At 61.1% G+C, this 56,364-nt stretch carries 49 protein-coding genes and 2 pseudogenes (2 of these 51 running past the window's edge); 24 read left to right on the top strand and 27 right to left on the bottom strand.

What is annotated here, in order from left to right; genetic code table 11:
* Both ACM6IK_RS25350 and cbiE read right to left on the bottom strand, forming a co-directional pair.
* Nucleotides 1–960: the 5' portion of a cobalt-precorrin-5B (C(1))-methyltransferase gene (locus ACM6IK_RS25350; protein ID WP_414876495.1), read on the bottom strand. It extends 138 nt beyond the left edge of the window; the window shows 960 of its 1,098 coding nt (coding positions 1–960); it begins with the start codon at nt 958–960; the stop codon falls past the left edge of the window.
* Nucleotides 953–2,164 (bottom strand): precorrin-6y C5,15-methyltransferase (decarboxylating) subunit CbiE, encoded by a 1,212-nt coding sequence (cbiE, locus tag ACM6IK_RS25355; protein WP_414876496.1) that lies wholly within the window; start codon nt 2,162–2,164, stop codon nt 953–955. The genes ACM6IK_RS25350 and cbiE overlap by 8 nt, the downstream gene beginning before the upstream one ends.
* A gap of 168 nt (nt 2,165–2,332) precedes the next feature.
* Between cbiE and cobG the strand changes: the two genes are divergently transcribed.
* From cobG to ACM6IK_RS25390, 7 genes are all read left to right on the top strand, one after another.
* Nucleotides 2,333–3,655, top strand: a complete 1,323-nt coding sequence (gene cobG / locus ACM6IK_RS25360; protein WP_414876497.1) for a precorrin-3B synthase — start codon at nt 2,333–2,335, stop codon at nt 3,653–3,655.
* Complete coding sequence (locus ACM6IK_RS25365; RefSeq protein ID WP_108218487.1) at nt 3,648–4,274, top strand: precorrin-8X methylmutase; 627 nt, start codon at nt 3,648–3,650, stop codon at nt 4,272–4,274. The genes cobG and ACM6IK_RS25365 overlap by 8 nt, the downstream gene beginning before the upstream one ends.
* The gene (locus tag ACM6IK_RS25370) at nt 4,274–5,005 is read left to right on the top strand and encodes a precorrin-2 C(20)-methyltransferase (protein ID WP_218431053.1); all 732 of its coding nucleotides are present in this window, start codon (nt 4,274–4,276) and stop codon (nt 5,003–5,005) included. Before ACM6IK_RS25365 ends, ACM6IK_RS25370 begins: the two co-directional genes overlap by 1 nt.
* Nucleotides 5,005–6,708: a precorrin-3B C(17)-methyltransferase gene (gene cobJ / locus ACM6IK_RS25375; protein WP_414876498.1), complete on the top strand. Its 1,704-nt coding sequence runs from the start codon at nt 5,005–5,007 to the stop codon at nt 6,706–6,708. The genes ACM6IK_RS25370 and cobJ overlap by 1 nt, the downstream gene beginning before the upstream one ends.
* A gap of 238 nt (nt 6,709–6,946) precedes the next feature.
* Nucleotides 6,947–7,714, top strand: a complete 768-nt coding sequence (locus tag ACM6IK_RS25380; RefSeq protein WP_414876499.1) for a hypothetical protein — start codon at nt 6,947–6,949, stop codon at nt 7,712–7,714.
* Between the two features lie 152 nt (nt 7,715–7,866).
* A complete protein-coding gene (locus ACM6IK_RS25385) occupies nt 7,867–8,679 on the top strand; it encodes a hypothetical protein (RefSeq protein WP_414876500.1) in 813 nt (270 codons plus the stop codon).
* Between the two features lie 51 nt (nt 8,680–8,730).
* A complete protein-coding gene (locus ACM6IK_RS25390) occupies nt 8,731–9,414 on the top strand; it encodes a hypothetical protein (protein WP_414876501.1) in 684 nt (227 codons plus the stop codon).
* 18 nt (nt 9,415–9,432) lie between these two features.
* On the opposite strand, the gene ACM6IK_RS25395 is transcribed toward ACM6IK_RS25390, so the two are convergent.
* The 14 genes from ACM6IK_RS25395 to gcbA form a co-directional block, all read right to left on the bottom strand.
* On the bottom strand, nt 9,433–10,029 hold the full coding sequence (locus ACM6IK_RS25395) for a MarC family protein (protein WP_111284385.1): 597 nt from the start codon (nt 10,027–10,029) through the stop codon (nt 9,433–9,435).
* 63 nt (nt 10,030–10,092) lie between these two features.
* On the bottom strand, nt 10,093–12,870 hold the full coding sequence (locus ACM6IK_RS25400; protein ID WP_414876502.1) for a response regulator: 2,778 nt from the start codon (nt 12,868–12,870) through the stop codon (nt 10,093–10,095).
* Between the two features lie 100 nt (nt 12,871–12,970).
* The gene (purD, locus tag ACM6IK_RS25405) at nt 12,971–14,266 is read right to left on the bottom strand and encodes a phosphoribosylamine--glycine ligase (RefSeq protein ID WP_218430916.1); all 1,296 of its coding nucleotides are present in this window, start codon (nt 14,264–14,266) and stop codon (nt 12,971–12,973) included.
* A gap of 144 nt (nt 14,267–14,410) precedes the next feature.
* Nucleotides 14,411–16,018, bottom strand: coding sequence for a bifunctional phosphoribosylaminoimidazolecarboxamide formyltransferase/IMP cyclohydrolase (gene purH, locus ACM6IK_RS25410; RefSeq protein WP_414876503.1), 1,608 nt, complete (start codon nt 16,016–16,018; stop codon nt 14,411–14,413).
* A gap of 82 nt (nt 16,019–16,100) precedes the next feature.
* Nucleotides 16,101–16,421: a DNA-binding transcriptional regulator Fis gene (gene fis, locus ACM6IK_RS25415; RefSeq protein WP_015093301.1), complete on the bottom strand. Its 321-nt coding sequence runs from the start codon at nt 16,419–16,421 to the stop codon at nt 16,101–16,103.
* The gene (dusB, locus tag ACM6IK_RS25420; RefSeq protein ID WP_414876504.1) at nt 16,418–17,428 is read right to left on the bottom strand and encodes a tRNA dihydrouridine synthase DusB; all 1,011 of its coding nucleotides are present in this window, start codon (nt 17,426–17,428) and stop codon (nt 16,418–16,420) included. Before dusB ends, fis begins: the two co-directional genes overlap by 4 nt.
* Before the next feature lie 184 nt (nt 17,429–17,612).
* A complete protein-coding gene (locus tag ACM6IK_RS25425; RefSeq protein ID WP_414876505.1) occupies nt 17,613–18,866 on the bottom strand; it encodes a DUF3426 domain-containing protein in 1,254 nt (417 codons plus the stop codon).
* A gap of 30 nt (nt 18,867–18,896) precedes the next feature.
* Nucleotides 18,897–19,775 carry a 50S ribosomal protein L11 methyltransferase gene (prmA, locus tag ACM6IK_RS25430; RefSeq protein ID WP_414876506.1) on the bottom strand — a complete coding sequence of 293 codons (879 nt, stop codon included), beginning with the start codon at nt 19,773–19,775 and terminating at the stop codon, nt 18,897–18,899.
* A 289-nt stretch (nt 19,776–20,064) separates the two neighbouring features.
* On the bottom strand, nt 20,065–21,423 hold the full coding sequence (gene accC, locus ACM6IK_RS25435) for an acetyl-CoA carboxylase biotin carboxylase subunit (RefSeq protein WP_414876507.1): 1,359 nt from the start codon (nt 21,421–21,423) through the stop codon (nt 20,065–20,067).
* Between the two features lie 17 nt (nt 21,424–21,440).
* The gene (accB, locus tag ACM6IK_RS25440) at nt 21,441–21,902 is read right to left on the bottom strand and encodes an acetyl-CoA carboxylase biotin carboxyl carrier protein (protein WP_108219836.1); all 462 of its coding nucleotides are present in this window, start codon (nt 21,900–21,902) and stop codon (nt 21,441–21,443) included.
* A 24-nt stretch (nt 21,903–21,926) separates the two neighbouring features.
* Nucleotides 21,927–22,382, bottom strand: coding sequence for a type II 3-dehydroquinate dehydratase (aroQ, locus tag ACM6IK_RS25445; RefSeq protein WP_414876508.1), 456 nt, complete (start codon nt 22,380–22,382; stop codon nt 21,927–21,929).
* A gap of 132 nt (nt 22,383–22,514) precedes the next feature.
* Nucleotides 22,515–24,260, bottom strand: a complete 1,746-nt coding sequence (locus tag ACM6IK_RS25450) for a protein-disulfide reductase DsbD (RefSeq protein ID WP_414876509.1) — start codon at nt 24,258–24,260, stop codon at nt 22,515–22,517.
* Between the two features lie 163 nt (nt 24,261–24,423).
* On the bottom strand, nt 24,424–26,370 hold the full coding sequence (locus ACM6IK_RS25455; RefSeq protein WP_414876510.1) for a methyl-accepting chemotaxis protein: 1,947 nt from the start codon (nt 26,368–26,370) through the stop codon (nt 24,424–24,426).
* Between the two features lie 52 nt (nt 26,371–26,422).
* Nucleotides 26,423–28,093, bottom strand: coding sequence for a diguanylate cyclase GcbA (gene gcbA / locus ACM6IK_RS25460; protein WP_414876511.1), 1,671 nt, complete (start codon nt 28,091–28,093; stop codon nt 26,423–26,425).
* Between the two features lie 487 nt (nt 28,094–28,580).
* Between gcbA and ACM6IK_RS25465 the strand changes: the two genes are divergently transcribed.
* The 6 genes from ACM6IK_RS25465 to ACM6IK_RS25490 all read left to right on the top strand — a co-directional run bounded on the left by ACM6IK_RS25465 (nt 28,581) and on the right by ACM6IK_RS25490 (nt 35,352).
* A complete protein-coding gene (locus ACM6IK_RS25465; protein ID WP_108219840.1) occupies nt 28,581–29,648 on the top strand; it encodes a DUF2333 family protein in 1,068 nt (355 codons plus the stop codon).
* Between the two features lie 3 nt (nt 29,649–29,651).
* The gene (locus tag ACM6IK_RS25470) at nt 29,652–30,209 is read left to right on the top strand and encodes an NUDIX hydrolase (RefSeq protein WP_218430908.1); all 558 of its coding nucleotides are present in this window, start codon (nt 29,652–29,654) and stop codon (nt 30,207–30,209) included.
* 289 nt (nt 30,210–30,498) lie between these two features.
* Nucleotides 30,499–30,870, top strand: a complete 372-nt coding sequence (locus tag ACM6IK_RS25475) for a translation initiation factor Sui1 (RefSeq protein WP_008053936.1) — start codon at nt 30,499–30,501, stop codon at nt 30,868–30,870.
* A gap of 218 nt (nt 30,871–31,088) precedes the next feature.
* On the top strand, nt 31,089–33,002 hold the full coding sequence (speA, locus tag ACM6IK_RS25480) for an arginine decarboxylase (RefSeq protein WP_414876512.1): 1,914 nt from the start codon (nt 31,089–31,091) through the stop codon (nt 33,000–33,002).
* A 233-nt stretch (nt 33,003–33,235) separates the two neighbouring features.
* Nucleotides 33,236–34,555, top strand: a complete 1,320-nt coding sequence (locus ACM6IK_RS25485; protein WP_414876513.1) for a type VI secretion system Vgr family protein — start codon at nt 33,236–33,238, stop codon at nt 34,553–34,555.
* Nucleotides 34,552–35,352, top strand: coding sequence for a DUF4123 domain-containing protein (locus ACM6IK_RS25490; RefSeq protein WP_414876514.1), 801 nt, complete (start codon nt 34,552–34,554; stop codon nt 35,350–35,352). The genes ACM6IK_RS25485 and ACM6IK_RS25490 overlap by 4 nt, the downstream gene beginning before the upstream one ends.
* Nucleotides 35,353–35,363: 11 nt before the next feature.
* Here the strand turns inward: ACM6IK_RS25490 and ACM6IK_RS25495 are convergent, their stop codons facing one another.
* The gene (locus tag ACM6IK_RS25495; protein ID WP_414876515.1) at nt 35,364–36,713 is read right to left on the bottom strand and encodes an MATE family efflux transporter; all 1,350 of its coding nucleotides are present in this window, start codon (nt 36,711–36,713) and stop codon (nt 35,364–35,366) included.
* 154 nt (nt 36,714–36,867) lie between these two features.
* Nucleotides 36,868–37,161 (bottom strand): hypothetical protein, encoded by a 294-nt coding sequence (locus tag ACM6IK_RS25500; protein WP_414876516.1) that lies wholly within the window; start codon nt 37,159–37,161, stop codon nt 36,868–36,870.
* A gap of 157 nt (nt 37,162–37,318) precedes the next feature.
* Between ACM6IK_RS25500 and ACM6IK_RS25505 the strand changes: the two genes are divergently transcribed.
* The 5 genes and pseudogenes from ACM6IK_RS25505 (at nt 37,319) to ACM6IK_RS25525 (ending at nt 40,863) form a co-directional block, all read left to right on the top strand.
* Entirely contained in the window at nt 37,319–37,621 is a 303-nt protein-coding gene (locus ACM6IK_RS25505; protein ID WP_085727452.1) for a MazG-like family protein, read from the top strand.
* Nucleotides 37,621–38,370: a methyltransferase domain-containing protein gene (locus ACM6IK_RS25510; RefSeq protein ID WP_223461712.1), complete on the top strand. Its 750-nt coding sequence runs from the start codon at nt 37,621–37,623 to the stop codon at nt 38,368–38,370. The genes ACM6IK_RS25505 and ACM6IK_RS25510 overlap by 1 nt, the downstream gene beginning before the upstream one ends.
* A 12-nt stretch (nt 38,371–38,382) precedes the next feature.
* Nucleotides 38,383–38,991, top strand: a complete 609-nt coding sequence (locus ACM6IK_RS25515) for a DUF4136 domain-containing protein (protein WP_414876517.1) — start codon at nt 38,383–38,385, stop codon at nt 38,989–38,991.
* Between the two features lie 55 nt (nt 38,992–39,046).
* Complete coding sequence (locus ACM6IK_RS25520; RefSeq protein ID WP_414876518.1) at nt 39,047–39,610, top strand: DUF4136 domain-containing protein; 564 nt, start codon at nt 39,047–39,049, stop codon at nt 39,608–39,610.
* Nucleotides 39,611–40,547: 937 nt separating this feature from the next.
* A pseudogene (locus ACM6IK_RS25525) lies at nt 40,548–40,863 on the top strand (DUF6124 family protein).
* A 52-nt stretch (nt 40,864–40,915) separates the two neighbouring features.
* On the opposite strand, the gene ACM6IK_RS25530 reads toward ACM6IK_RS25525, so the two are convergent.
* Both ACM6IK_RS25530 and ACM6IK_RS25535 read right to left on the bottom strand, forming a co-directional pair.
* A complete protein-coding gene (locus ACM6IK_RS25530; RefSeq protein WP_414876519.1) occupies nt 40,916–41,800 on the bottom strand; it encodes a MaoC family dehydratase in 885 nt (294 codons plus the stop codon).
* A gap of 2 nt (nt 41,801–41,802) precedes the next feature.
* Nucleotides 41,803–43,155 (bottom strand): 3-oxoacyl-ACP reductase, encoded by a 1,353-nt coding sequence (locus ACM6IK_RS25535; RefSeq protein ID WP_414876520.1) that lies wholly within the window; start codon nt 43,153–43,155, stop codon nt 41,803–41,805.
* Nucleotides 43,156–43,373: 218 nt separating this feature from the next.
* Between ACM6IK_RS25535 and ACM6IK_RS25540 the strand changes: the two genes are divergently transcribed.
* The gene (locus ACM6IK_RS25540; protein ID WP_414876521.1) at nt 43,374–44,651 is read left to right on the top strand and encodes an acetyl-CoA C-acetyltransferase; all 1,278 of its coding nucleotides are present in this window, start codon (nt 43,374–43,376) and stop codon (nt 44,649–44,651) included.
* Nucleotides 44,652–44,905: 254 nt separating this feature from the next.
* Here the strand turns inward: ACM6IK_RS25540 and ACM6IK_RS25545 are convergent, their stop codons facing one another.
* Both ACM6IK_RS25545 and ACM6IK_RS25550 read right to left on the bottom strand, forming a co-directional pair.
* Nucleotides 44,906–45,673: a methyl-accepting chemotaxis protein gene (locus ACM6IK_RS25545; protein WP_371920820.1), complete on the bottom strand. Its 768-nt coding sequence runs from the start codon at nt 45,671–45,673 to the stop codon at nt 44,906–44,908.
* A gap of 90 nt (nt 45,674–45,763) precedes the next feature.
* Nucleotides 45,764–46,954, bottom strand: a pseudogene (locus ACM6IK_RS25550) (cache domain-containing sensor histidine kinase); the annotation flags it as partial.
* Between the two features lie 344 nt (nt 46,955–47,298).
* Between ACM6IK_RS25550 and ACM6IK_RS25555 the strand changes: the two are divergent.
* Nucleotides 47,299–48,192 carry a PA4780 family RIO1-like protein kinase gene (locus tag ACM6IK_RS25555; protein WP_108219855.1) on the top strand — a complete coding sequence of 298 codons (894 nt, stop codon included), beginning with the start codon at nt 47,299–47,301 and terminating at the stop codon, nt 48,190–48,192.
* A gap of 136 nt (nt 48,193–48,328) precedes the next feature.
* Here ACM6IK_RS25555 and cueR read toward each other — a convergent pair whose 3' ends face one another.
* The 3 genes from cueR to ACM6IK_RS25570 all read right to left on the bottom strand — a co-directional run bounded on the left by cueR (nt 48,329) and on the right by ACM6IK_RS25570 (nt 51,730).
* Nucleotides 48,329–48,754: a Cu(I)-responsive transcriptional regulator gene (cueR, locus tag ACM6IK_RS25560; RefSeq protein ID WP_414876522.1), complete on the bottom strand. Its 426-nt coding sequence runs from the start codon at nt 48,752–48,754 to the stop codon at nt 48,329–48,331.
* Nucleotides 48,751–51,144: a heavy metal translocating P-type ATPase gene (locus ACM6IK_RS25565; protein ID WP_414876523.1), complete on the bottom strand. Its 2,394-nt coding sequence runs from the start codon at nt 51,142–51,144 to the stop codon at nt 48,751–48,753. The genes cueR and ACM6IK_RS25565 overlap by 4 nt, the downstream gene beginning before the upstream one ends.
* Before the next feature lie 202 nt (nt 51,145–51,346).
* On the bottom strand, nt 51,347–51,730 hold the full coding sequence (locus ACM6IK_RS25570; RefSeq protein WP_414876524.1) for a hypothetical protein: 384 nt from the start codon (nt 51,728–51,730) through the stop codon (nt 51,347–51,349).
* Between the two features lie 148 nt (nt 51,731–51,878).
* Here ACM6IK_RS25570 and ACM6IK_RS25575 point away from each other — a divergent pair, with 148 nt between their 5' ends.
* Nucleotides 51,879–52,076, top strand: a complete 198-nt coding sequence (locus ACM6IK_RS25575) for a heavy-metal-associated domain-containing protein (protein ID WP_108219859.1) — start codon at nt 51,879–51,881, stop codon at nt 52,074–52,076.
* A 90-nt stretch (nt 52,077–52,166) separates the two neighbouring features.
* Nucleotides 52,167–53,363: a multidrug effflux MFS transporter gene (locus ACM6IK_RS25580; RefSeq protein ID WP_414876525.1), complete on the top strand. Its 1,197-nt coding sequence runs from the start codon at nt 52,167–52,169 to the stop codon at nt 53,361–53,363.
* Nucleotides 53,364–53,371: 8 nt separating this feature from the next.
* Here ACM6IK_RS25580 and ACM6IK_RS25585 read toward each other — a convergent pair whose 3' ends face one another.
* Nucleotides 53,372–53,545 carry a hypothetical protein gene (locus ACM6IK_RS25585; protein WP_177413263.1) on the bottom strand — a complete coding sequence of 58 codons (174 nt, stop codon included), beginning with the start codon at nt 53,543–53,545 and terminating at the stop codon, nt 53,372–53,374.
* Nucleotides 53,546–53,770: 225 nt separating this feature from the next.
* Nucleotides 53,771–54,784 (bottom strand): zinc-binding alcohol dehydrogenase family protein, encoded by a 1,014-nt coding sequence (locus tag ACM6IK_RS25590; protein WP_414876526.1) that lies wholly within the window; start codon nt 54,782–54,784, stop codon nt 53,771–53,773.
* A 124-nt stretch (nt 54,785–54,908) separates the two neighbouring features.
* Here ACM6IK_RS25590 and ACM6IK_RS25595 point away from each other — a divergent pair, with 124 nt between their 5' ends.
* Both ACM6IK_RS25595 and ACM6IK_RS25600 read left to right on the top strand, forming a co-directional pair.
* A complete protein-coding gene (locus ACM6IK_RS25595) occupies nt 54,909–55,838 on the top strand; it encodes a LysR family transcriptional regulator (protein WP_414876527.1) in 930 nt (309 codons plus the stop codon).
* Nucleotides 55,839–56,153: 315 nt separating this feature from the next.
* A protein-coding gene (locus ACM6IK_RS25600) for an ArsR/SmtB family transcription factor (protein ID WP_414876528.1) crosses the window boundary here: on the top strand, nt 56,154–56,364 show its start. The gene runs 524 nt beyond the window's last position; 211 of the gene's 735 nt are visible here — the first part of the coding sequence; the start codon lies at nt 56,154–56,156; its stop codon lies off the right edge, out of view.

Here is a 56,364-nt window from a genome sequence, read left to right on the forward strand (position 1 = left end):
GGCGGCGGCGGCCATGGCCAATGCCTGCTGGCTGGTGTTGGCCTCGCGGATGCTCTGCTGCAACGCCGCATCGGCGCCGACCTGCGCCGCCCATAGCGCCAGTTGCGGCAGGTCGATGCTCGAATGGCGACTGTGCAAGTCCATGTGCCCGGCCGCCAGTTTGCTGATCTTGCCGAAACCACCGCACAGGCTGAGTTTTTCCACCGGTACTTTGCGCAGGTGCTTGAGCACGGCGCCAACGAAGTCGCCCATTTCGATCAGGGCGATTTCCGGCAGGTTGTAGACCCGGCGCATGGTGTCTTCGCTGGCGTTGCCGGTGCAGGCGGCGATGTGCAGGTAACCGTTGGTTTTCGCCACGTCGATGCCCTGATGGATCGAGGCGATGTAGGCCGCGCAGGAAAACGGCCGGACGATGCCGCTGGTGCCGAGTATCGACAAGCCGCCAAGAATGCCCAGGCGCGGGTTCATGGTTTTCAATGCCAGCGCCTCGCCGTTCTCGACATTGACCGTGACCTCGAAGCCGCCGCTGTAGCCGAGTTCGTCGGCCAGCCGGGCCAGGTGTTCGCTGATCATTTTGCGCGGCACCGGGTTGATCGCCGGTTCGCCGACACCCAGCACCAGCCCAGGCCGGGTCACTGTGCCGACGCCGCGACCGGCTTTGAAGCGAGTCCCGGGTTCGCTACTCAGGCGCACCTGGGAGTAGAGCAGGGCACCGTGGGTCACGTCCGGATCGTCACCGGCGTCTTTGAGGGTTCCGGCTTCGGCGCCGTCCTCGGTGAGGCGGCAGAATTCCAGGCGCATCTGCACTTGTTTGCCCTTGGGCAACACGATTTCCACCGCGTCGGCCGATGTGCCATCCAGCAGCAGGCGCGCGGCGGCGAGGCTGGTGGCCGTGGCGCAACTGCCGGTGGTCAGGCCGCTGCGCAGTGGTGCGGGTTGTTCGGCGGTTTCGTCACGCATCGAAGGGTTTCGTCACGTCCAGCAAGGTAATCGGCAAGGCCTGGCGCCAGGTGTCAAAGTCGCCCAGCGGTTGAGCTTGCGCGATATGAATGCGCGTCAGCTCCCCGCCGTGTTGCTCGCGCCAGGTCATCAGGGTCATTTCACTTTGCAGGGTGACCGCGTTGGCGACCAGCCGGCCCCCGGGTTTGAGTTCGGCCCAGCACGTATCGAGCACGCCTTCACGAGTGACACCGCCGCCGATGAAAATCGCATCCGGTCGTTCCAGCCCGGCCAGGGCCAGCGGTGCACTGCCGCGAACCAGTTGCAGGCCGGGAACGCCGAGCGCATCGCGGTTGTGTTCGATCAACGTTTGTCGGCCCGCATCCGCCTCGATGGCCAGTGCGCGGCAACTGGGGTGAGCGCGCATCCATTCGATGCCGATCGAGCCGCTGCCGGCGCCGACGTCCCACAACAGTTCGCCAGGGACCGGGGCCAGGCGCGCGAGGGTGATGGCGCGCACATCGCGTTTGGTCAGTTGGCCGTCGTGCTGGAAGGCCGAGTCCGGCAGGCCGGCCAGTCGCGACAGCCGCAGTGTGTTCGGCTCGGTGACGCACTCGATGGCGATCAGATTCAGGTCGGCGATCAGCGGATCGTTCCAGTCGCTGGCGATACCGTCGATACGCCGCTCGGCTGCACCGCCCAAATGTTCGAGCACGGTTATCCGGCTCGGACCGAAACCACGTTCACGCAGCAGTGCGGCGATGGTGGCGGGGCTGCTGCCGTCGTTACTCAACACCAGCAAGCGCACGCCACTGAACAATTGCGCGTTGAGTGCGGCGCAAGGCCGGGCAACCACCGACAACGTGACCACTTCCTGCAAGGGCCAACCCATTCGCGCTGCGGCCAGTGAGCAGGAGGACGGCGCGGGAAGCGTCAGCATCTCGGCTGCTGGGAGTTGCCGGGCGAGGCTGGCGCCGACGCCGAAGAACATCGGGTCGCCACTGGCCAGGACGCAGACGGGTTCGCCACGTTGCGACAGCAGCGACTCCAGGCAGAAGGGACTTGGCCACGGCCGGCGCTCGCCGCGTATGCACGGCGGGAGCAAATCCAGATGCCGCTGGCCGCCGAAGATTTTCGAGGCGCGCAACAGTGCATGCCGGGCGTTCTTGCCCAGGCCCTTGAAACCGTCTTCGCCGATGCCTACTACCGTCAGCCAGGGTGTCATGCCATTCCTCAATTACGCGTTCAACGTTGTTGGGCGGCATGATAGCGCGGGTTCCTTGAGCTGACTGCCTTGTCTTCCCGACCGGAGTCTTTTCATGCAGCGAAGCAAAGCAGGCATAATACCGCGCACTTTCGCCGTGAATTGCCTCGCCACCTGAACGGGTCCGCCTTGAACCAACGTCCGCTGTCCTCTGCCTTACGCCCCTCGGCCTGCCCGGGGTTGCTGCGTATTGTGCCGGCACTGGATGGCGGCATCTGCCGGATCAAGTTGAGCGGTGGTTCGATCAGCAGCGACCAGGCCGAGGCCGTGGCGTCTGCGGCCGAGCGATATGCCAGCGGAGCGATCGAGGCGACCAACCGGGCCAACCTGCAGATCCGCGGCATTGGCAGCGAGCAAACGGCGTTGATCGACAGCCTGCTGGCGGCCGATCTGGGGCCGCAGAACGCGGCTGGCGACGATGTGCGCAACCTGATGCTCAGCCCCGGCGCCGGGATCGACCTGCGCATGCTGTTCGACACTCGCCCGCTGGCAGGGCAGATCCTCGCCACGCTGCAAGGCCACGAAGCGTTCCACGACCTCAGTGCCAAGTTCGCCGTGCAGCTCGATGGCGGCGAAGACCTGGCGATGCTCGAACATCCCCATGACCTGTGGCTCTCGGCGTTTGAGCAAGATGGCGAGCGACGGCTGGCGTTCGGTCTGACGGGATGCCCGACGGACAGCCCCGCCGGTTCGGTTGCGCTGGCTGACGGGTACGCTCTGGTGGTCGCGGTCCTTGAATTGTTCCTTGAACTGGCGCGCCCCGAGCAGACGCGGATGCGCCATCTACTGACCGGGTATTCGGTCGAGGACGTTCTGCTTCGGTTGGCTGAGCGCGTGTCGATGCAAGCGGTTGTCGGCTGGCAGCGGGTTTCGGGGTCCAGTGATGTGCACATCGGCGCACATCCCCAGGCTGAGTCCGGTGTTGTCTATGTGGGGGCTGTCCCGCCGCTGGGTCGGCTCGATCCGACGATGCTGCGGGGTGTGGCGCGACTGGCACGGGAGTTTGGTGATTCCAGTCTGCGCTTCACACCCTGGCAAAGCCTGTTGCTGCCCAATGTCCACGCGAAAAACGCCGCCGAGGTCATTCGGCAATTGCATTGTCTGGGCTTGCAGTGCGAAGCCGATCAGCCATTGTCCCGGTTGATCGCCTGCACCGGTTCCAACGGTTGCGCCAAGGGGTTGGCCGAAACCAAGGGTGATGCCCTGAAATTGGCCGAATTGCTGCAGCGTCTTGAACAAGCGCCGAACGTACATTTGAGCGGTTGCCCGCGTTCCTGCGCCGCCGCGCATACGGCGCCCGTCACCTTGCTGGCCGTCGCCCCCGGTCACTACGATCTCTATTTACGCGATGCAGCGCAGCCGGGTTTCGGCGCGCTACACGCACGCAACCTTACTATTGAAGCGGTCGCGGCCTTGCTCGACGCCCGCTCACGGAGCCCCATTGATGCTTGATTACATCCGCGACGGTCAGGAGATCTATCGCAACTCCTTCGCGATCATTCGCGCCGAGGCCAACCTCGACCGCATCCCGGCCGATCTGGAGAAACTCGCGGTGCGTGTGATCCACGCCTGCGGCATGGTCGAGGCCATCGACGGTTTGCAGTTTTCCGAAGGCGCGGGCAAGGCGGGGCGCGATGCGCTGGCAGCCGGTGCGCCGATCCTGTGCGATGCGCGGATGGTCTCCGAGGGCGTGACCCGCGCACGCTTGCCGGCGAACAACCAGGTGATCTGCACCCTGCGCGATGACAGTGTTCCAGCACTGGCTCGCGAGCTGGGCAACACCCGCTCCGCCGCCGCGCTGGAACTGTGGCGACCGCACCTGGAAGGCAGTGTGGTGGTCATCGGCAATGCGCCGACGGCGCTGTTTTACTTGCTGGAAATGCTCGACGCCGGTGCGCCGAAACCGGCGCTGATCCTCGGTTTTCCAGTGGGCTTCGTCGGCGCCGCCGAATCCAAGGCAGCGCTGGCGGCCGATAGCCGTGGCGTGCCTTTTGTCATTATGCAGGGTCGCCTGGGCGGTAGCGCCATGGCCGCCGCCGCCGTCAATGCCCTCGCCACGGAGATCGAATGATGCAGCAACCTGGACGTTTGATCGGCCTCGGTGTCGGCCCCGGTGATCCGGAACTGATTACCGTCAAGGCCCTGCGTTTGCTGCGCGAGTCGCCGGTGGTGGCGTACTTCGTGGCCAAGGGCAAGAAGGGCAACGCCTTTGGCATCATCGAAGCACACCTGCAAGACGCGCAGAATCTGTTGCCACTGGTGTACCCGGTGACCACCGAAGCCTTGCCGGCACCGCTGTCGTACGAGCAAGTGATCAGCGACTTCTACGATGACGCTGCACAAGAACTGGCCACGCATCTCGACGCGGGCCGTGATGTGGCGGTGATCTGCGAGGGTGATCCGTTCTTCTACGGCTCCTACATGTACCTGCACGACCGGCTCGCCGAGCGCTATCAGGCTGAAGTCGTGCCCGGTGTGTGTTCGATGCTTGGTGGCGCCTCGGTGCTCGGTGCACCGCTGGTGTATCGCAATCAAAGCCTGTCTGTGCTGTCTGGTGTGCTGCCGCACGACGAACTCAAGCGTCGCCTGGCCGATGCCGATGCGGCGGTGATCATGAAACTGGGGCGAAACTTTCCCAAGGTCCGCCAGGTGCTGGAAGAACTCGGCCTGGCCGAACGTGCGCTGTACGTCGAACGCGCGACCATGGCCAATCAGAAAATCGTGCCGCTGGATCAGGTCGAGCCGATGTCCTCGCCGTATTTCTCGTTGATCATCGTTCCCGGCGAAAGGTGGCAAGGTTGATGACTCGTCCAGTTCCGGTGATTGTCATTCTCGGCAATGGCAGCCTCGCTACCGCGCGCAGCATTCAGCAGGTGTACCCCGAAGCCCTGATCCATGGCCTGGCCGAACGGGTCGAAGGCGCGGATCGGGTCTATCACGAATTCGGTGCAACCCTGCGCGAACTCTATCAACAGGGCACGCCGATCATTGCCCTGTGCGCGGCCGGGATCGTGATCCGCACGCTGGCGCCCTTGTTGCTGGAAAAGGGCGCCGAGCCACCGGTATTGGCGGTGGCTGAAGACGGTAGCGCCGTGGTGCCGCTGCTGGGCGGTCTCGGCGGGGTGAATGTGATGGCGCGGGAGATTGCCGCGGCACTGGAAGTTTCTGCGGCGATCACCACCAGCGGCGAGTTGCGTTTCGGCACGTGCCTGCTCAACCCGCCCAGTGGCTATGCCCTTGGCGATCTGGAACTGGGCAAGCGTTTCGTCTCCGATTTGCTCGCGGGGGAAGTGGTGCGCATTGAGGGTGAGGCCCCGTGGCTGGCGCAGGCGCAGTTGCCCGAAAATGCGCAGGCCCGATTGGCGGTGCATGTCAGTCATGCCGAGCGGGCACCTGCAGCCAATGAATTGTTGATCTACCCACGCAATGTGGTGGTCGCTGTGGATGTTGGCTTGGTGAACGTCGCGGCGGCGGTGCGCGAGGCATTGCATCAGGCGAAAATCGCCGTGCAGTCGCTGGCCTGCCTGCTGGCCGCCGACACCGAAATGGCCAGTTCGGGGTTGCGCGAGGCGGCGCTTGAATTGGGCGTGGCGTTGCGTTTTGCCGGCGCTGAGAAGGCGCTTGGCGAACGTCTGCGCACTGCCATAGGCCAGCCCGTTTCCCTGCTGGGGAGCGACACCGTTGCCATTGCGGTAGCAGAGCAGCCGCTGGACCCATTGCAGATCGGCCGCCCGCGTGGACGGCTGGCGGTGATCGGCCTCGGGCCGGGCGCTGCTGAACTGATGGTGCCGGCAGTAAAGGCTGAACTGGCTCGCGCAACCGACGTGCTGGGTTACGAAACCTATGTGCGCATGGCCGGGCCGTTCCGCGCCGATCAAGTGCTGCATTGCACCGACAACCGCGAAGAGATGCAACGCGCCCGCCACGCCTTCGAACTGGCGGCTCAGGGGCGCTCGGTGGTGGTGGTTTCCTCGGGGGATCCGGGGGTTTTCGCCATGGCCGCGGCGGTGCTGGAGGCGCTGCACGAGTCCACCGACGCCCATTGGCACAACGTTGATCTCGAGATCCTGCCGGGCGTCTCTGCTTCGCTGGCGACTGCCGCCCAGGCCGGCGCGCCGCTGGGACATGACTTCTGTGTGCTGTCGCTGTCGGATAACCTCAAGCCCTGGGCAATCATCGAAAAGCGCCTGGACCTGGCCGCTCAAGCTGATCTGGCCTTGGCTTTCTACAACCCGATCTCGCGTTCTCGTCCGTGGCAATTGGGCCAGGCACTGGACATCGTCGCCCGACACCGCGTACCCGAGACGCCTGTGGTGTTAGGCCGGGACATCGGGCGTCCGGGGCAGACGCTGCGGGTTACCACCCTTGGCCAGTTGACCCCGGATCAGGTCGACATGCGCACCATGGTATTGATTGGCTCGTCCACCACCTGCTCTTTCCCTCGTCCTGAGGGGGGCGAATGGGTCTACACGCCGCGTTGGTATGGCGAAAAACCCGCTTCCTGAATCAAGACGCCTCTTCGGAGGCGTTTTTTTGCGAAGTTATCCTGCGTGAATAAGTTTCCGGTTTGTAGGCTTTTTGCTGGAAATATAAGTTTAAATATTGAGAGCGTCCATGATGGGCTGTTTTGATATTGTGTGATGTGCCTATTGATAACAGTTTCTTGGCGTATATTTTTTGTATGTTGGGAATTTCTTTGTTTCGATAGGGTGTGCAATATTTGTTAGTGGAGAGCATTAAAAAATGGACTTTGATTTTTCTGTTATCCCTGGTCTTGGACAACGCCTTGAGTTTATTCGGAATATGGGCTCTCTGCGTGTCCAGCGTTCAGGCAGGGTCAGGAGGTTTGCCGTTGGCGATGACATCGGGGCATATGATGATCGTGCGCAAAGTGCGATGCTGATTGGCAGAACGCTGCTGGGTTGTATGGCAGGCTTGAGCAGGGAAGAAAAGAAAGAAATCAAGAACAGTATCAAGATTGCCAGTTTGGTGTGTGATACATATGAAAATGAGGCGCTTGGTCTTGGCGATTGGCTGAATCGCTACGCGAGAACGCTTAATCATTTTGGATGGTATTCGGATCGACATCCAGGTGAAAAGGTTTATACGGATCTGTCCAGTACGGTTTCCGGAAAAATGATTGAAACGGTTCAGCAACTGGGTAACGAACCCATGCTGACCAACAGCATAGCGGCTTTCAAGTCGCTGGAATCTGACGCCCGTGGGTTGGCGGCCTATGCCGGAGCGACGCTGTACGGCAAATCCTTTCAAGTTGCACCGGCAGGGCGTGACAGCAAGGGAATGCTGACGATGGAACTAAATCACGCGCGGTTGAACGTCAAGCGAAAAGCCGAGAGTTTCCTGTTTGTCAGTTGGCAGAAGGGTGAAGCCGAGTTGCAGCATAATTACCGAAGCTTTTATCTCGACAGAAATGCTTACGCGGAAACGAAACAGAAGTTGGAGGATATCCTCGAGGAAAGCGATATGGCAGAAATCGAGTTAAGGCTTTGAAAGTGCGTTGTCGTTATTTTGTAAGTAATGGTTTTAGGGGGGTGTTGCGTATTGTTTTTAAGATTGGTCGGTATTGACACTCAATTGTGAATTGATTAACTTTTGTTTTGGGCTGGGATTGGCCCTTATAATATACTATATGGATATTCGAAATGACTAATGTTACTGCGGTAGAAATGAGCGAGGCGCAATGCCTGGAATTTATCGAGGAAAGCCTGAAAGAAACTTTTCCTGTTATTCAACAACAACAACAAGCCGGTAGACGTGTTCGCCGTGCTGTCGACAGGGTTATTGATACCGATAAGTTGAATGCAGCGATTCTCAACGCCACGATGATTTCCTTTCCCGAGGGCGTGAGCCGCCGCAACAAAACAATTATAAAGCGAACCTTTTTGTTCGCCGACCTGTCTGCGCAGATCAAATTTCCCAACGAGCAAGATCAGGTTCAACGCTGGGAACATATGCTTAAAGGGATGAAAGCCATGGGTTGGACCATGTTCGGCAACCCGACGATCAATTACCAAGAGTCGGCGAGCGGCCTGCTAATGTCCAATCTGGTGCTGGACATTGCCAAATCAATGATAGGCGGTCTTGGCGGCGGCCTCGGACCTATCCTGAAGCTGGGGGCAGAAAAGGCAATCGAAGGACTGCAGGCCAATAAGGAAGCATTGAAGCTCTATGAAAATAACGGCAAGAAAGGCGATGGTGCAAACTTCGGTCTCGCAAGCTGTGCACAGGATAGCGATGGTGAAGTCAGCCTGGTGATGAGCGCTATCAGTTATTACACCACATCCGGAAATACCAAGATCGCTTTCTTTGACAAGACCTCCTCGTCTGGCAGGTTGTTTCAATCCAAAGGTGTTTTCAGCATCCATGCCGATGACTATACCGAGAGGAAGGAGGATGCAGCCAACAAGTTCTATGAGGCTGTCGATAAGCGCCTGGAAATGGAGTTTGGTATCTGATTTCCAGTCTGGTCAGGTGCGATGCACCTGACCTTTTGCGAGGTGTGCAATATGAGTAGTACTGGCTATGTGAATGCGGGAAGCTTATTGATCATTTCGTCGTCGCTGCCGATGCCGGTGCGCGAAGACATCCTTTCTTCACTTCTTTATGCACAGTTGACTTCAAGCAAGAGTTACCCGGAATTCAAGGATTTCAAGGCTTGGAACAGCAGGTATGCCGAGGCATTGAAGTTTCTTCTCTATGAAGTACCGGGCCGGGTAGGGGACGGGTTCTTTTCGTCCTCTGTGGATGAATGCGTAACGTTCGAGAGCCTTGTCAGGCAACGGCTGGCGCCTTTGTTGGCGCCTGATGAATGCAGCTCGTTGGATCTTTTGCTGCAACACACTGTGAGTCTTGAATTGCAGAACCCAGGTCACGATTTGTTGACGCGATACGCCGTAGAGGCGGGAAGGGCGCAGAGCGGTAGTGCCCCGGATGTCAACCGTATCAGGATCCATGCCGGCGTGGTGGATGAGTCTGCAACCCTGAGAATGCTGACTATCAACCTTGCTACCCGTACACCCATTGAACCGGTTTTTCTCAACCAGAGTTTCATGTTGAGCGAGATTGTCGGAGATGTTGAAACGAAATGCTTTGTCGCCCAACTGGACGAAGACTATGCAGAGTACAAAAGGAAGTGGGTGCTCGACGCTCTCGGTGGACGGCGTGAAAAGGAGATCGAAAGACTTTATTGATGTGTTCTTGCTGTCTCATCACGGCACCAGATAGCCTTTGACCCCGGTAAAAATAATCTGTGCCGCCAGTGCACACACGAACAACCCCATCAAGCGGCTGACAATCTGCAGCCCCTGGTCGCCAAGAATGCGCTCGATGCGGCTGGACAGATAAAGCACCACCCCCACGGTGAAACTGGCCAGGGCAATGCTGACAATGGCCGTGAGTTTGTCATCCCAGTGCGGCTGGCTCACGCCCATTACCAGCAAGGCACCGATGGTGCCGGGGCCGACCGTCAGCGGAATGGTCAGCGGGACGATGGTCACATCCTGCTGCACGTTGTCGGTTTGTACCGCCGATTTGCCTTGTGCCATCCCGAGTGCCGAGATGAACAGGACACTGCCTGCGCCGATGCGGAATGCGTCTACGGTAATGCCGAAAACACTGAAAATCACTCGGCCGAACAAGTACAGCAGCACGCTGGAGACCAGGGTGGCGACCGCTACTTTCCAGGCCAGTCGACGCTGTTCCTTGCGCGAATAACCACGGGTCAGGCTGATGAAGCAGGACAACACGAAGAATGGGCTGTAGAGCACCAGCATCTTCAGGTAAACGCTGAACAACACATGGAGCATGATGCCGGGCTCACTGGCGAGGGAAGTCGGGGGAGTCTATCAGGGGTTGCGCAGTCTGTCGGCTCAGGACGGTTGGGTCGTTGCGCGATTGTGCTGGTCACGCTGGGCGACCCAGTGTTCGATCAGCTCGCGCAACTGTGACAGTTCGACCGGTTTGGCCATGTGCCCGTCCATGCCGGCCTGCCGCGCACGTTCTTTGTGTTCGGCCAGGATATGGGCGGTCAATGCCACCACGGGGGTTCGGACCCGCTGGTTGCTGACTTCCCAGGCACGCAATTGCTGGGTGGCCGAGAAGCCGTCGAGGATCGGCATTTCGCAGTCCATCAGCACCAGGTCGTAACGCTGGGCTTTCATCGCTCGCAAGGCTTCTTCGCCGTTGCAGGCAGTATCCGGTTGCAGGTTGAGCTTGCTCAGCATGCCGCGGATCACCTTGGTGGAGATGCTGTTGTCTTCGGCCACCAGGATGCGGAAGTCGCAGGGGACCTTGACCGGCAGGACCTGGCCGCTTGGCACGGGCTGGGTAGCGACGAGACCTTTGTTGCGTTGGGTCAGTTCGTCGGCCAGGGTTGTCTTGAGGGTGTAGCCGGCTACCGGTTTGGCGAGGATGCGCTTGATCCCGGAGTTGCGCGCGATGATCTTGCTCGGTGCGTTGCTGATGCCGGTGAGCATGATCAGCAGGATGTCATGGTTCAGGCTCGGGTCTTCCTTGATCTTGGCCGCCAGTTGCATGCCGGTCATGCCGGGCATGTTCTGGTCCAGCAGGACCACATCGAAGTAATCACGCAAATGAGCCTTGGTGCGCAGCAGTGCCAGCGCTTCCTTGCCGGAAGGCGCGGCGCTGACGTTCAGGCCCCAGGCGCTGCATTGCTGCACCAGCACCTTGCGACAGGTGTCATTGTCGTCCACCACCAATACCCGCGCACCTTGCAGCGGGCCGTCGAGATCGGAGGTCGGGTGTTCGAGGCGATCCGGGTCCAGCGGCAGGGTCAGCCACAGGGTGCTGCCCTGGTTGCTGCCACTCTTGATCCCGAACTCCCCTTGCATCAAGCGGATCAGTTGGCGGGCAATCACCAGCCCCAGGTTGCCGCCCAGGTGGGTGGCCGAAAGGAAATGCCGGCTGTGCAGTTCGGCGTGCATCAGGGCGTCGCGTTCTTCGGCGTCCATGGGCTCGCCGCTGTCCTGCACGGCAATACGCAGGCGTGGTTTGTTGTTGCGCTCGTCAAGCGCCACGACAATCAGGATCTCGCCTTCATCGGTTTTTTTCAGGGCGTTTTCCAGAAGGCTCAACAGGGTCTGGCGCAAGCGTGTCGGGTCACCGCTGATCACCCGAGGCACTTGTGGCTGGATGAAGCTGATCAACTCGACGTTTTGCTGCTCGGCCTTGGCGCGGAAGATGCTCAGGCAGTCTTCGATCAGCGCGTTGAGGTCGAACTGCACATCGTCCAGCTCGATCTGCCCGGACTCGAGTTTTGAGATGTCGAGAATTTCGTTGATCAGTGTCAGCAGCTCGTTGCCGGCGCTGTGGATCGTCTGCACATAGTCGCGTTGCTTGACTGAAAGCGGTGTGCCCAGCAGCAGCTCGGTCATGCCGAGGACGCCATTCATCGGGGTGCGGATCTCATGGCTGATCTTCGCCAGGAACTCGGCCTTGGCGTTGATCTCGGCGTTGCTGGCCGCCAGGTCACGGCTGATGCTGAAACGGTCTTCGGTGATGCGGCGCTGGCGCTCGCTCAATGCAATGCTCATCAGCAGGCCGCTGATGCAGATGAACACCAGCAAGATGGTGAGCAGGCCATGGGGTTCGATCAGGGTCAGCCCCAACAGGGCGGGCAGGATGATCAGTGTCCCGAGGTTGAACACCACCATGGCCGCCACGAAGAGGCGAGCCGGGCGATAACCTTTTTGCCAGTGATGGGCGCTGATGAACAGCATGCTCAGGCCTGCCAAGGCTACCAGACCGTAGGTAATGAAGTTCAACGGCAAGGTATTGACGAACAGCAGCATCAGGCCGCAGGCGGTGATGAGCAGGATCTCGCCGAGCAGCAAGCGGTTCAGCGGGTGCGGCCCGAGTGGGGAGAAGAAGCGATAGGTAAGCATCAGGCCGCAGGGCGCAGTCATTAACAATGCCAGGTAAGCCCCCGGCGTTTGCAGTGCATGCCAGTCCGGCAGCCAGGGACCGGCGAGGTTCAGCAACAGCAGCAGGCTGAGCATCAACAACCCTTCGCACGTCGCCAACCAGAGGGCGCTGTGTGAGCGGGTGTAGGTGTAGCGGATGAGATTGTGCAGGATCAACATGGCGATGCAACCGAACAGCAGGCCATAGATCAGCGTCTGGTTCTGGTTGGCAGCCGCGAGGATCGCCGATTGCAGGGTGATATAGGGGCGTAACTGGTGATCGGAGGCCAGTCGCAGGTAAACGTCGAGGGGGGTGTCGTTTTGCGGCAGGGCCAGCATGAAGTCGCTGCTGGGCAATGGTCGCTCGGATTGCGGCTGTTCGTTGCCTGTGCTGGATTGATCGACCAGCTTGTCGCCGTCCAGCACGTACATGTTGAACTGGCGCAGGTCAGGCGCGAACACTCGCAGCAACTGTTCGTGGTTGCCCGGCGCAAGCCTGAATCGCAACCATAACGCGCCATCGGGTTCGGCCGCGGTAATGCGGTCGAGTTCGATAGGGCTGAATTGATTGGTATAGCGTGCGGAGCGGATGTCGCTCAGTTGCAGGTCGCCCTGTTCGTCGAGCAATACCGCCCAGCCACTGCCTTGCGCGGCCTGGGCCGGTAACATGCAGAGCAAGGTCAGCAAAGTGACGGTAAAGCTTATGGCAATCCTGAGCCAGCGCACGGCGAAATCCCTTCGTTTGTTTGATGCCAGAATATAACGATGCGCGGTGCCGGAATAGCCAGGCAATGAACCGTGTTCATTGCCTGGCGCAGTGTTTACCTTATTCCTGATTCTCGCCACGCTCGCGGGCAATGGCGCGGTAGCCAATGTCCTTGCGATAGAAGCAGCCTTCCCAGTCAATCGTAGCCGCCAATTTGTAGGCCTGCTGTTGCGCCGCGTCGACGCTGGCACCCATGGCCGTGGCGCACAGCACGCGACCACCGGCCGTCACCACCTGACTATCCTTGAGTGCAGTACCGGCGTGGAAAATCTTGCCTTCCAGTGCGGCGGCTGCATCCAGCCCCTTGATGGCTGCACCTTTGGCGTAATCACCAGGATAGCCGCCAGCGGCCAGGACGATGCCGACGCTCGGACGTGGATCCCATTGCGCTTCTACTTTATCCAGCGCCTGCGCCAGGGCGGCTTCGACCAGCAGCACCAGGCTCGACTGCAGACGCAGCATCACCGGTTGGGTCTCAGGGTCGCCGAAACGGCAGTTGAATTCGATGACTTTTGGGTTACCAGCCTTGTCGATCATCAGGCCGGCGTACAGGAAGCCCGTGTAGACATTGCCTTCCTCGGCCATGCCGCGCACGGTCGGCCAGATCACCAGGTCCATGACACGCTTGTGCACGTCGGCGGTGACCACGGGTGCCGGGGAGTAAGCACCCATGCCGCCGGTGTTTGGACCGGTGTCGCCGTCACCGACGCGTTTGTGGTCCTGGCTGGTGGCCATCGGCAACACATTCTTGCCGTCGACCATGACGATGAAGCTGGCTTCTTCGCCGTCCAGGAACTCTTCGATGACCACGCGCGAACCCGCATCGCCAAAGGCATTGCCCGCCAGCATATCGCGCACGGCGTCTTCGGCTTCAGCCAGGGTCATGGCGACGATTACGCCTTTGCCGGCGGCCAGGCCGTCGGCCTTGATCACGATCGGAGCGCCTTTTTCACGCAGGTAGGCCAGGGCTGGCTCGATTTCGGTGAAATTCTGGTAGTCGGCAGTCGGGATCTTGTGGCGAGCCAGGAAGTCCTTGGTGAAGGCTTTCGAACCTTCCAGCTGCGCAGCGCCGGCGGTCGGACCGAAGCAGTCGAGGCCGCGGCTGCGGAACAGATCCACAACACCGGCAACCAGCGGCACTTCAGGGCCAACGATGGTCAGGGAAACGTTTTTCTCGGCAAAGTCTGCCAGTTGCTCAAGCGCCAGTACGTCAATGGCGACGTTCTCGCACTTGGCTTCGATGGCGGTACCGGCGTTGCCCGGAGCCACGAACACTTTCTGCACGCGCGGATCCTGAGCCACTTTCCAGGCCAGGGCGTGTTCACGGCCACCGCTGCCAATGATCAAAACATTCATTTCAAAAACCTCGGATGACGCTAATTCGGGGAAGCATCCGGCTGGATGCTCTTGTAGGAGCTGGCTTGCCAGCGAAAGGAGCACCGCGGTGTGTCTGACGGGGCCCCTTCGCCGGCAAGCCGGCTCCTACGGTTGATCGTGTACTTAGTGACGGAAGTGGCGCATGCCGGTGAACACCATCGCGATACCGGCTTCGTCGGCAGCAGCAATCACTTCGTTGTCACGCATCGAACCGCCCGGCTGGATCACCGCAGTGATACCGGCTTTGGCCGCGTTGTCGATGCCGTCGCGAAACGGGAAGAATGCGTCGGATGCCATGACCGCACCTTGAACCTGCAAGCCAGCATGTTCGGCCTTGATCGCGGCGATACGCGCGGAGTTCACGCGGCTCATCTGGCCGGCGCCGACACCGATGGTCTGACGGTTCTTGGCGTAGACGATGGCGTTGGACTTCACGTACTTGGCGACTTTCCAGGCGAAGATCAGGTCGTGGATTTCCTGCTCGCTCGGTGCGCGCTTGGTCACCACTTTCAGGTCGTCGGCGCCAATCATGCCGATGTCGCGGCTCTGTACCAGCAGACCTCCGTTGACGCGTTTGTAGTCCCAGGCCGCCGCACGGTCAGCCGACCACTCGCCGCAGGCCAACAGGCGTACGTTGGCTTTGGCGGCGACGATGGCGCGGGCTTCTTCGCTGACCGATGGCGCGATGATCACTTCGACGAACTGACGCTCGACGATCGCCTTGGCGGTCTCGGCATCCAGTTCACGGTTGAAGGCAATGATGCCGCCAAACGCGGATTCGGTGTCAGTGGCATAGGCCAGGTCGTAGGCCTTGCGGATGCCGCCTTCGGCATCAGGGCTGACCGCCACACCACATGGGTTGGCGTGCTTGACGATCACGCAGGCCGGCTTGACGAAGCTCTTTACGCATTCCAGCGCGGCGTCGGTGTCGGCCACGTTGTTGTACGACAGTTCCTTGCCTTGCAGTTGGGTCGCGGTGGCGATGCCGACTTCGGCAGGCTTGGCTTCCACGTAGAACGCCGCGCTCTGGTGCGGATTCTCGCCGTAGCGCATTTCCTGGGCCTTGATGAACTGGCTGTTGAAGGTGCGCGGGAACTCGCTGCGACCTTCTGTGCTGAGGGTGTCAGCAGTCTGGTTCACGGTGCCCATGTAGTTGGCGATCATGCCGTCATAGGCGGCGGTGTGCTCGAAGGCCTTGAGCATCAGGTCGAAACGCTGAGCGTAGGTCAGGCCGCCGGCCTTGAGGTTTTCCAGGACGCGGGCGTAATCGCTGGCGTTGACCACGATGGCCACGTCTTTGTGGTTCTTGGCTGCCGAGCGAACCATGGTCGGGCCGCCGATGTCGATGTTTTCGATGGCGGTCGGCAGGTCGCAGCCTGGCTTGCTGATGGTGGCTTCGAACGGGTACAGGTTGACCGCAACCAGATCGATCGGCTTGATGCCGTGCTCGTTCATGATGGCGTCGTCGATACCGCGACGACCGAGGATCCCGCCGTGGATTTTCGGGTGCAGGGTCTTCACCCGACCGTCCATCATTTCGGCAAAGCCGGTGTAATCAGCGACTTCCACTGCGGCAACGCCGTTGTCCTGCAGCAGCTTGAACGTTCCGCCGGTGGAGAGGATCTCGACGCCCAGGGCTTCAAGCTCCTTGGCGAATTCGAGGATCCCGGTCTTGTCGGAAACGCTGATCAAGGCGCGGCGGATCGGCAGGCGGGTAGTCTGGTCGGTCATCTCAATTTCCATCAAAAGCAAAGGAAGTCAGCAAAAAAGGCGACCGGTTTTACGCGGGCGCCTTTCTGGTTTGATTGAATGCTTACAACAAATCGTACTGCTTGAGTTTCTTGCGCAGCGTGCCCCGGTTCAGTCCGAGCATCTCGCTGGCCTTGGTCTGATTGCCCTTGACGTAGTTCATCACGCACTCGAGCAGGGGAGCCTCGACTTCGGAGAGCACCAGGTTGTACACATCCGTGACGGCAGCGCCCTCAAGGTGGGCGAAATAATTGTGCAGCGCCTTCTCGACACTCCCGCGAAGGGTCTGGCCTTCTTCGCTCGGCGTATTGAGGTGCTGTTTCAAATTTACGTTGTCGCTCACGGGTGTTGTTCCACTCACTAAAGTCTCGGTCATCATCGTCATGCGGCCACCCACTCTCCGTCCCCTGTCAGGCTCTTGTAACGCTCGGCGAAAAACGCCCGAACGTTGGCGCATTGTGTATCCGTACCATCCAAACGATTGAAGTGGGCGCGAAACTCCCTGGCGCCCGGCAGGGTTGCGAGATACCAGCCCACATGCTTTCGAGCAATGCGCACACCCATGACATCGCCATAGAAGGCGTGCAGGGCGGCCAGATGCTCTAGCAGAATGCGTTCCACCTCGATCAGTCCCAGCGCCGGGAGCTTCTCGCCGGTACGCAGGAAATGGTCGATCTCGCGAAAAATCCATGGCCGCCCCTGGGCAGCCCGGCCAATCAACAAACCATCGGCACCAGTCGCGTCGAGCACGTACCGGGCTTTTTCCGGCGAATCGATATCGCCGTTGGCGAAGACCGGAATCGACACCGCCTGCTTGATCGCGGCAATGGTGTCGTACTCGGCTTCACCTGTGTACAGGTCGGCACGGGTGCGGCCATGCACCGCCAGCGCCGTAATGCCTGCCTGCTCGGCGATCTTTGCCACCGTCAGGCCATTTTTGTTGTCCCGGTCCCAACCGGTCCGGATCTTCAGGGTAACCGGCACATCGACCGCAGCCACGACGGCCTGCAGGATCTCGGTTACCAGGGATTCATCCTTCAACAGGGCGGAACCGGCAGCCTTGTTGCAGACTTTTTTTGCCGGACAGCCCATGTTGATATCAATAATCTGCGCGCCCATTTCAACGTTGGCACGGGCGGCGTCCGCCAGCATCTGCGCGTCTCCACCAGCGATCTGTACCGAGCGTGGCTCGGGATCACCTTTGTGGATCATGCGCATGCGCGACTTGCGGGTATTCCACAAGCTCATGTCGCTGGTGACCATTTCCGAGACGACCAGTCCCGCGCCCAAGCGTTTGCACAGCTGCCGAAAGGGCTGGTCGGTGACGCCCGCCATGGGGGCGAGAATCAAGCTGTTGTGTAATGTGTATGGGCCGATGCGTACCGCCGACATAGGACTTCCCTGTTGTGGGGCCGGATCATGGGAGTTCGAAAAAGGGTTGGCATGATACCCGCTCTCGATGACTGGATAAAGGCTGAATTGAACAAATTCTGAACAGTTATTCTGTTATTACCCGTGGTTTGGTTTGCCAGGGGCAGTCAGAAAGCCGACGTTAATCCGGGAGCAATGAAGCGTTTCACTCCGGAGAGTGGAAGCTCAGACTGTAGTTCACGGCCTTGGCGCCGGGGTCGAGAATGTCCAGGGCGATGTGGATCGGCGTTTGCGGAGGCATCTCCGCCATGCCTTCGAGATCGCCATTGAGGTACTCGCCTGGCTTGAAGCGACGACTGGCGATCAGGTGGCCATTGAGGTCGGCGAAGCGCAGTTCCAACAGCGGGAAGGGCTGGGAGAAGGGCGCGCGATTATAGATGATCGCATCGACCACCAGGGCGCCATTGAACTCGGGATGGCTGCGCACCACCAGGTTGCTGCTCCTGATTTTCGCGATGTCGACCTTGGAAGGCACGGTGCAGCCGATTTGCGGGCACAGTTGCTGGAACCACGGGCGATACTGATCCTGTCGCGCCAGCTCATCGAAATGGTAGGCGATGTACTGGCCGGCGAGGGCGCCAGCAGCAATCAGCACCAGCAGCAGCCACAACAGCCGTCGGCCCCAGGGTGAGCGGCGTTTTTGCCAGTCCAGTTGCAGTGGGTCGTCGGTCAGGTCTTGCAGCACTTCGGCACGCACGCCCGGCTCGCTACGTTCGCGTCGCTTGCGCAGCGGTTCGATCGAGGGCAGGTTGTCGTCGGTTTCGCGCTCGTCGGCAGCTGACAGGCGTTCGTGGTTCAGCGGCGCATCGAGAGGGTCGTGCAGTCGCAAATGGGGTGGCTGCTGTTCGTCGTCGAGATCAACCGGTTCCAGAGACAGCGAAGGTTCGGTGCGCGAGGCTTTGCCCGGTTCGACTGTCGGCTCTGACGTTTCAAGGCTTTCGAGCGGTTTGTCGAGTTGCGCACGATCCGCTGCCGATTCACTGAACAGGCTGTCGGACCACGGCTCCTCGTCATCCTGCCCGGCGCTGTCGCGACGGGCGCTCAGCGAGTCGTCGCGATGGCGGCCGAGCTCGGTGGCCGGCTGGATTTCCCGCTGTTCGAGCCGGGCGAGTTCTTCGTCGAGGTCGAGACTGTCCAGATCCAGCTCGGTGGCGCTCCATTGCTTTTGGCTGATGGCGCGCGGCGGCGATGCTTCGAGGGGTCGCGCAGGCTGCTCGGGCGGGAGCGGCTTCGCTGCCGGTGGTTCCTTGCCGGCCTGCTCAAGCAGCTGCCTGGCGGCATTGAACACCTGCAGGCATGAGCCGCAGCGAACCACGCCACGCGCCACGCTCAACTGGGCATGGCTGACGCGGAAGCTGGTTTGGCAATGCGGGCACTGGGTGACGAAGCTATCGGTCATGCGGCGATCCGGATTATGCAGACGCTCATTCTAGCGCCGACGGCCAGTGATGCGCACCCAGCCATCGCGATTGGCGATCGGGTCCAGATCGAAGTCCCTGGCGTAGGCGGCAGCGACTTCATCGCCCTGTTCGGCGAGGATGCCCGACAGCGCCAGGCGACCGCCGGACTTGACCAGGCCGGACAACTGTGGTGCCAGGGAGACCAGCGGGCCGGCGAGAATGTTGGCCACCAGCACGTCAGCCTGAACCTGTGGCAAGTCTTGCGGCAGGTACAGCGGGAAGAGCTCATCGGCAATATTGTTGCGTCCGGCATTGTCGCGGGAGGCTTCCAGCGCCTGCACGTCGATGTCGGTACCCACGGCTTCCTTGGCGCCGAGCAACAGTGCGGCAATCGCCAGGATCCCCGAGCCGCAGCCGAAGTCCAGCACGTTGCAGCCCTTCAGGTCCTGACTGTCGAGCCATTCCAGGCACAGCGCGGTGGTCGGGTGGGTGCCGGTGCCGAATGCCAGGCCCGGGTCCAGCAGCAGATTCACTGCCTCAGGCTCTGGCGCGGCGTGCCAGCTCGGCACGATCCACAGGCGCTGGCCGAACCGCATTGGCTGGAAGCCGTCCATCCAGCTGCGTTCCCAGTCCTGGTCTTCGATCACTTCGCTGTGGTGTTCAGGTAGCGGGCTGCCGGTCAGCAACTCCAGATGGGCCAGTACCGGGCCGGGCTCGGTACCACCTTCGAACAGGGCCAGCAGGTGCGTGTGCGACCACAGCGGCGTGGTATTGAGTTCCGGCTCGAAGATCGGCTGATCTTCGGCGTCCATGAAGGTCACCGACACGGCGCCCACTTCAAGGAAAGCGTCTTCATAGGTTTCGGCTTGTTCTGGGCTGATGGCGAGACGTACTTGCAGCCAAGGCATGGCGGGCACCTTTGAAAAATATTGATTGCAGCCTGGCGGGCTGCGAGAAGCGTGCAAGTTTACGCGAGAGTGTGGGTTTTGTGGGAGTGGCTTGCCCTGTACATCGACACATACCCCTGTGGGAGCGAGCTTGCTCGCGATAGCGGTGTATCAGTCGACATCGATAGTGGATTTGCCGACGCCATCGCGAGCAAGCTCGCTCCCACAGGGGGGGCGGTGTTCGGTCAGGTGAAATGCCCAGAAACAACAAAGCCGCCCGAAGGCGGCTTTGTCAGGTGCGGGCTGAGGCTTAGTGCTTCTCGCCAGCCAGCTTGTGCTCGAGGTAGTGAATGTTCACGCCCCCTTTGCAGAAGCCTTCATCGCGGGTCAGGTCGCGGTGCAGCGGGATGTTGGTCTTGATCCCGTCGACCACGATTTCGTCCAGCGCATTGCGCATGCGCGCCATGGCTTCATCACGGGTTGCGCCGTAGGTGATCAGCTTGCCGATCAACGAGTCGTAGTTCGGCGGAACGGCATAGCCACTGTACAGGTGCGAGTCGACACGAACGCCGTTGCCGCCTGGAGCGTGGAAATGCTTGACCGTGCCCGGGCTCGGCATGAAGGTTTTCGGGTCTTCGGCGTTGATCCGGCATTCCAGTGCGTGACCGCGGATGACCACGTCATTCTGGGTATACGACAGCTTGTTGCCGGCGGCAATGCTGAGCATCTCCTTGACGATGTCGATGCCGGTGACCATTTCCGATACCGGGTGCTCTACCTGGACACGAGTGTTCATCTCGATGAAGTAGAAGTGGCCGTTTTCGTACAGGAACTCGAAAGTGCCTGCGCCACGGTAGCCGATATCGATGCAGGCCCTGACGCAGCGTGCGAGTACTTCCTCACGTGCGTTCTCGTCGATGCCCGGTGCCGGCGCTTCTTCAAGAACCTTCTGGTGACGACGTTGCAGCGAGCAGTCGCGGTCGCCCAGATGGATAGCGTGGCCCTGGCCATCGGAAAGTACCTGGACTTCCACGTGACGTGGGTTGGTCAGGAATTTTTCCAGATAGACCATCGGGTTGCCGAACGCCGCGCCTGCTTCGGAGCGGGTCAGTTTCGCCGAGGCAATCAGGTCTTCTTCTTTGTGCACAACGCGCATGCCGCGACCACCGCCGCCGCCAGCGGCCTTGATGATCACCGGGTAACCGACTTCGCGACCGATGCGCAGAGCGGTTTCTTCGTCTTCCGGCAGCGGGCCGTCAGAACCCGGAACAGTCGGTACGCCGGCAGCGATCATGGCGTGCTTGGCCGATACCTTGTCGCCCATCAGGCGAATGGTTTCGGCTTTCGGGCCAATGAACGCGAAGCCGGATTTCTCGACCTGTTCGGCGAAGTCGGCGTTTTCCGCAAGGAAGCCGTAGCCCGGGTGAATGGCGGTGGCGCCAGTCACTTCGGCCGCGGCGATGATTGCCGGAATGTGCAGGTAGGAGTGGGCGGCCGATGCCGGACCGATGCAAACGGATTCGTCTGCCAGGCCCAGGTGCATCAGCTCCTTGTCAGCCTTGGAGTAAACGGCGACGGTCTTGATGCCCATCTCTTTGCAGGCGCGCAGGATCCGCAGGGCGATCTCACCGCGGTTGGCGATCAGAACTTTTTCCAACTTCGCAGTCATCAAAGGCTCTCCGCGGTTCAAACGATGGTGAACAGCGGTTGGTCGTACTCAACCGGCTGGCCGTCTTCGACGAGGATGGATTCGATCACACCGCTGGTTTCAGCTTCGATGTGGTTCATCATCTTCATGGCTTCAACGATGCACAGGGTGTCGCCTTTCTTCACGGTCTGGCCGACTTCCACGAAGGACGGCGAGCTTGGTGAAGACTTGCGATAGAAAGTACCAACCATCGGCGAGCGGGCAACGGTGCCGTTCAGTGCTGGCGCGGCGGCAGCAACCGGTGCGGCAGCGGCAGCCGGAGCAGCGGCGACAGGCGCGGCAGCCGGAGCATGCATTGGAGCCGGCGCATAGTACTGCTGAGCCGGGGTCTTGCTATGACGGCTGATGCGTACGGACTCTTCGCCTTCCTTGATCTCGAGCTCGTCGATGCCGGACTCTTCCAGCAATTCGATCAGTTTCTTAACTTTACGGATATCCATGAATCATCAACTCCCAAGGGTCGGTCAGGGGCGGTTAACTTGTTGTTCAAGCTGTTCCAGGGCGGCCTCCAGGGCCAGTCGATAACCGCTGGCGCCAAGGCCGCAGATCACTCCCACCGCTACGTCGGAGAAGTAAGAGTGATGGCGGAAAGGTTCGCGTTTGTGCACGTTAGATAAATGCACTTCGATGAATGGGATGCTCACCGCCAGCAGCGCGTCACGTAATGCGACACTTGTATGTGTAAAAGCTGCTGGGTTGATCAGAATGAAGTCCACGCCTTCGCTGCGGGCAGCGTGAATGCGGTCGATCAATTCGTACTCGGCATTGCTTTGCAGGTGCAGCAAATGGTGACCGGCTTCGCGGGCGCGGCGCTCCAGGTCCTGGTTGATCTGCTCCAGCGTCGTGGCCCCGTAGGTGCCCGGTTCACGGGTGCCGAGCAAGTTCAGGTTGGGTCCGTGCAGAACGAGTAACGTCGCCATCGGCGGTTCCTATGTTATCTGTGAGCAATTGTCAGAACCCGGCGACTATGCCGCAAAGCCTTTGTGACTGTCCAGTTCTCTGCAATAGCCAGCACAATGAGCGATGTTTGCGCGAAATATATGACTGCTCGATTAAATTGGGTCATTCGCCCGGGTAACACGTTCGGCGAAGTCTTTGGCGTTGATCTCGCCGATCACCCGCACATCGGCTCGTTCGACGCCATCCTTGCCAAAAAACATCAGGGCCGGTGGGCCGAACAATTGATAACGGTCGAGCAGGGTGCGCTGTTCGGCGTTGCTGGCGGTGATGTCGAAGCGGATCAGCCGATAACCCTTGAGGCGCTCGACGACGACAGGGTCGACCAGCACCTCGTGTTCGATGACTTTGCAGCTGATGCACCAGTCGGCATACCAGTCGAGCAACAGCGGTGTGCCGGACGACCGAGCCTCGGCGAGCGCGCGGTCCAGATCGGCGGAAGTGCTGACGGTTTGCCAGACGCTGGTGCCTTGCACAGGTTGGTTGCTCTCGACGACGCGCGGCTGGCCAATCGGGTTGAACGGGTCGGTCTGGCCGCTGAGTGCGCCGTACCAGCAGGCCAGGGCGTAAAACACCAGGAACATTGCGAGCAACTGTACGAGGCGCCCGCGCGGCGGTTTGTAGACGAATTCCAGCGCGCCCATGAACAGCCCGACGCCACCGGCCAGCAGACCGATCAACAGCAAAGTGACCTGACCGGGCAGGACGCGGCTGAGCAGGCCGATCGCCAGTCCCAGCAATAACACGCCGATCGCGTTTTTCACGTAGACCAGCCACGGCCCGCTTTTCGGCAGCCAGGCTGCGCCACCGGTGGCCACCAGCAGCAGCGGTGCGCCCATGCCGAGGCCGAGCATGAACAGTTTCAAGCCTCCGCCCAGCGCATCGCCACTGGCGCTGATGTACAGCAGCGCACCGGCCAAGGGGGCCGAAACACAGGGTGAAACCAGCAAGCTGGAGACCACGCCCAATACCGCTGCGCCCCACAGTGACCCACCTTCAGTGCGACCGGCGATACGGTCCAGGCGGCTGCTGATGGCGTGCGGCAACTTGAGTTCGAAGACGCCGAACATCGCCAGGGCAAACACGGCGAAAAACATCGCGAAAGGCACCAGCACCCAGGCTGATTGCAGCCGCGCCTGCAGATTGAGCTGGGCACCGAACAGGCCCATCAGGGCTCCGAGCAGGGCAAAGCAGGCGGCCATCGGCAACACATAGGCCAGTGACAGATTGAAACCGCGCCAGCCGCCGACCTGACCGCGCAGCACCACGCCGGACAGGATCGGCAGCATGGGCAGCACGCATGGCGTGAACGTCAGGCCCAGGCCGGCCAGGAAAAACAATGCCAGTTCGCGCCAGCTCCATGGATAAACCGTCGCTGGAGCGCCGCTGCCGTCGATGCTCAAACGCTCGGTTTCCGGTGGATAGCACAAACCTTTGTCGGCACAGCCCTGATAGGTCACGGCCAGAGTGAAGGCACGTTGGTCAGTGCGCGGCAACTCGACGTCGAGAATGCCGTGGTAGACCTCGACATCGCCGAAGTATTCATCGTGTTTTTTCTGGCCGTCGGGCAGTTTCGCTGCGCCGAGGACAACATCGGCGGGGTCGGCGCGAAATTGAAAGCGGTGCCGGTAGAGGTAATAACCTTCGGTGGCGACGAAGCGCAGCTTGATCGATTGCGGCGTGCTTTCTACCAGACTCAGTTGAAAGGCTTCGCGCACCGGCAGGAAGTCGGCGCTGTTGTTGATCGAGCCCAGGCTTGAGCTGGGTCGGTTCTCCAGCAGGCCAGTGGCGCTGGCCGGCAGGGCGAACACTAAAAACAGCAGGCAAAGCAAACGGCGCATGACGATCTCGCGTATCGGAATTGGGGGGATGATAGCGGACGGCGGCGGGGCGTGCAGAGCGACAGTTTTGTGGTGGATTGCCTGACGCTATCGCGAGCAGGCTCGCTCCTACAGGGGAATGCATTTCAAGTGTAGGAGCGAGCCTGCTCGCGATGGCTATCTGTCAGACGCGGAAGGCCTGAACGGCTGTATGCAGTCGTCCGCCCAGCACCAGCAAATTCTCTCCTTGCTCACGCCCTTCGCCGATACGCAACAGGTTATCCCCACCCAACTGGTGAATCCGCTCGCTATGGTCACGGATTTCGCTGACAGCGCCGCTTTGCTGGGCCGTGACATCGGCGATGCGTACTGCCGTGTCGGAAATGGTCTGGATCGCGCCGACGATTTTGTCCAGGGCGCCGTCCGCGGCCTGGGCCTGGCTGGCGGTGGCCTCGGCGTGTTCGACCTGGGCGCGCATGCCCTCCACCGATTGCCGTGCGGCGGTTTGCAGTCCTGCGATCAGCGTCTGGATTTGCGCCGTGGCCCCGGCGGTACGTTGCGCCAGTGAGCGCACCTCTTCGGCCACCACCGCAAAGCCTCGGCCCATTTCCCCGGCCCGGGCCGCTTCGATGGCGGCGTTCAAGGCCAGCAGGTTGGTCTGGTCGGCAATCGAGCGGATCACCGTCAACACGCCGCCGATGGTGGCCGACTCTTCGGCCAGGTGTTCGATCATTTGTGCATTGCCTTGCACTTCGTCCACCAGCGCATGCAGGCCGGTGAGGCTCAGGCCGATGACTTTCTGTCCATGCTCCACGGCGAGGCCGGCGTGGCGGCTGGCGTCGGCGGCCTGGCTGGCATCGCCGGCGACTTGTTGAATGGTCGCTTCCAGCTCACTGAGGGAGTCGCGGATCAGCGCCGTGTCGCCGGCCTGATGCTCGGCGCCGCTGTGCAAGTCGTTGCTCAGGTCGGCCAGGGTGCGGCTGCTGCCTGCCACCTGTTCGGCATTGCGGCGAATGGTCCCCACCAGGTCCACCAGATACGCACGCAAGCGGTTGAGCGAAGCTTCAATGTCATGCAGTTCGCGGTTGGTGTTGCCCAGTTGAATGTCGCGGCTGAAGTCGCCTTCGGCCCAGGTCGACAGGGCCGGGGCGAGGTTGGTCAGGGTCCGGGCCAGTTTGCGCTGCAGGGTGTCTATCAGCAGTGCGATCAATAGAATCAAACCGATCATCACACCTTGCATCAGCCGCACTTCACCCTGGATCTGTCCGTGCTGGGCGCGCACCACCGGCTCCAGCCCGGCAATGGCCTGTTGCACGTCGGCGATTTTCACGTGGGTCGCGGCGCTGAGGTCGGCGCGTTTCTGGATTTGATCGCGAGTTCGCGTGAGCTCGCCCGGGTAGCGGGTGAGCAGGCTGTTGAGTTCGCGCTTGAGGCCGACGCCAGCATCTTCGGCGGCGGTTTTTTCCTTGTTCTCAAGGCCCATCATCGAGGCGAAATCATCGGTGTTCGACTCGCTGCTGGTGGCCACGCCCAGCAAGGGCAGGGCGTCCAGTTTTTCGGCCTGGGTGCGGATGTTGAGCACTTCGCGCTCGACGTCGGCAGCCAGTTCGCTGCGGCCGCTGCTGACCAGTTTGTCCCGCGCCAGGGACAATTTACCCAGGTGCTGCGATGCGCTGAGCAGTGGCGTCAGGTAGGCCGTATTGCCACTGGCGTACTGGCTGAGCTGATCGAGACTGGCACCCAGTTCACGCTCGGCCTGCAGCAGCAAGGCCTGCGGATCACCTGCCAGTTTGCCGGCGGCCAGCAGGTCGGTATTGCTGAACGCTTCAAGGGTCGACAGGCTGGGGCGCAATGTCTCGGCCAAGGCCGGTGGCAATTCGCCGAGTTCTTTTTGCAGGTTGTCGATGCCTTGGGCGGCACTGCTCAGGCGCAATGCATCGCCGCTGGCGAGGTAATCCTCGACACTGCGGACCACTTCATTCTGAAATTGCTGCGACAGGCCCAGGTAGCGCTCCATTAATAGATACGGACGCTCAAGGGCTTTCTGCGACCACCACAGCGTAGCGCCGAGGGCCACGCACACGGCCACCAGAAGGAGGGTATTGAGATTGGTCAGCAGCTTCAGGCGCATTACGGACTACCAGCGGCAGAAATGGTAAGTGCCTGAAGTTATTGCGTTTCTGTTACAGGGTTATGACGGTATCGGTCGATTCCGATAAAAAAGTGGCACTTTGCTTTGATGTACGAGCGGCCTGTATTCGATTGCGTCCGCCATGTTTGGCGCGATACAGCGCATCATCTGCCTGACTGGCCATCATCAGGCTGTCGGAGTTTTCGCATAACTCCACCAACCCGGCACTGAAGGTGCACCACAGATCCTGCGGTTGCGCGGGGTAGTGAATCTCGGCAAAACGCTGTCGGATTTCATCGAGCACGTTGTAGGCCGCTTCGATATCGGTGTCCGGCATGACAATGGCGAACTCTTCACCACCGTAGCGGCCAATGAAGTCGGTTTTGCGCAGGCGTTGCTTGAGAAACAGCGCCAGGCTCTTGATCACCCGGTCGCCCATGGGGTGGCCGTGGCTGTCATTGACCCGTTTGAAATGGTCGATGTCGAGCATGGCAAAGCTCAATGGCTTGCTTTCGCGGCGGGCGCGGAACGAGCAGTCTTCAAGCAATTGCAGGATATGCGTGTGGTTGTACAGGCCGGTGAGACTGTCACGGACCATTCGTGCCTTGAGGTTGCGTGCCCGTGCCGCGCGGTTACGCACGGTGGTGATCAGGTGCCGGGGCTTGATCGGTTTGGTCAGGAAGTCATCACCGCCTTCGCTCATGGCGTCGAGCTGTTTGTCCAGGTCGTCTTCGGCCGACAGGTAAATGATCGGCACGCTGACGTAACGGTCGTTATGGCGGATCACCTTGGCCAGTTCCGTGCCGGTGCAGGCCGGCATGTACATGTCGAGGATGATCAGGTCCGGCTGGAAATCCGCCAGTTCGGCCATGGCCTGGATCGGCTCGATCAACGTGCGGGTGACGATCCCTGCGCTGTTGAGCAGGCGCTCGGTGTGCAGGGCCTGGGCGCGGGAGTCGTCGATGATCAGCACTTTATAAGGCTCGTATTGGGCAACGCAGGTCAGGACTTCGATTTTCTCCAGCAGGCTCGACGCTTCGAGGGTGCCGGTGAGGAACTCCTGACCACCGGCACGCACGGCGGCGAGGCGGGTCGGGGTGTCGGTTTCGTGTAGGCTGAAAAACAGCAGCGGCAAGCGATGATCCAGGCCTTCCTGGGCTTCGGCGGCCAGTTTCAGACCGACTCCGGCGCCACTGAAATCCACGTCCATGACAATCGCCGCTGGCAAGCGCTCGACCATCGATGAGCGAAACGCATCTACGCTGTCCAGGGACAGGGCACTGAGCCCGAAGAATTCCAGTTGTTTGGCCAGGCGCTCGGCGCGGCCGTGATCCTGCAGCATCACATAGACGGGCTTGCGCAGCGGTGGCAAGAAGGTCTGATCGAGTTGGTCGCCATGGCGCAGGCCGGTACGTGACAGGCGCTGCATCAGACGATTGAGATCGGTGATCAGGCCGCTGCTCAGGCGTCCGCGATTGGCGTCGACCGCCTCCAGAGACTGACCGATGTGGCGTGCCAATTGCGTGTGCTCCGGTTGTTCGAACCGCTCGGCGAAACGCAGCAGGCGCAGATTGGCCTCGCTCAATTCCGAAAGGTCGGCGGTGGACCACTCACTGCGTTGCAGGCGCTGCCATATCTCAAGAATCTGACGAGCCTGATGAATTACCCGCTGGGCAAAGTGGTGCTTGAGGCGCTCGCGGCTGGGGTCTTCTGGCTCGGTCATATCCTGACTACTAGTTAGGGTGCACACTGAGGTCGACTGGTGGCTCTATGCTAGCACCACTTTTCCATTACATGAGTGCTGTGCGTCAATAATCTGCAATGTGGCTTCATTCAGTTTGTGACCGATCGGTCTGATTCCGGTCTGTTCAGTCGCCGTGTGCGGAGGTGAAGTGCCGTGAATCAGGGCGCTTGACGGGTGTAGGGCGGCAATTGGCGGGTGACAGGCCATTGGCCATTTACGGCTGTCTGAGCGGTGCGGACCGGTCCGTTTTTATTGGCTTCAGGGAGTCAGGGATTCCCTTGGGGCGTGTCATCCAAACCATTAGGAGGATTTCGACGGCAACACCGTCATCGGGTGGGCAAGAACTCTTTTCATCCACAAGACCGGTAATTTTCCGCATCGGTGCGATGGCGGGTGCCGGGCCAAGGCACGTTGTTGTATGGTTGTGGTCGAACCGTTGACCTCAAGAGCTTGAAAGGAAATCGCCATGCTGGACTGGAAGAACCGCACAGGCAGTGCGCCTGAACGTGCCGCTGAACCGAAGTCGGAGACCCGCAGTTATCTGGGCGGTCTGTTGTTCAGCCGGGCGCTGGCCACTTTGCTGGGCATCTACCTGTTGGTGGCGAGTGTCCTGGGCTGGTACTGGAGCCAGGAGCCGGCGCTGTTCCCGGTCCAGCAGACCGCTCAACTGGCGGCCGAGAAAGAAGGCAAGCAAATGGTCGTCGGCTACACCACGGTGGAAACCCTGAAGACCGTCGCCGGCACCTTGCTGACCAAGCCGGGCGGCTATATTTCCAACGACCGATTCCCGCCAGGCCTGTGGATGGACAACATGCCGAGCTGGGAATACGGCGTGCTGGTGCAGGTCCGCGACCTGAGCCGGGCAATGCGTAAAGACTTCGCCCGTTCGCAGTCGCAGTCCGCCGAAGACGCCGACCTGGCCAAGGCCGAGCCGCGTTTCAACTTTGACAACAAGAGCTGGGTGCTGCCGTCCAGCGAGTCCGAATATCAGGAAGGCATCAACTCCCTGAGCCGCTATCAGGCGCGCCTGTCCGATCCGAACCAGAAGAGCGCGCTGTTCTATGCCCGCGCCGATAACCTGAACAACTGGCTGGGTGATGTCGGCACCCGTCTGGGTTCGTTGTCGCAACGACTGTCGGCCAGTGTGGGCCGGGTCAAGCTCAACACCGCGTTGAAAACCGAGGTGGTAGCACCAGGCGTGGCGCCGCAGGTCGATGAAGAAATCGTTGAAACCCCATGGTTGCAAATCGACAACGTGTTCTACGAAGCCCGCGGTCAGGCCTGGGCGTTGTCGCATTTGCTGCGCGCCATCGAAGTCGACTTCGCCGACGTACTGGCCAAGAAGAACGCCACGGTCAGCGTGCGCCAGATCATTCGTGAACTGGAGGCGTCGCAGGAGCCGGTGTGGAGCCCGATGATCCTCAACGGCAGTGGCTTCGGCGTCCTGGCCAACCACTCGCTGGTCATGGCCAACTACATTTCCCGGGCCAACGCTGCGGTGATCGATTTGCGTCAATTGCTCAATCAGGGCTGAGTCATGGTCGATAACGCCAGAGAAGCCGCGCACCGCGCGGCGTCCGATGCCGAACAGATCGCCTGGGTCGACGAGCAGGACAACCTGCTCGGCGCCCTGGTCCGTTCCGACTTGCGCGAGCGCGGGCTGATCGGGCGTGGCACCTACATCATGTTGTTCAATTCCGCTGGCGAGCTGTGCGTGCATCGCCGCACGCTGAGCAAGGCAATTTATCCCGGTTACTGGGACGTTGCGGCGGGCGGCATGGTGCTCGCCAGTGAAACCTACGCCGAGTCGGCGGCCCGGGAGCTGGAGGAAGAACTGGGAGTGAGTGGCGTGGAACTGACCGCTCATGACCACTTTTTCTTTGAGGACACCGGCAATCGCCTGTGGTGTTCGGCGTTCTCGGCGGTGTGGGACGGCCCGTTGATCCTGCAACCGGAAGAGGTGCTGGAAGCGCGCTTTATTCCCATTGATCAGGTCATGCTGGAAATCGGGCAAAAGCCTTATTGCCCGGACTCGCTGGCGGCGTTGAAGCGCTATTTGCGCTCACGTGGCGAAGACGTCGCAAAAGAGGCATAAATTGGCGCCGATTGGCTCTTAGCAATCGGCGTTTTTGCCGTTACACTGCGCGACTTTTCAAACTGAACCGGTATTGCTTCACCTGTAGGAGCGAGCTTGCTCGCGATGGACGTCAACGATAACGCGCGGTATCAGACAGCACGTGTTGTCCGTGGGTTTTTCGCGAGCAAGCTCGCTCCTACAAGGGTTGTACCGTTTCAGTAGCGCTGCCCCTGCCTGAGTGGGGCTTCGCGGTCGATAGCCTTCCCGAGTGCTGCGACCAGTCTTTGTCCTCCGAAGAGGATTGCCGGTGGCCAAAAAAGCCGCATCCTTCGCCGCCCTGGGCGGCCTGGTATTTTCCACCGACGCAGGTCGTCATTGCCCGGAATGCAGTAAACCGGTGGACGCCTGCATCTGCAAACAGACCGTGATCCCTGCCGGCGACGGCATCGCACGCGTGCGTCGCGAAAGCAAGGGCCGTGGCGGCAAGACGGTGACCACCATCACCGGCGTGCCGTTGGCTGAAGACGCGCTCAAGGACCTCGCCACGACGTTGAAGAAACGTTGCGGAACCGGTGGGGCGCTGAAAGACGGTGTCATCGAAATCCAGGGCGATCATGTCGAGCTACTCTTGGCAGAACTGATCAAGCTCGGTTTCAAAGCGAAGAAGTCCGGCGGCTAGCAGCCTCTGTGAAAACCACCCACGGCTTGATCCAGTCCCGATTCATTCTGGTCTGGCGTCGTCTCCATGGTTTTCACAGAGCCTGTTCATGACTGGTTTCTAAACTCACTGCGGTCAGCGAGGTCTACCCCCTCGTTGACGAACCGTCATTTTCATACTTTAGACTGCGCCGGCCTGAACCCAGGCGACGCTCTATGACTTCTTTATAGGGGACTTCGATGTCCGTACGACGCACACGCAAAGACGATGGCAGCCAATGGACAGTTGCGGACAGCCGCAGTGTTTACGGGATTCGCCATTGGGGGGCCGGGTATTTCGCGATCAATGACGCCGGTCGCGTCGAAGTTCGTCCGAACGGCCCGACCAGTTCGCCTATCGACCTGTTCGAGCAAGTCGACCAACTGCGCAAAAGCGGTTTGTCCTTGCCATTGCTGGTGCGTTTCCCCGACATCCTGCAAGACCGCGTGCGTCAGCTGACCGGTGCGTTCGACGCCAACATCGAGCGCTTGGAATATCAGAGCAAGTACACCGCGCTGTACCCGATCAAGGTTAACCAGCAGGAAGCGGTGATCGAAAACATCATTGCTACCCAGAACGTTTCCATCGGTCTGGAAGCCGGTTCCAAGCCGGAACTGCTGGCGGTACTGGCATTGGCGCCGAAGGGCGGCACCATCGTCTGCAACGGTTACAAGGACCGCGAGTTCATCCGTCTGGCACTGATGGGCCAGAAGCTCGGCCACAACGTGTTCATCGTGATCGAGAAAGAATCCGAAGTCGGTCTGGTGATCGAAGAAGCGGCGGCGCTCAAGGTCAAGCCGCAGGTCGGCTTGCGCGTGCGTCTGTCGTCCCTGGCGTCGAGCAAGTGGGCAGACACCGGTGGCGAGAAATCCAAGTTCGGCCTGTCGGCGGCGCAACTGCTGTCGGTGGTCGAGCGTTTCCGCGCAGCCGGTCTGGACCAGGGCATTCGCCTGCTGCACTTCCACATGGGCTCGCAGATCGCCAACCTCGCTGACTACCAGCACGGCTTCAAGGAAGCGATCCGTTATTACGGCGAGTTGCGCAACCTGGGCCTGCCGGTGGACCACATCGACGTCGGCGGCGGTCTGGGCGTGGACTACGACGGCACGCACTCGCGTAACGCCAGTTCGATCAACTACGACATGGACGATTACGCCGGTGTTGTGGTCGGGATGCTCAAGGAATTCTGCGACGCGCAGAGCCTGCCGCACCCGAACATCTTCTCCGAAAGTGGCCGCTCCCTGACCGCTCACCACGCCATGCTGGTGGTGCAGGTGACCGACGTCGAGAAACACAACGACGACGTGCCGAAGATCGATAACAAGGAGGAGCTGCCGGAAACCGTTCAGTGGCTGGTAGACCTGCTGGGCCCGACCGACATCGAAATGGTCACCGAGACCTACTGGCGCGCCACGCACTACATGAGCGACGTGGCCACTCAATACGCCGATGGCAAGCTGACCCTGGCGCAAAAAGCCCTGGCCGAGCAATGCTACTTCGCCGTTTGCCGCCGCCTGCACAACTCGTTGAAGGCCCGTCAGCGTTCCCACCGTCAGGTGCTAGACGAACTCAACGACAAGCTGGCCGACAAGTACATCTGCAACTTCTCGGTATTCCAGAGCCTGCCGGACACCTGGGCCATCGGCCAGGTCCTGCCGATCCTGCCGCTGCACCGTCTCGACGAAGAGCCGCTGCGCCGTGCCGTGCTGCAAGATCTGACCTGCGACTCCGACGGCAAGATCAAGCAGTACGTCGACGAGCAAAGCATCGAAACCAGCCTGCCGGTGCACGCACTGAACGAAGGTGAAGACTACTTGCTGGGCATCTTCCTGGTCGGTGCCTACCAGGAAATTCTTGGCGACATGCACAACCTGTTCGGTGACACCGACTCGGTGAACATCTACCAGAACGCCGACGGTAGCGTGTACCACGCCGGTATCGAAACCCACGACACCATCGAAGACATGCTGCGTTACGTGCACTTGTCGCCGGAGGAACTGATGACTCACTACCGCGACAAGTGTGCCAGTGCCCGCATCAGCGCCGCCGAGCGCACGCAGTTCCTCGATGCCTTGCGTCTGGGTCTGACCCGTTCGTCTTACCTGTCTTCCTGAGGTAAGCGCCACGCTCATCAGGTTGTCTGAAAATTTTCCGTTTGCCGCGGAAATTTCAGATGACCCGGTGCGGCAATTCTGTTTTTTCCAGGCGAAATTTCCCGCGTCCTCGGCCACCCAAAGCATTTGGTCTTCTTTTCGCGTAGGTTATTTCCTAATTTGTATTTCGGCACTCTACTCGGCCATGTCTCTCAGCGAGAATCCCCGGCCGCCCCTCCTGTAGAGACACGCCGATGTTCAATCCAGTCAGCGAACCGTCATTTCGTCTGGATGTAGCAGGTCTGCCCGACTCCTTTGAGGTCCTGGCCTTTACCGGTAAAGAGGCCATCAGCGAGCCGTTCGTGTTCGACCTGGAACTGCTGATCGATGACCCGGTACTTGACCTTGCCAGTTTGCTGTACCGCCCGGCCTCGTTGCATTTCGGACCCGCTGGAAACTACGTGCATGGACAATTGCATGAACTCGTCCAGCGTGATCATGCCTCGGGACCCCGGCTCTGCCAGGTGCGTCTGGGGCCAAAACTGGCTTGCCTGGCCCAGCGCTTCAGCCAACGAATTTTCAGCGACCTTTCAGTGCCGCAAATCCTCGACCGGGTGCTCAAGGAACACGGCATTACCGGCAAGGATCGACGCCTGGCGCTGAGCGGCGAATACCCGCCCCGGGATTTCTGCACGCAATATCGAGAGTCGGACCTGCAATTTCTCCAGCGGCTGTGCGCCCAGGAACGGCTTCACTACCACTTCGAACACCGGGCTCGCGGGCACTGTGTGGTGTTTGGGGATGATCATCAGCATTTTCCAACCGGCGAACCTGCGGTATTGCGCAGCGAGGGCGATTGGCCGGCGGTGCGGCAGTTCGAACGTCAGCACTGCGGTGGGGCCGCGGCGCAGAGTGCCGAATGCCGGACAGACCTGATGACCTTGCGCAGCGGTCGGTTGATGCCGCTGTCCGGTCATCCGGTTGCCGAATGCAATCGCCTCTGGTTGCTGACCCACGTTGAGCATTGGGGCAGTCAGGATACGGCGACGCCTTACCGCAATCAGGCCCGTGCCCTGCCGTGGCCGACACCCTTCGCGCCGCCCTGTGTGACGGTCAAACCACAAATGCATAGCCTGCAACGGGCGTGGGTCGTCAAGGTCAATGAACCAGGCCCCGACCCGGCAAGGCCGGTACCGGTGCAGTTCGACTGGCTTTATCAGGGCGAAGGGGCCGCTCCCAGCCATTGCTGGTTACCCCTGTCCAGGCAATTGCAGGCATCGACGTTCTTGCCATTGCGGGAAGGGACTGAGCTGGTCGTGGGATTTGTCGAGGGCGATCCCGATCAACCGCAGATAACCGGGCTGCTGCATGCGCCGGCAACGGTCGAAGTGACGGCCCCTGACACTCCCCAGCCTGGCTGCGCCCCTGATGAGGGCCTGGAGCAATGGTTGCGGTCGGGAGAGCCATTGCTGGTGTTGTGCCTGCTGCCCGGTGGTGGCAGTTTCAACCATTGCGCACAGGCGTTGTGCACCTGTCGTCTGGCGACGCAGCTTGGCCAGAGCTCTGGAGCATGATCGCCACACGCACGCCCGAGGCCCCCCCGCAGTGGCTGTTGCTGGATGTGCCGGGCACGCCGCAGGCGGGTGTCACACTTCGGCAGATGTTTGCACAAGCCCGGTGCTTCGGGTTGTTCGAGGATACGGAGTGGCATGCGCTGCATGAGCAGGGACCGGTCCTGGTCGATCTGCGCACCTGCCCGGCACTGGCCGATTTATGCATAGTCGACGGACAACGCTGGCCCGGATTGCTGATGGTCAGCGAGGCCAGCGCTGCGTCGTTGCTGGCGCATTTGCGGCGCATGCTCACGGTCACGCTTGGCCTGCACCGGGCCCTTTTGAGCTACTACAACCCGATCACGGCGAGCTATTTCTTCGATGCCAGCGATGCCGTTGAACTGAGTCGCTGGCTCGGGCCCATCAACCAGTTGCGCTGGTTCGGTGGCAGCTGGGCCGATCGCGCGATGGGCTGTGAGGGCTGGCAGCGCTTGTCCAACCCGGGGCTGGCGGTCAGCCCGTTGGCAGTCGAGGAGAACCTCAGCGCCGGGCAACAGGAAAAACTGCAAACCTGCCTGCTCGAGCAGCAGGCCTGGCGCTGGAGCCAATCCACTGGTGCCGATTTCTCCCGCCTGTGGGCCCATGCGCAGGAGGGGGTGGCGCTGGGTTTCAGCGAGCGCCCGGTGCTCGATGGCTGGATATGGCTGCGCTTGCAGTATCCCGACGCCGTGCCCGTGCAGCCGTTGCCGGGGCGGACTCAACAGGAACGCCTCGATAGCCTGCGTCACTTGTGGCAGAACGATCCACCCTGGTCATGAGGTCGCCCCGTTCAGTGAATGCTGCTGGCGAACCAGCCATCGTGACGGCGCAGGCGCCAGGCGATTGCGCCCAGGGTCAGACTGCGCAGCAGCATGAACACCAGAAAGGTTATCCACAGGCCATGGTTGCCCCCGCCTTGCAGCGCCCAGCCGAAAGGCAGCACCAGCGCCACGGTCAGCAGCATGCCGTTGCGCATTTCCCGGGCGCGGGTGGCGCCGATGAACAGGCCGTCGAGCAGGTAACTCCAGACGGCAATCAGCGGCAGTACGGCGAGATAGGGCAGGTAGATGAACGCGGTGTCGCGCACACTTTGAATGTCGGTCTGCATCTCGATGAACAGATGCCCGGCGAACAGAAACAGCGCGGCAAAGCCCAGGCTCGCCAGCAACGACCAGCCACTGGCCACCACCAATGAACGGCGTAGGGCATCGCGGTCACGGGCGCCAAGCGCATGCCCGCACAGGGCTTCGACGGCGTGGGCCAGGCCATCGAGGGCATGGGCGGTCAGCAGCAAGCCATTGAGCAGCAGGGCATTGGCCGCGACCGTGGCATCGCCCAGCCGCGCGCCTTGCACTGTGATCAGGAAAAACACCGATTGCAGCGCCAGGCTGCGGATGAAGATGTCGCGGTTGACCGCCAGCAATGGCCGCCAACTCTGCCACAGGGCCAATGCCGCCCAGACGATATGCCCAGGGTAGGCGCGCAGGGCTTTGCGGGTCATCAGCAAACCGATCAGTGCCCCTGTCCATTCGGCAATCACCGAGGCCCGGGCCGCACCGACCACGCCCCATTCCAGGCCGAGGACGAACCACAGGTTCAGGGCAATGTTGACCAGGTTGGTGCTCAGCAGAATCGCCAGCGGCGCCCGGGCATTCTGAGTGCCGAGAAACCAGCCGACCAGTGCATAGCTGGCGAGCGCCGCCGGCAGGCCAAACAGGCGGGTGTGGAAGAACTCTCGGGTCAGTTGATCGAGTTCCGCCGACGGTTGCATGAAATGCAATGCGATCCCGCTCAATGGCACGCCCACCGCACCCAGGACCACGGCCAGGCCGATGGCGAGCAACAGGCCCTGCAACAGAATCTGCCGCAAGGCCGCACCATCCCCGCGCCCCGCCGCTTGGGCGGCGAACCCGGTGGAGCCCATGCGCAGAAAGCCCATGGCCCAGGCAAGGAAGGTGTACAGACTGGCCCCGACTGCGACGGCGCCGAGTTGATGGGCATGGGGCAGGTGACCGATGACGGTGCTGTCGACCAGGGCCACCAGCGGTACGGAAATGTTCGAAAGAATCATTGGCGCGGCGAGTGCCCAGACCCGGCGATGGGTAGGGCGGTCGCGCCAGTCGGCGGTCAGGTTGGACATGCAGGCTCCTTGGGAGCGGGCATTGTAGCGGCACATTCCAGATATGCCGCGCTCCAATGTAGGAGCTGGCTTGCCAGCGAAGGCGTCCGCAAGTGCGATGCAATATTGGAGGACGTCTTCGCCGCCAAGCTTGCTCCTACAGGAATTGATGGTGTCAGTGGATGATCCAGCTGAGCAACCAAAGCCCCAGCATCAACCAGATGATCCCCATGATGAACGACGCATTGAGAAAGGCGCGGATCGCCGACCACAGCAGGAGCAGCCCGAGGATCAAGGTCACGATGCTGATGACCGAGGTATCCATGCCCAGCGCCTGGGACAGGCCTTCGACAAAATTGCTGCTGGCGTTGCTCAACAGATTGAACAGCCCGCTGAGGGCATCAACGATGAAGCGGATGATCGAGCCGAGTACCTGGCCGAGCCATTCGGAAAAACCTTCTACCTGCATGGAGTGAACGTCCTGATTAAAGAGAATTGAGTCTTGGGCTGTCGATCATGCTGCCGAGCCCCCACAAGCATAGAGGGTTGCACAGGTGATCATGCAACTTCTGCCGCTTGCCTTCACCTGTGATCCCCCCGAAGCTATACACCTTCAGGAGAGCCCGATGAACCTTGTTGAACTGACCGAACGCCTGCACGCCATCCGTGACCGCAATGACTGGCGGCAATTTCACAGCCCGAAAAACCTGGCCATGGCCGCGAGCGTGGAAATGTCCGAGCTGGTGGAGATTTTTCAGTGGCTGACCGAAGACCAGTCACGCCAATTGCCGGCGGACAAACTCGCCCACGCCGGGCAGGAAGTCGGTGACATTGTGCTTTATCTGTTGCTGTTGTGCAGTGAGCTGGGCCTGGACATGGATGCCGTGGTGCGCAGCAAACTGGCGGACAGCGAACGGAGGTTCAGCTGATGAGCGACCGTCATTTCGATCAATTGGCGACCCGTTTCGCCGAAAAAATCTACGGTGGTGCCAAAGGTGCGATCCGTCTGGCGGTGTTGCAGGCCGATCTGGCCGAAACCTTGCCCGACCGGCCGCTGCGCGTTCTGGACATCGGCGCCGGCCTTGGCCATATGTCGTTGTGGCTGGCCCAGCGCGGCCATCAGGTGACCCTCGCCGAACCGGCCGAACCGATGCTCGAAGGCGCCCGCCAGCGTTTTGCCGAAGCCGGGCAGAGCGCCACGTTCATTCAGGCACCCTGGCAGGAACTGCTCGGGCAGCTCACCGAGCCCTACGACCTGGTGCTATGCCACGCCGTGCTGGAATGGCTGGCCGAACCCCACGCCATCCTGCCGGTGCTGCATCAGCTGACCAAGGCGGATGGCTGGCTGTCCCTGGCCTTCTACAACCGCGACGCGCTGATTTATCGCAACTTGCTCAAGGGCCATTTCCGCAAGATGCGCAAGAACGACATGGCCGGCGAAAAGCAGAGCCTGACCCCGCAGCAGCCCCTTGATCCGCGCGAGCTGGCGGCGCAACTTGAAGGCCTGTGGCAGGTCGAAATACAGAGTGGCGTGCGAGTTTTTCACGATTACATGCCGGTGGAATTCCAGGCCCGCGCCGAGCTGGCGGACCTGCTGGAAATGGAACTGGCCCACCGTCGCCATCCAAGCTTTGCCGGGCTTGGGCGTTACTTGCACTGGATCTGTCGGCCTGTCTGATCGGAGCACGAAATGAAAAATCATTCAGGTGTATTGGTGTTCTGCCTGGGGCTGGCTGCCTGTCAGGGCAGCAACCCCTATGTCGCCACTTCCAACCCTTTGCCGCCAGCGCCACCCCAGGCGGCCAATACTTTTGATCGCAGCGCTTACCCGGCAGCGCCGCGTGACTATGGACGTTATCGCAGTTGGGCCTGGCTCGATGGGCATCTGCCACCGGGTACCGCCTGGGCCGACTCGGCACAGGTCGCCGAAGCGGTCAGCAATGCGCTGGATCAACGCGGCTTGCGCCCGTTGCACGACAATCGCCCGGCCGACCTGTTTGTCAGTGCCGACCTGCGCCTGGAAACCCGCTTGCGTCAGGTTCAGGACGACTATTACGGCGGCGGTTATGGCGGCTACAACGGCTACCGCCCTGGATATGGCGGATACGCCACCGTGCCGATCATCCGTACCTATCAGGAACAGGTCGTGGTCGTGCAGGTGGACATGTTTGACGCCAAAAGTGGTCAACCGATATGGAGCTCCAGCGCTGAAACCGGCAACCGGGGCAGCGAAAGCGAGCGCGCCGATGCGATACGGGAGGCTGTGGAAAAGGCAATGTCGGCGTATCCTCCTAGTTAGCTTCTTGTAGATAAGAAGCATTCCACAGGATCATGTCTTCTACCGGAGAATCATCATGTTCCGCCGTTTTGTTTTACTGGCAGTGGCCGCACTGCTCAGTGCCTGCGCCGCCAACCAGGTCAATCATGACTTCGACGCCAGCCGCGATTTTGCTGCCTATCGCAGCTGGACCTGGAAAGAACCTGCCCTGCAATACCGTCCCGACGATCCGCGGATCAAGAGCGACTTGACCGAACAGCGCATCCGTCAGGCGGTTGCCGATCAACTGGATCAGCGCGGTCTGCGTCCGGCCGCTGCAGGCGCCAAGGGCGATTTGAATGTGCAGGCCTACCTGATTGTCGAAGAGCGGCAACAACAGGTGACCACCAATTACGGCGGCGGCTGGGGTTACCCATGGCATGGCTACTACGGCGCACCGATGTACAACGAAACCCGCAATGTCAGCTACAAAGTGGCGACCATCCAGATCGATCTGCTCGATGGCAAGGACGGCAAACTGGTGTGGCGCGGCAGTGACGAACAGATACTCAGTCGCACGCCGAACCCGGCGGATCGTAGCGATGCCATCTGGCAAACGGTCACGCGGATATTGGCCAACTATCCACCGCACGCGTCCTAGAATCAGCCGGCCTCTCAACCCCTGTGCTCCCCGCGGAGGTTTTTTGATAGTGTACATATCCATTGCTGCGGTAACGGCGGCTGGCGGTTTCGCCCTTACGGCGAGTCCCTTTTGGCAAACGCCCGGAGTGCCGGCCCAGCCAAAAGGAACCAAAAGGTCTCGCCCCTTACGTACGGCCCCTCGCTGAGGCTCGGCGTTCCTTCGCTCCGGTATTCATCCGGGGGCATTGCCCTCCGGTCGGCTTCGCTTCGACCTACATGCAATGAGTTCGACTGCGTCGAACGGCGCTGCGCGCCAGTCCCCGGATGAACACCTCCACTCAGCCTGCCGAGGGGGCGGGTGAATCAAGATCAAGAGCTGCAGGCGAGCTAACGCTCGGCCTGTTGAATGGTGAAGAGCGTGGGTGTACGCCGGTCTGCCTTTGCTCTTCTGTGGGAGCGAGCTTGCTCGCGATGGCGGCCTGCCGGCCGACCAATTTCTTGCAGATGTCCCCGATCCCTGTGGGAGCTGGCTTGCCTGCGATGGCGGCCTGACAGCCGACCAATATCTTTCAGATGTACCCGGCCCAACTGTAGGAGCGAGCCTGCTCGCGATGAGGCCCTGACAGTCAATTAATCCTGTGTAGTTTTCCTCAAATCCCGAGGAAACCTCCGACATGTTTTTCAGGTTGTCCGTCGGAAGCGCGATCTCTAACCTTTGTCAGTCGCTGAAAATTCAGCGTCCGGGCGTCGCGGCTCGATTCCTAAGGCATAATCGCTTCACCTAACAACAACACCTTCTTGTGTCTGTCGTTCTGTGTCATGGCGACTGTGCGCGGGATACCTTCGGGTATGCCGAGCTGCCTCTGGGATCGGTCCGCGAACCCGCGTACAGCTGCCACCCCAAATTGCTTCGCGGCAATTTGGACGTGGCTCCATTTCATCCCAGAGGTGCAACTATGATCAAACCCACCCCAAATCCCCCCAAATCCCCCCGAAGCCGCCGACCGCGCCCTCGATCACTACCTCAATCCCCTCAGTCAACCTCCCACCCACAAACCCAGCACGATGTTCGTCATTGCCCCGCACATCGACACCGAAACCCTGCTGGCCCACGCCTGTGAATCACTGGCGTCGGCGAGTGTGATGGCGAGTGATTTCGCGGGGTTTCTGGAAGGCTCGCAGCGCAATACGATGCTGGGGATTGCGCAGTTGATCATGCTGGGTGAGTTGGCGGTGAACCGGGCGTTGGATAATCTCGATCCGCAGGATTAGTGGGCTGCCAGGTAGACGGCATTATCGTTCATCGCGAGCAGGGGAATGCATTTCAAATGTGGGAGCGAGCCTGCTCGCGATGGCGGCCTACCGGCCGCCACTGCCCGACCATATGCTCCAGCTCCCCCACACCCACCAACTGAAAATCCCCGCTCGGCCCTGGCGCACTGGCGAGCAACGTCACCTCACCGGGCAACCGTACCGGCTTCTTGAATTGCACCGCGATCTCGACATTCGCCGCTGGCAGATGCCCGGCCAGCGCAGCCAGCGTGCGCGCCTTGTTCCACAAACCGTGGGCGATGGCGGTCGGGAAGCCGAAGAGTCGGGCGCTGGCCGCGCTCAGGTGGATCGGGTTGTAGTCGCCGGACACTTTGGCGTATTGCCGGCCGATGTCCGCGGGCGCTTTCCAGTGCTCGATTTCGCTCAAGGCCTGGCTGGTTGTCAGAGGTTCTTCGAGCGGTTCACCCTCGAGTTTGACGCCGCGACAGAGCATCCGGCTTTGCGCTTCCCACAACGGCCCCAACTGATCGTCGAGGGTGGTCAGCAGATCGAACGTCGCGCCTTTGGCGTGGGGTTGCAGGTTCTGCACTTGTACGCTGACGCGCACCCTATTCACCCCGCCCATTGGGCGCAGCACACGAATGCGATTGCTCAGGTGAATCAGGCCCAGCAGCGGGAACGGGAAGTCCCTGGCCGTGAGCAACTGCATCTGCAAGGCAAACCCGAGGATGTGCGGGTAGGTCGGTGGCAGCAGGCCGTTGTCGGCGAAACCACAGACCTTGCGATAAGCCGCCAGGCGCTTGGGATCGACTTCGACCCAGCAATGCAAACCCGAATCGGGCAGGCGGCTGCCAGTGATTTTTCGCCGTGTCGCCGCTCGTGCGTACAACCCCGGCAGGCTCGGTTCGCGATTGAGTGTGTGCCAGTCGGTGATCATCCTCAAGCCCCCAGAGCGCTTTGCCCACACACGCGCAACGCTTGCCCGGTGAACGCGCCGGTGCCCGGTTGCGCGAGCCAGGCCACGGCTTCGGCGACGTCTTGTGGCAAGCCGCCCTGGCCAAGCGAACTCATGCGCCGTCCGGCTTCGCGCAGGCCGAAGGGAATGTGCGCGGTCATTTGCGTTTCGATGAAGCCCGGCGCCACGGCGTTGATGCTGATGCCGCGCTCGGAGAGCAGCGGCGCCCACGCCTGCGCCAGACCAATGAGCCCGGCCTTGCTCGCCGCATAATTGGTTTGCCCGCGATTGCCGGCGATGCCACTGATAGACGCCAACAGGACCACCCGGCCGTTGTCGTGCAGGGTGCCGCTGTCGAGCAGGGCTTTGGTCAGCACTTGCGGCGCATTGAGGTTGACCGCCAGCACGGCGTCCCAGTATTCGGGGGTCATGTTCGCCAGGGTTTTGTCACGGGTGATGCCGGCGTTGTGCACCACGATGTCGAGACCGTCGGGCAACTGTTTGACCAACTGCGTGGCGGCGTCTTCGGCGCAGATGTCGAGGGTGATGCTGCGCCCGCCGAGGCGCGCGGCGAGGGCTTCGAGATCGTTTTTGGCCGGCGGCACGTCGAGCAGGATGACGTCGGCACCCTCACGGGCCAGGGTTTCCGCGATGGCGGCACCAATGCCCCGCGCCGCGCCGGTGACCAGTGCCTTGCGCCCGGCGAGCGGGCGTGTCCAGTCGGTGACTGGTGTCGAGCACGGATTCAAGCGAATGACCTGCCCGGACACGAAGGCGCTTTTCGGTGAGAGGAAAAACCGCAGCGGGCCTTCCAGTTGCGCCTCGGCCCCTTCGCCGACGTAGATCAATTGCAGGGTGCCACCGCTGCGTAATTCCTTGGCCAGGGAACGACTGAAACCTTCCAGGGCACGCTGCGCACTGGCGGCGAACGGGTCACGCAAGGTTTGCGGATCGCGCCCGAGAATCACCAGGTGCGCACAGTGTTCGAGGTTCTTCATCAGCGGCTGGAAAAACTCGCGCAGTTGCTTGAGCTGATCGGTGTGCAACAGATCACTGGCGTCGAACACCACAGCCTTGAGTTTCGGTCCGTGGCCGGGAATCCAGGCCGTGGCCATCGAAGGCTCGGTGCCGTAGCTGTAGATCGCGTCGGTCAGGCGGTTGGCGAAGGCGCTGACGTGTTCGGCCAATGGCCCACCGCCGATCAGCAATGCGCCGTCTACAGGTCGCAACCGACCCGCTTGCCAGCGCTCCAGTCTGCTCGGCGCCGGCAACCCCAGGGCGCCGACCAGGCGATGGCCGATGGACGAATTGGCGAAGTCGATATAGCGGTCAGACATGGAACACGCTCCGAAAGCTGGGGATCAAAGTGTGGACCACGAGCGGCGATCAGTCGTTCGGTCCACGAGATAAGGCCTACGCTTGGTCAGTGTAGGAGCTGCCGAAGGCTGCGATCTTTTGATCTTGATTCCAAAAAAGCCAAGTCAACAGATCGCAGCCTTCGGCAGCTCCTACAGGGGGGGAGTTTCAATTTTGGCTAATTCATCAGGAGCTTTTCATGACTCAACTGCGCCGCGTCGCGATCATCGGCGGTAACCGGATTCCCTTCGCCCGCTCCAATGGCCCCTACGCCACGGCCAGTAACCAGGTGATGCTCACCGCCGCCCTGGAAGGCCTGATCGAACGTTACAACCTGCATGGCCAGCGCATCGGCGAAGTGGTCGCCGGTGCCGTGCTCAAGTTGTCGCGGGACATGAACCTTGCGCGCGAGTGCGTACTGGGTTCGCGACTGTCGCCCGCCACCCCGGCTTATGACATCCAGCAGGCTTGCGGCACCGGGCTGGAAGCGGCGTTGCTGGTGGCGAACAAGATTGCCCTGGGCCAGATCGACTGCGGCATTGCCGGTGGCGTGGACACCACCTCGGATGCGCCGATCAGCGTCAGCGACGGCCTGCGCAAAATCCTCCTGCAAGCCAATCGCGCGAAAACCACCGGCGACAAACTGAAAACCTTCCTGCAATTGCGTCCCAAACATCTGATCCCCGAGTTCCCGCGCAATGGTGAGCCGCGCACCGGGTTGTCCATGGGGCAGCACTGCGAACTGATGGCCCAGACCTGGAACATCCCCCGCGAAGAACAGGATCGATTGGCGCTCGAGAGCCATCAGAAACTGGCCGCGTCCTACGCCGAGGGTTGGCACAACGACCTGCTGACGCCGTTCCTGGGCCTGACCCGCGACAACAACCTGCGCCCGGATTCGACCCTGGAAAAGCTCGCCGCGCTCAAACCGGCCTATGAGAAAAGCGCCAAGGGCACCCTGACCGCAGGCAACTCCACACCGCTGACTGATGGCGCGTCACTGGTGCTGCTGGGCAGTGAAGAATGGGCGAAGGAGCGAGGGTTACCGATTCTTGCCTACTGGCGCGACGGCGAAGCGGCGGCGGTGGATTTCGTCAACGGTGCCGAAGGGTTGTTGATGGCGCCGGTCTACGCCGTGCCACGTTTGCTGGCTCGCAATGGCCTGACCTTGCAGGATTTCGACTACTACGAAATCCACGAAGCCTTCGCCGCGCAAGTGCTGTGCACGTTGAAGGCTTGGGAAGATCTGCAATATTGCAAAACCCGTCTCGGCCTCGATGCGCCGTTGGGTTCGATTGACCGCAACCGACTCAACGTCAAAGGCAGTTCACTGGCGGCGGGGCACCCGTTTGCCGCCACCGGCGGGCGCATCGTCGCCAACCTGGCGAAGTTGCTGGATGCGGCGGGCAAGGGACGGGGATTGATTTCGATCTGCGCGGCGGGCGGGCAGGGCGTGACCGCCATTCTCGAACGTTGAATACAAACTGTGGGAGCGAGCTTGCTCGCGATGGCGGTATATCAGTCAACAAAGATGTTGAAGCTGATAGCCTCATCGCGAGCAAGCTCGCTCCCACAGGTTTTGTGCCTGGCTCAGATTATGTGAACGACACTGAAGCCTTGTGGGAGCGAGCTTGCTCGCGATGGCGGTGTATCAGTCAACATGGATGTTGAAGCTGACGGCCTCATCGCGAGCAAGCTCGCTCCCACAGGGGGTGGGGGTGTGCCGGCTGATCAGGTACGGAACCTGCGCACCAACCCGTCCAGCTCATTGGACAACCCGGCCAGGCTCTGGGAATCCAGGCGCGCCGAGTTGGCCAGTTCCGCCACCAGTTGTGCATCGCCGTGGATCTGGCTGATGTGCCGGTTGATGTCTTCGGCCACTTGATGCTGTTGTTCCGCCGCCGTGGCGATCTGGGTGTTCATGTCGCGGATCACATCCACCGATTCACGAATCTGCCCGAAGCTGCTGCGCGCCTCACCGATGCGCGTCACCGATTGCTGGGACACTTCCAGGCTGGCGTGCATCTGCTGCGTCACCTGGCTGGTGCGTTTGGCCAGGTTGCCCAACAGACCGTCGATTTCCGCCGTGGAGTCGGCCGTGCGCTTGGCCAGGGCCCGCACTTCGTCAGCCACCACGGCAAAGCCTCGTCCCTGTTCACCGGCCCGGGCCGCTTCGATTGCAGCGTTCAAAGCCAGCAGGTTGGTCTGTTCAGCGATCGAGCGGATGGTCCCCAGGATCGACTGGATGTCGTTGCTATCGCGTTCGAGCTGTTGCATCGACTGGGCCGACTGTTCGATTTCCTGGCTCAGGCGATCAACGCTGTTCACCGCCGCATCGATCTGCTGCTGACCTTCACGCGCCTGGCGCTGGCCACTGTCGGCAGACTCCGCGGCCTGGCTGCAAGAGCGCGCGACTTCGTTAGCGGTGGCGACCATTTCGTGGAACGCCGTGGAGACCATGTCCACCGCTTCACGCTGGCGTCCGGCGGCTTCGGCCATGTCGCTGGAGACCTGGGTCGAACTCTTGGACGTGGCGAGGATCTTGCCCGCCGCACCGCCGATGTTCTGGATCAGGTTGCGAATCGCGGTCAGGAACTGGTTGAACCAGTTGGCCAGTTGCGCGGTTTCATCGTTGCCACGGATTTGCAGGTTTTGGGTCAGGTCGCCTTCGCCCTGGGCGATGCCTTCCAGGCCGCTGGCCACGCTGCGGATCGGGCGCACGATGAGGCTGGAAAAACTGGCGCCGACGATGGCGAAGATGACGGCCAGGACGGCGGCGATGATGGCGATCAACCAGGTCAACCGGGTCGCGGAACTCATCACGTCGTCCTGTTTGATCAGGCCGATGAAGGTCCAGCCCAGTTGTTCCGACGGCCAGACGTTGGCCATGTAGCGCTCGCCGTTGAGCTCCACTTCCACCAGGCCCTTGCCGGCCTTGGCCAGTTGCGCGTAGCCGTCGCCAAGGCTGTTCAGGGGTTTGAAGTTGTGTTCCGGTTGTTTCGGGTCCACCAGGACCATGCCGGTGTTTTCCAGCAGCATCAGGTAGCCGGTTTCACCGAGCTTGATCTGCTTGACGATTTCGGTGAGCTGCTTGAGCGTCACGTCGATGCTGACCACGCCGCCGTTGGTGCCCAGCTTGTTGTCGATGGTGCGCACGGTGCTGACGTAGGTCGCGTCGTCCTGGGCCCAGTAATAGGCCTCGGTGCGCAACGGTTTGCCCGGCTTGGCCTGGGCCGCCTTGTACCAGGGGCGCTGGCGTGGGTCGTAATTGTTCAGCTTTGGGTCATCCGGCCACGACACGTAGCCACCCGCCGCCGTGCCGAGGATGGCATAGGCGTAGGCCGGGTGGCTGTTGCCCAGGTCCTGAAGCAGGGCGAAGACTTTTTTGTCAGCCTCGCCTTGAGGGACGCTCTCGGCGTTGGCGGCCATGTAAGTCTTGAGGCTGTCGTCGGAGTTTCGGATCAACGGCTGCCTGGCCAGGTAATCGACGTTCTGGCTGATGCCGTCAAAGAACAATTGCATGGCGTTGCTGACCTGACGAATCTCGCGGGCACTGCCGTCGACGAATTCGTCCCTGGCGTCACTGCGCAGGTTCAGCACAACGAGGGTGGCGACCAGCACCACGGGCAGGCAGGCGATGATTGCAAACGCCCAGGTCAACTTCTGTTTGATGTTCATCCGCGCTCCAGATTTTCTTGTAGGCCCACGCAGTGCAGATGACTCGCGGTTTATTGGCAGCCGTAAACGTTCTTGGTCAACCCGGGTCCTTGAGTGCGGCATCGCTGTTGTTGTCGCAGCGATTGTCGGACAAATCACTTTGTCACTAAGGACTTCGGCTGTTGTCGGAGGAAATTGAGGCCTGTTGGGAAAAATCCTACGGAAGGTATGAGCTGTAGTGTCAGTTTCTGTCGCAATTGCCCTCAATACCCTTGCACAACAAGTGACGCAGGCTCGGCTATGATCTGGAGCGACCCGTGGCGGTCGTCGGTTTTTCCTGATGAAATCGGCACATTGTGTGCTTCTGCAATGCTCATAAGTCGGCAACCCCTCCCCCCCGTGAGTGGATTGCCGTATAACGAATGACTTTCGCGTGTTTGGTAATAAAGGACCCACAATAAAAGCTGATGAAGACTCCAAAACGCATTGAACCCCTGATCGAGGACGGTCTGGTCGACGAGGTGCTGCGCCCACTCATGAGTGGTAAAGAAGCAGCTGTTTATGTGGTGCGCTGCGGCAACGAGTTGCGTTGCGCGAAGGTTTACAAGGAGGCGAATAAACGCAGTTTCCGTCAGGCGGCCGAGTATCAGGAAGGCCGCAAGGTGCGCAACAGCCGTCAGGCCCGGGCGATGGCCAAAGGCTCGAAGTTTGGCCGCAAGGAAACCGAAGACGCTTGGCAGAACGCCGAAGTGGCGGCGCTGTTCCGCCTGGCCAATGCCGGTGTGCGGGTGCCCAAGCCGTACGACTTCCTCGAAGGCGTGCTGCTGATGGAGTTGGTGGCCGACGAGTATGGTGATGCCGCGCCGCGTCTGAACGATGTGGTGCTGGAGCCGGACCAGGCCCGCGAGTATCACGCGTATCTGATTTCCCAGATCGTGCTGATGCTGTGTACCGGTCTGGTGCACGGCGACCTGTCCGAGTTCAACGTGCTGCTGACGCCGACCGGTCCAGTCATCATCGACCTGCCGCAAGCGGTGGATGCGGCGGGCAACAACCACGCGTTCAGCATGCTGGAGCGCGACGTGGGCAACATGGCGTCCTACTTCGGGCGGTTTGCGCCGGAATTGAAGAAGACCAAGTACGCCAAGGAAATGTGGGCCTTGTATGAGGCCGGCACCTTGCACCCGGCCAGCGTCCTGACCGGCGAGTTCGCCGACACGGAAGAGCTGGCCGACGTGGGCGGCATCATGCGCGAGATCGAGGCCGCGCGCCTGGATGAAGAGCGCAAGCAAGCCGTACGCGCGGCGGACGATGCGCCGCCGGGCAAGACCGAAGAACCGCCTCCGCCCTGGATGCAGTGATCGGATAAAAAACCGGCTTCGGCCGGTTTTTTTGTGCGCCACCCAAATCCCTTGTAGGAGTGAGCCTGCTCGCGATAGCGTCGGCACTTTCAACATTGATGTGTCAGGCAGATTGCTATCGCGAGCAGGCTCACTCCTACAGGGAGTTGCGGTGGTTGGTAGGGGTGGTGCAACACCCCGACTCCAGATTCTTCAGAATCGGGCAATCCGGCCGATGATCGCCCTGACAGTGCTCAACCAGGTCCTGCAAGGTGTCGCGCAACTGGCCGAGTTCACGGATCTTCTGGTTCAACTCATCGATGTGCTGGCGGGCCAGCGCTTTCACATCGGCGCTGGCGCGCTGGCGGTCTTGCCAGAGGGTCAGCAACTTGCCGACTTCTTCCAGGGAAAACCCCAGGTCCCGCGAGCGCTTGATGAACGCCAGTGTGTGCAGGTCGACATCGCCGTATACCCGGTAGCCGCTGTCGGTGCGATGGGCTGCCTTGAGCAGGCCGATGGATTCGTAATAACGGATCATCTTTGCGCTCAGGCCGCTGTGGCGGGCCGCTTGGCCGATGTTCATCGGTTGTCCTCCAGGTCCTTGGGTTTCCAGGTTTTCAACAGTAACGCATTGCTCACCACGCTGACGCTCGACAACGCCATGGCCGCACCGGCCAGCACCGGGTTGAGGAGGCCGAATGCCGCCAATGGAATGCCGATCAGGTTATAGACGAACGCCCAGAACAGGTTCTGGCGAATTTTGGCGTAGGTCTTGCGGCTGATCTCCAGTGCGGCCGGAACCAGCCGTGGATCGCCGCGCATCAAGGTGATGCCGGCCGCGTGCATGGCGACGTCGGTGCCGCCACCCATGGCGATGCCGATGTCGGCGGCGGCCAGTGCCGGGGCGTCGTTGATGCCGTCGCCGACCATCGCCACCACCCCGGTCTGTTTCAGTGCAGCGACCGTGGCGGCTTTGTCCGCCGGCAGCACTTCGGCATGCACATCGTGGATGCCGAGGGCCTCGGCCACTACGTTGGCGCTGCCGCGATTGTCGCCGGTCAGCAGGTGGCTGCTGATGTTCCGCGCGCTCAGTTGTTGTACCGCTTGCAGCGCGCCGGGCTTGAGGGTGTCACCGAAGGCGAACAGGCCCAGCACGCGGGGTTCGGGGGATTGTTCGATTAGCCAGGACAAGGTCCGGCCTTCATTTTCCCACGCGATCGCCGAGTCGGCCAATGGCCCGGCATTCAAGCCGCTGTCCTCCAGCAGGCGCCGATTGCCCAGCGCCAGGCGACGCCCTTCGAGGCTGCCGGCGATGCCGCGGCCGGTCAGGGACTGGCTGTCGCTGACATCGGCCACCTTCAATCCACGCTCGGCACAGGCATCCAGAACAGCCTTGGCCAGCGGATGCTCACTGCCGCGTTGCAGGGCACCGGCCAGTTGCAGCAGGCGCATCTCATTCCCGTCGATGGCACTCAGATGGGCAATGCGCGGGGCGCCGGAGGTCAGGGTGCCGGTCTTGTCGAATACCACCGCGCTGACTTCATGGGCTCGCTCCAGTGCTTCGGCGTCCTTGATCAGAATCCCGTAGCGCGCCGCCACGCCGGTGCCGGCCATGATCGCCGTTGGCGTGGCCAGACCCAGGGCGCACGGGCAGGCGATCACCAGCACCGCCACGGCGTTGATCAGCGCGGTTTCCATTGGCGCGCCGTACAGCCACCAGCCGATCAGGGTCGCCAGGGCAATCAGCAGCACAGTGGGCACGAACACCTGGCTGACTCTATCCACCAGTTTCTGGATCGGCGCTTTTGCGGCCTGGGCGTCTTCCACCAGACGGATGATCCGCGCCAGCACGGTTTCCGCACCGAGGGCCTGGGTACGCACCAGCAACCGGCCTTCACCGTTGATCGCGCCACCGGTGACTTTGTCGCCGGTCTGCTTGGGCACCGGCAGGCTCTCGCCGCTGATCAGCGCTTCATCGGCATGGCTCTGGCCTTCAACCACCAGGCCGTCCACTGGGAAGCGTTCGCCGGGTTTGACCATCACCAGGTCATCGAGGCGCAGGGCGCTGATGGCGATGTCTTGCTCGTGGCCATCGATCACCCGAATCGCCCGTTCCGGGCGCAAGGCTTCGAGGGCACGGATGGCGCTGGCCGTCTGGCGCTTGGCGCGGCTTTCCAGGTACTTGCCCAGCAGCACCAAGGCGATCACCACCGCCGAGGCTTCGAAATACAGGTGCGGCATGCGCCCGGCAGCGGTGGCCCATTCGTACAGGCTCAAGCCATACCCGGCGCTGGTGCCCAGGGCCACCAGCAGGTCCATGTTGCCGGCCCCGGCGCGCACGGCTTTCCACGCGGCGACGTAAAACCGTGCGCCGAAGATGAATTGCACCGGCGTAGCCAAGGCGAACTGCGCCCAGGCCGGGAGCATCCAGTGCACGCCGAAGGGCTGTAGCAGCATCGGCAATACCAGCGGCAAGGCGAGGGCGATGGCCATGATCAAGGCCTGGCGTTCGCGATGCAGGCGCTGTTGCTGATTGTCGGTTGGCGGGTGTTCGGCTTCCCAGACGCTGGCGCTGTAGCCAGCCTTGGTCACTGCGGCGATCAAGGATTGCGGATCGATCTGGCCGAGCAGTTCAAGGTGGGCGCGTTCGTTGGCCAGGTTGACGCTGACGCTTTTCACTCCGGCAATCTTGCCCAACGCACGCTCGACCCGACCGACGCAGGATGCGCAGGTCATGCCGTCGATGCTCAGTTCCAGGCTGTGCTGCGGCACGCTGTAGCCGGCCTTGACCACGGCATCCATCAAGGCAGGCAAGCTGTCGCTGGGTGCCTGCACCCGCGCCTGTTCAGTGGCAAGGTTGACACTGACGCCACTGGCGCCAATGACTTTGCTCAAGGCGCGCTCGACACGTCCGGCGCAACTGGCACAGGTCATGCCGGCGATCGGCAGGTCGAACGTGGTGGATTCGGACATCGGTCGTACTCCCTGTAGTAGATGACCACAGGATCAACCTTGCCATGCTGGCAAGGTCAAGTGCCAATCTGAACTTGCCGCTGATCCCTGTGGGAGCGGGCTTGCTCGCGAAAGCGGAGTATCAGTCAACAGAGTTGTTGAATGTAATGGCCTAATCGCGAGCAAGCTCCCACAGGTTTATCGGGTGTCCCCGGGATTTGTGTCAGTAGCCGAGACCGGCGCGTTTGAGGTACATCCCTTCGTGTGTCATCGCGATCCGGTACTTGAGCACATCCCCGGCCTTGAGCTGGATGTCCTGCGAACCCGGCGCGAGCATGCCCGGATTGCAACCCGGGACCTGGCCCGGCAGCAGTTTCAGACGCAGCGAGACGATGCCCGGCGGCAGGTTGAACGAGGTGCTCTGTTCCTGAAACAGCCGCGCCGCCAATTGATCCTGGATGTACACACCGATTTCGCAACTGGTCGCGACTTCCAGGCGCTCGCGGGAAATGATCAGCACGCCATAATCCTGACCGGCAGCATTGACCGAAGGCACGGTGGCGAAAAGGCTGAGAAAGCCAAACAGGCTGAAAACTGACCAGCGCATGGCTGAATCTCCTGAGTTCGAGTCATTGATGGACGCAGCTTGGCCGAGCGCTGCGCCGATTGCCAGCCCGGCAGCCGGCTTCAGAACTTGACCTTGCCATGGTGGCAAGCTCGAAACTGGGTTCAAACCTCGGAAAAGGAGTCATCCCATGCAAGTGTTCAACGTTGAAGGCATGTCTTGTGGTCACTGCGTCAAGGCCATCACCCAGGCGGTCCAGGCCAAAGACCCGGCGGCCAGTGTGCGGGTCGATCTGGCGGCCAGGGAGGTCGGTGTCGAAAGTGCGCTGACCGCCGAGCAAGTGATCGCGGCGATCAGCGAAGAGGGTTACGGCGTCAAACTGGCCTGAATTTGATAGTTAGCGAGCTACTGGAATGTTCAAGGCGTCCATGCGCGGCTAGACTGTCGGGCTGCCGACTTCTGCCTCACGGGATGCCTGATGAACCTGCGTACCATTCTGATACTTGGCGCTTTGAGCGCTTTCGGTCCGCTGGCGATCGACTTCTATCTGCCAGCCTTCCCGGCCATTGCTCTGGCTTTCGGGACCGACGAAAATCACGTTCAGATGACGTTGGCGGCGTACTTCCTCGGCTTGTCCATCGGTCAGTTGGCCTATGGTCCGGTGGCGGATCGTTTCGGGCGACGCATTCCGTTGCTCACCGGTGTCGGCCTGTTCACCGTTGCCTCCGTGGCGTGCGCCTACGCGCCGAATCTGGAATGGTTGATCGGCGCGCGTTTCGTCCAGGCGTTGGGCGGCTGCGCGGGGATGGTGATTTCCCGGGCGGTGGTCAGCGACAAGTGTGATGCGGTGGGCTCGGCGAAAGTCTTTTCGCAGTTGATGCTGGTGATGGGGCTGGCGCCGATCCTCGCGCCATTGCTGGGTGGGTTGTTGGTCAACACCACTGGGTGGCAGTCGATCTTCCTGGCCTTGACCGCTTTCAGTGCGCTGGCGGGGCTGGCGGTTGCGACGGGATTGCCGGAAAGCTTGCCGGCCCACATACCGCGCCAGCCGCTATCGGGTGCGTTGCGTCAGTACGGTCGGTTGCTGGCCGACCCGGTGTTCCTCGGCCATGCCTTGACTGGGGGCATCGCCATCGCCGGGATGTTTGCCTACATCGCCGGTTCACCCTTCATCATCATCAAGCTCTACGGCGTTCCGGCCGAGCACTTTGGCTGGCTGTTCGGCACCAATGCGGCGGGCTTCATTCTGGTGGCACAGGTTAATGCGCGGTTGCTGGCCAAGCGTGGTCCGGCCTTCTTGCTGGTGCGTGCGGTGTGGGTATATCTGGCGGCCGGTTTGACCCTGCTCGCTGTCAGCTCTCTGCACCCTGCACACCTGTGGCCGCTGCTGATTCCATTGTTCATCTGTATCGCCAGCCTCGGTTGCATCAGTCCCAATGCCGCGGCCTGTGCGATGAGCGGGCAGGGCGGACGGGCCGGCAGCGCGTCGGCGCTGCTCGGTTGCCTGCAATTCAGCGTGGCTGCCGGTGCCTCTGCGCTGGTGGGCGTGCTGCACGACGGCAGCGCCGTGCCGATGGCCATGGTCATCAGCCTGTGTGGAATTCTGGTGGTGAGTGCGGCGTTGCTCACCCGGCGTTTGCAAAATGCCCGGGCGCTGGCGCAAGCCCAGGTTTGAGGCCGGAGTCAGCCGGCTGCGCGCTGCGGGTGGAAGACGGGAATGGGGTGAGGGGCCTGGATGCGGGCTTCAAGAGTACGCGTGAAAGCGCGAGCTTCTGCTTCGCTGCGGAACGTCACAGCATGTTGGTCTAAGCGAACTTGCCACTGGGACTTCGCCAGTTCTTTTATCAGGATCTTCATAGCTGAACTCCACTTGTAAAAGATGTCTCGTAAAAGACTGCCTCGCAGGAGTTTCGATTGTAGTCCCGAATTCGAGCACCATTGTGACAAGGATCAATTGTCGGACTGACGGTTTGTAACTAAAAAAAACACGAGTTTTCGAGGGCGTTCGCAGGGATTGTCGGCGGCCGGAACCACCCGGTCGCCGACGGAAACATGACATCAGCGAAGGCTTTTTTCAGCGCCTCAGAACCCTTCCAGCACAATCTTGCCCTTGGCCTTGCCGCTCTCCAGCAGGGCATGGGCACGGCGCAAATTGGCCGCATTGATCGTGCCGAAGTGTTCGCCCACCGTGGTTTTCAGGGTCCCGGCATCGATCAGCCAGGCGACGCGGTTGAGCAGGTTGTGCTGCTCGATCATGTCCGCGGTTTCAAACAGCGAACGGGTGTACATGAACTCCCAATGCAGTGACAGGCTCTTGCGCTTGAGCTTGGTCACGTCCAGCGCCTTGGGGTCATCGATCAGCGCCAGCTTGCCTTGGGGCGCCAATGCCTCGACCAGTTGGTCCAGGTGCTGGTCGGTCTGGGTCAGGCTGGCGACGTGGGTGACCTGATCCACGCCGGCACGCTTGAGTGCTTCGCAGAGTGGCTGGCTATGGTCGATCACCAGATCGGCACCCAGTTCCTTGACCCAGCTTTGGGTCTGCGCACGCGAAGCGCTGCCGATGACTTTCAGGGCCGTCAGTTGGTGAGCGAGCTGCGTAAGCATCGAACCCACGCCACCCGCTGCGCCGACGATCAACAGGCTCTGGCCTTCGTCGGTTTTGCCTTCGCGTATTTGCAGGCGTTCGAACAGCAGTTCCCACGCCGTGATCGCGGTGAGCGGCAGGGCAGCGGCTTCGGCGAATCCCAGGGTCTTTGGCATGCGGCCGACGATGCGCTCGTCCACCACATGCAACTCGCTGTTGCCGCCCGCCCGCGCGATGGAGCCGGCGTAAAATACCTTGTCGCCGGCCTGGAACAGCGTCACCTCACTGCCCACCGCCTTGACCACACCGGCCACATCCCAACCCAGCACCTTGGCCGCGCCACCTTCGGGCTGGACGTTCTGACGCACCTTGGTGTCCACCGGGTTGACCGAGATGGCTTTGACTTCCACCAGCAAGTCGCGGGGGCCGGCAACCGGCTCCGGCAGTTCGATGTCTTGCAGAGCCTTGTCGTCACTGATCGGCAACGAGGCGTAGTAGGCAATGGCTTTCATGGGCGGCTCCAGAACACTAATAAAGAAGCGATTTGATGGGACAGATGATTGGCTATTTCTCCTGAAGATAAAACCGGCTAAAAGAGTAGTCTCTTTCAATATTTTTTTGATAATCGGTGCTCTGATGCTGCGTTTCGATGACTTGCAGTTGTTTGTCCGGGCGGCGGACCTGGGCAGTCTGTCCGCCGCCGCGCGGGGGATGGACATGTCGGCGGCGGTGGCCAGTGCGGCGCTCAAGCGCATCGAACAGCAACTCGGCGCCCGTTTATTGGCCCGTTCGACCCGCAGCCTGCGCCTGACCGCCGAAGGCGAGGGCTTTCTCGAATACGCCCGCGCGGCCCTGAGCAATCTCGACGAGGGCCGGCGATTGCTGGCCAGTGGTCAAGACCAGGTCAGCGGAGTTCTGCAACTGTCGGCGCCATCGGACTTTGGCCGCAATCTGCTGCTGCCCTGGCTCGATGAGTTTCAACGCGAACATCCGAAACTGACCGTGCGCCTGCTGCTGGGGGATCGCATCGCCGACCTGTTTCGCCAACCGGTAGACATTGCCCTGCGCTATGGTGAACCGGAGGATTCCAGTCTGGTGGCGCTGCCCATCGCCCCGCAGAACCGCCGGGTGTTGTGCGCCGCTCCCGGCTATCTGGCCCGGCATGGCGAGCCACGGCAACTTGAGCAACTGGCACAGCACAATTGCCTGTTGTACATGCTCGGCAGCCGGGTCCACGACCACTGGAGTTTTCACGACGGCAAACGCGAAGTCAGCCTGACCGTCAGCGGCGATCGTTTCAGTGACGATGCCGATGTCGTGCGCCGTTGGGCCGTGGCGGGCGCCGGGATCGCGTACAAGTCCTGGCTGGATGTCGCCGCCGATGTACTGGCCGGTCGCTTGAAAGTGCTGATGCCGGAGCTGCTCTGTGAGCGCGCATCGCTGAATCTGTTGTGCGCCCATCGCGCGCAATTGAGTAAGCCGGTGAATCTCTTGCGTGAAATGCTTGTCAGCCGATGTGAACTTTTGAGCAGTCAATTTCCGGGTTTTTCGGATATCGATCATTAGTCGCACGAAAAAAGAGAAATTTCTCTCAGGAACGATCACCACCTATGCCGGGCGGAGGACAGGATCCCGCGACCAACCCGCATATACTAGCGCCCTCATCATGTAGGTAGCGTCGATCCCCCAATGGCGGACCAACGTTCGAGCCGGTCCGGCTGACGGTCATCCTTCTGGCCTTCGCAGCGTCGGCCAGGCAGCGCAAATGGGTGAGCAAGGCGTCGCCGGGTTTATGACAGTCTCCTCGGATTGGCCGACGACACATTACTGCTCAAGATGTTTCCGGGCAGTAAACGAAACGATTCAACAGGGAGTGAATACATGGAACATGCACCTTGCATCAGCCAGATCGCCACATTGCTGGCTGACCCAAAGCGAAGCGCAATGATGTGGGCCTTGATGGACGGTTCGGCGCGAACAACCGAAGAGTTGGCATTGCTGGCCGGCCTGTCACCGTCTTCGGCCAGTGCACACCTGGGACGTTTGTCCACTGGAGGTCTGTTGAGGGTTGAAAGCCGCGGCCGCAAACGCT

Source organism: Pseudomonas sp. IT-196MI5 (assembly GCF_949767415.1).
In the GTDB taxonomy this organism is placed as follows: domain Bacteria; phylum Pseudomonadota; class Gammaproteobacteria; order Pseudomonadales; family Pseudomonadaceae; genus Aquipseudomonas.

What these genes read in the sequence shown, in the direction of transcription:
- cbiE (WP_414876496.1), bottom strand. Translation starts at nt 2,164, where the DNA reads ATGACACCCTGGCTGACGGTAGTAGGCATCGGCGAAGACGGTTTCAAG.
- ACM6IK_RS25365 (WP_108218487.1), top strand. Translation starts at nt 3,648, where the DNA reads ATGCTTGATTACATCCGCGACGGTCAGGAGATCTATCGCAACTCCTTC.
- ACM6IK_RS25370 (WP_218431053.1), top strand. Translation starts at nt 4,274, where the DNA reads ATGCAGCAACCTGGACGTTTGATCGGCCTCGGTGTCGGCCCCGGTGAT.
- cobJ (WP_414876498.1), top strand. Translation starts at nt 5,005, where the DNA reads ATGACTCGTCCAGTTCCGGTGATTGTCATTCTCGGCAATGGCAGCCTC.
- ACM6IK_RS25380 (WP_414876499.1), top strand. Translation starts at nt 6,947, where the DNA reads ATGGACTTTGATTTTTCTGTTATCCCTGGTCTTGGACAACGCCTTGAG.
- ACM6IK_RS25385 (WP_414876500.1), top strand. Translation starts at nt 7,867, where the DNA reads ATGACTAATGTTACTGCGGTAGAAATGAGCGAGGCGCAATGCCTGGAA.
- ACM6IK_RS25390 (WP_414876501.1), top strand. Translation starts at nt 8,731, where the DNA reads ATGAGTAGTACTGGCTATGTGAATGCGGGAAGCTTATTGATCATTTCG.
- ACM6IK_RS25395 (WP_111284385.1), bottom strand. Translation starts at nt 10,029, where the DNA reads ATGCTCCATGTGTTGTTCAGCGTTTACCTGAAGATGCTGGTGCTCTAC.
- purD (WP_218430916.1), bottom strand. Translation starts at nt 14,266, where the DNA reads ATGAATGTTTTGATCATTGGCAGCGGTGGCCGTGAACACGCCCTGGCC.
- purH (WP_414876503.1), bottom strand. Translation starts at nt 16,018, where the DNA reads ATGACCGACCAGACTACCCGCCTGCCGATCCGCCGCGCCTTGATCAGC.
- fis (WP_015093301.1), bottom strand. Translation starts at nt 16,421, where the DNA reads ATGACGATGATGACCGAGACTTTAGTGAGTGGAACAACACCCGTGAGC.
- dusB (WP_414876504.1), bottom strand. Translation starts at nt 17,428, where the DNA reads ATGTCGGCGGTACGCATCGGCCCATACACATTACACAACAGCTTGATT.
- ACM6IK_RS25425 (WP_414876505.1), bottom strand. Translation starts at nt 18,866, where the DNA reads ATGACCGATAGCTTCGTCACCCAGTGCCCGCATTGCCAAACCAGCTTC.
- prmA (WP_414876506.1), bottom strand. Translation starts at nt 19,775, where the DNA reads ATGCCTTGGCTGCAAGTACGTCTCGCCATCAGCCCAGAACAAGCCGAA.
- accC (WP_414876507.1), bottom strand. Translation starts at nt 21,423, where the DNA reads ATGACTGCGAAGTTGGAAAAAGTTCTGATCGCCAACCGCGGTGAGATC.
- accB (WP_108219836.1), bottom strand. Translation starts at nt 21,902, where the DNA reads ATGGATATCCGTAAAGTTAAGAAACTGATCGAATTGCTGGAAGAGTCC.
- aroQ (WP_414876508.1), bottom strand. Translation starts at nt 22,382, where the DNA reads ATGGCGACGTTACTCGTTCTGCACGGACCCAACCTGAACTTGCTCGGC.
- ACM6IK_RS25450 (WP_414876509.1), bottom strand. Translation starts at nt 24,260, where the DNA reads ATGCGCCGTTTGCTTTGCCTGCTGTTTTTAGTGTTCGCCCTGCCGGCC.
- ACM6IK_RS25455 (WP_414876510.1), bottom strand. Translation starts at nt 26,370, where the DNA reads ATGCGCCTGAAGCTGCTGACCAATCTCAATACCCTCCTTCTGGTGGCC.
- gcbA (WP_414876511.1), bottom strand. Translation starts at nt 28,093, where the DNA reads ATGACCGAGCCAGAAGACCCCAGCCGCGAGCGCCTCAAGCACCACTTT.
- ACM6IK_RS25465 (WP_108219840.1), top strand. Translation starts at nt 28,581, where the DNA reads ATGCTGGACTGGAAGAACCGCACAGGCAGTGCGCCTGAACGTGCCGCT.
- ACM6IK_RS25470 (WP_218430908.1), top strand. Translation starts at nt 29,652, where the DNA reads ATGGTCGATAACGCCAGAGAAGCCGCGCACCGCGCGGCGTCCGATGCC.
- speA (WP_414876512.1), top strand. Translation starts at nt 31,089, where the DNA reads ATGTCCGTACGACGCACACGCAAAGACGATGGCAGCCAATGGACAGTT.
- ACM6IK_RS25485 (WP_414876513.1), top strand. Translation starts at nt 33,236, where the DNA reads ATGTTCAATCCAGTCAGCGAACCGTCATTTCGTCTGGATGTAGCAGGT.
- ACM6IK_RS25490 (WP_414876514.1), top strand. Translation starts at nt 34,552, where the DNA reads ATGATCGCCACACGCACGCCCGAGGCCCCCCCGCAGTGGCTGTTGCTG.
- ACM6IK_RS25495 (WP_414876515.1), bottom strand. Translation starts at nt 36,713, where the DNA reads ATGTCCAACCTGACCGCCGACTGGCGCGACCGCCCTACCCATCGCCGG.
- ACM6IK_RS25500 (WP_414876516.1), bottom strand. Translation starts at nt 37,161, where the DNA reads ATGCAGGTAGAAGGTTTTTCCGAATGGCTCGGCCAGGTACTCGGCTCG.
- ACM6IK_RS25505 (WP_085727452.1), top strand. Translation starts at nt 37,319, where the DNA reads ATGAACCTTGTTGAACTGACCGAACGCCTGCACGCCATCCGTGACCGC.
- ACM6IK_RS25510 (WP_223461712.1), top strand. Translation starts at nt 37,621, where the DNA reads ATGAGCGACCGTCATTTCGATCAATTGGCGACCCGTTTCGCCGAAAAA.
- ACM6IK_RS25515 (WP_414876517.1), top strand. Translation starts at nt 38,383, where the DNA reads ATGAAAAATCATTCAGGTGTATTGGTGTTCTGCCTGGGGCTGGCTGCC.
- ACM6IK_RS25520 (WP_414876518.1), top strand. Translation starts at nt 39,047, where the DNA reads ATGTTCCGCCGTTTTGTTTTACTGGCAGTGGCCGCACTGCTCAGTGCC.
- ACM6IK_RS25530 (WP_414876519.1), bottom strand. Translation starts at nt 41,800, where the DNA reads ATGATCACCGACTGGCACACACTCAATCGCGAACCGAGCCTGCCGGGG.
- ACM6IK_RS25535 (WP_414876520.1), bottom strand. Translation starts at nt 43,155, where the DNA reads ATGTCTGACCGCTATATCGACTTCGCCAATTCGTCCATCGGCCATCGC.
- ACM6IK_RS25540 (WP_414876521.1), top strand. Translation starts at nt 43,374, where the DNA reads ATGACTCAACTGCGCCGCGTCGCGATCATCGGCGGTAACCGGATTCCC.
- ACM6IK_RS25545 (WP_371920820.1), bottom strand. Translation starts at nt 45,673, where the DNA reads ATGGCCGAAGCCGCCGGACGCCAGCGTGAAGCGGTGGACATGGTCTCC.
- ACM6IK_RS25555 (WP_108219855.1), top strand. Translation starts at nt 47,299, where the DNA reads ATGAAGACTCCAAAACGCATTGAACCCCTGATCGAGGACGGTCTGGTC.
- cueR (WP_414876522.1), bottom strand. Translation starts at nt 48,754, where the DNA reads ATGAACATCGGCCAAGCGGCCCGCCACAGCGGCCTGAGCGCAAAGATG.
- ACM6IK_RS25565 (WP_414876523.1), bottom strand. Translation starts at nt 51,144, where the DNA reads ATGTCCGAATCCACCACGTTCGACCTGCCGATCGCCGGCATGACCTGT.
- ACM6IK_RS25570 (WP_414876524.1), bottom strand. Translation starts at nt 51,730, where the DNA reads ATGCGCTGGTCAGTTTTCAGCCTGTTTGGCTTTCTCAGCCTTTTCGCC.
- ACM6IK_RS25575 (WP_108219859.1), top strand. Translation starts at nt 51,879, where the DNA reads ATGCAAGTGTTCAACGTTGAAGGCATGTCTTGTGGTCACTGCGTCAAG.
- ACM6IK_RS25580 (WP_414876525.1), top strand. Translation starts at nt 52,167, where the DNA reads ATGAACCTGCGTACCATTCTGATACTTGGCGCTTTGAGCGCTTTCGGT.
- ACM6IK_RS25585 (WP_177413263.1), bottom strand. Translation starts at nt 53,545, where the DNA reads ATGAAGATCCTGATAAAAGAACTGGCGAAGTCCCAGTGGCAAGTTCGC.
- ACM6IK_RS25590 (WP_414876526.1), bottom strand. Translation starts at nt 54,784, where the DNA reads ATGAAAGCCATTGCCTACTACGCCTCGTTGCCGATCAGTGACGACAAG.
- ACM6IK_RS25595 (WP_414876527.1), top strand. Translation starts at nt 54,909, where the DNA reads ATGCTGCGTTTCGATGACTTGCAGTTGTTTGTCCGGGCGGCGGACCTG.